We start from the raw sequence: 57,671 nt of genomic DNA on the forward strand, positions 1-57,671 counted from the left end.
GGTGGTCTGAGTGGCGCAATCGAGGTTCACATAAAAGCCCGACGATTCGCGTTTGGAGCAATTCTGGTTGCGCTTGCTGATCCACGCCAGCTGACCCGATTTCAGCTTTTGCTTGCCGCTGGCATCGAGCTGGGCGCTAAGCTTCTTGTAGTTGGCGTTGAGTTCCTTGTCCGCTTCCTGGTACACCTTGTTCAGGCAATACAGGCCGTCGAAGTCGTTGCGGGGCGTGTCGCAGGCCGAGTTGGCGAAGGCGGAACCGGAGGCAAGGATGAGCAGGGCAAGCATGAATTTTTTCATTGTTTTCTTTCAGCAAGGGATGGCGGCGAAGCTGGCCGATGAGCACGGGCGTGCACTTGCGTATTTTATAATATCCTGCATGCGGATCTTGTTCGTTTGACCAGTGCCTTCCGCCTTTGTCTGCTTCACGGACAAAAAAAAGCCTGCGCTCGCAAGCGCAGGCTTCTTTCCAGGACACGTCACAGCGGCGCAGGCCGCGGGTCCGTGCGTTTTACGTTGTCAGGAACCGCTTACGCGAAGTTCTTGGCAACGAATTCCCAGTTGACCAGGCCCCAGAACGTTTCCACGTACTTGGCGCGCAGGTTGCGGTAGTCGATGTAGTAGGCGTGTTCCCAGACGTCGCAGGTCAGCAGTGGCTTGTCGCCGGTGGTCAAAGGGCAGCCAGCGTTCGAGGTGTTGACGATGTCGACGGAGCCGTCGGCTTTTTGCACCAGCCAGGTCCAGCCCGAACCGAAGTTGCCTACGCACGACTTGGTGAACTCTTCCTTGAACTTGTCGAACGACGACCATTTGGCGTTGATCGCGTCAGCCACGGCACCGGTAGGCGCGCCGCCGCCGGCCGGCTTCATGCCGTTCCAGTAGAAGGTGTGGTTCCATACTTGCGCTGCATTGTTGAAGATGCCGCCCGACGATTTCTTGATGATCTCTTCCAGCGACAGGTTCTCGAACTCGGTGCCCTTGATCAGGTTGTTCAAGTTGGTGACATACGCCTGGTGATGCTTGGCATAGTGGTATTCCAGGGTTTCTTTCGAAATATGCGGCGCCAGAGCGTCCATTTCATACGGCAGTGGTGGCAGAGTATGTTCCATGTGATGTCCCTTTGTGGTGAGTGTTCGGAGTCTTCCGGCCCGGGGCCGGAGGGTTGAGCCTGCGTGCTTGAACCAAGCATTCTTGCTGAACGAGCCACTATTGTAAAGCGGATGCGCCATTGCTGCAGATTCCCGCATGCGTCGCGGATGCTGTTGGCGTAGTGATTCTCGTTTAGCTTGAATCGGGTGGAAAAGTTACCATCTGCACGGCTCAGCGGATGCGTCGCGTGGTTTCCCTGACGATCAGTTCCAGTGGTGGAATCGCCGCCTGCACGGCTTCGCCATTGATCAGCCCCAGCAGCGCTTCGGTGGCGATGCGGCCGATGTCGTACAGGGGCTGGTGGATGGTGGTCAGGGGCGGCGTCGTGTAGGACGAGCCGGGCAAGTCATCGAAACCCACGAGCGAAATATCGTCGGGTACGCGGATGCCCTTGCGGTACAGGCACAGGCGCACGCCATAGGCGGACAGGTCGTTGGCGGCAAAGACGGCGCTGAACTGCTGCTGCGTATCGAACAGGTGGTTCATGGCCAGCATGCCACTTGCCTCGTGGAAATCGCCTTCCACCATCAGCTTCGGATCGATGGCGATATCCGCTTCGCGCAGCGCGCGCTGGTAGCCCGTCAGGCGCTCGGCCGCATCCGTGTTGTTGGCGGGGCCGGCCACGAAGGCGATGCGGCGGTGACCCAGTTCCACCAGGTGGCGCACGGCCAGGTAGGCGCCGTATTCGTTGTCGAGCTTGAAGCCGATGGCGCTTTTCGTGGCCAGCAGGCGGCCCGTTGAGACGATGGGGCGCTGCTGCGAGAAATCGAGCACGCTCTGGTCCGAAATGCGCCCGGACAGCAGAATGATGCCGTCGACCTTCCGCGCCAGCAGCAGGCGGATGCGGTCGGCCTCTTCCTGCGCATTCCAGTGCCCGCTGACGATGACGGACGCATAGCCCGTGTCTTTCAAGCCGTCGTCCACGCCGCGCAGGCTTTCGTCGAAGAAGGGGCTGGAAATATCTTGCACCACGATGCCGATGGTCATCGAGCGGCCCTTTTTCAGGCCCTGCGCCATCTGGTTCGGCGCGAATTTCATGTGCGCGATGGCCGCCAGCACGGCGTCGCGCTTGTCGTCGGAGACCCTGGCCGTGCCGTTCAGGATGCGCGAGACGGTGCTGGGCGACACGCCGGCCTGGCGGGCCACGTCGAGCAGGGTGGAAGGGGGAGCAGCGTGGGCGCTATCGTTCAAGGTGATTCCTGGGTATCAAGATGGCTGGTTGTCAGTGCTCTGAAAACCTTTTCATCGAAAGATTACCATAAATGGCCACGAGCGACCGCAGGTCGGTGCAGGTCGGGGTAGGTCGGCTTAGCCCGCAGGGCGTAAGCCGACACAGCGCAGCCAACAACGCGCAGGAACCATGCCTCTGGCGCCAACAATGTTGTCGGATTACGCGCTTGCGCGCCTCGGCGGCCCCGCTAATCCGACCTGCCTTGAAAACGTTTTCACAAAAAACAACGGCAGCTAAAATGACGAATTTTTGCGCTTTTTCATAGGAGAACACGCGCCACGGCGTGCAGCTTGCCACGCTACCCTCAATAAAAATGACAACTTTTTCGGTTGACTTGATTTTCTTTGCAGTGTTAAATGGACACATGTTGTGAAAACGTTTTCAAGATAGAAGACGCTCAATAAACGGAGATGAAATAATGAAGTCAAGCATCCTTGGCGCCGCCCCTCTGGCCGCGCTGACCCTGGCCGCCAGCGTGGCCGCCGCCCCCGTCGCGCCGCCTGTGCCGGCGCTGGCCCCGGCGACCATCACTGTCGCTTCCTTCCCCGACCTGGACCGCGCCGTCAAGACGGCTTTGCCCCTGTGGGAAAAGCTGTACCCGCAAGTGAAGGTCAAGCTGGTCAGCCTGCAGATCGATGACCACCATAACTCGATGACGACGGCGCTGGCGGCCGGCGCGCGCCTGCCTGACGTGATGGCCATCGATTTTCGTTATGTCGGCAGCTTCGCCGAATCGAAGGGTATGGAAGATTTGCTGCAGCCGCCTTATGGGGCAGGGCAGTACCGCGCCCAGTTCGTGCCGTTCACCTTCGTGCAGGCGACCAGCTCGCGCGGCACCCTGGGCGCCATGCCGGCCGACCTGGGACCGGGCACCCTGTTCTACCGCAAGGACTTGATGGACAAGGCGGGCATCAAGGAAAGCGATTTGACGGCTTCGTGGGAGTCGTACATTGCCGCCGGCAAGAAGCTCAAGGCGGCCACGGGCACCTATTTGCTGGCCGGTGCCAGCGACCTGGCCGATATCTATATCCGCGCCAATCTGAAGGATGGCGAAGGCATTTACTTTGGCGAAAAAGGGCAGGTGGTGGTCGACTCGCCCCGTTTCGTGAAAGCGTTTGAACTGGCCAAGACGGCGCGCGTGGCCGGCATCGATGCGCGCACCGTGGCCTGGACGGGCGAGTGGGCCGAAGGTTTCAAACGCGACAAGGTGGCGAGCCAGATGATGGGTTCCTGGCTTAGCGGCCACCTGGCCAAGTGGCTGGCGCCCGATTCCAAAGGCCAGTGGCGCGCGGCGAACCTGCCGGCCGGCGCGCTGGCATCGTATGGCGGTTCCTTCTATGGCATCCCGAAAAAGGCCGCCAATAAGACCCAGGCCTGGGAATTCATCAAGTTCATGACCGTCAACAAGGATATCCAGCTGCATTCGCTGAAAGAGATCGGCGCCTTCCCGGCATTGAAGGCGGCCTATGCGGACCCGATGATGGACGAGCCGCAGGCGTATTTCGGCGGCCAGAAGACGCGCCTGCTGGCGCGCGACACGGCGGCGAAAATTCCCGTCATCCGCGTCGACAAGTTCGACGCCGTGGCGCGCGACATCGTCAACATGGAGCTGGAAAGCGTGCTGGCGCAAAACAAGGATATCAAGACGGCGCTGGCCGACGCCAAGGCCCTGATCACCCACCGCGCGCGGCGCTAGGAGCAGCATGACTACCTCCATGCCTTGTACCGAGGGCGCGCCCGCAGCTGCTGCAGCGCAGCCCGCCAGGAAACGCTACAACACGAAGAAGTGGGCGCCATACATCTTCATCAGCCCCTTCTTCATCCTGTTCGCCGTCTTCAGCCTGTTCCCGCTGCTGTTTTCCATCTACCTGTCGTTCAATCAGTGGGAAGCTGCCAGCGGCGTGGAAGCCATGCAGTGGGTGGGCCTGGACAACTACAAGTATGCCTTGAGCGACCCGTGGTTTTTGCGCTCGCTGGGCAATACCCTCTGGCTGGCGCTGGCCTCGGGTGTGCCGCAGCACCTGGTGGCCATTCCGCTGGCGGCCTTCATTCACAACAGCTTCAAGCGCTCGCGCAACCTGGTGATCGGCATTTACTTTTTACCGTTCATCACCTCCAGCGTGGCCATCGCCATGGTCTTCAACACCCTGTTCTCGCGCGACTATGGCCAGATCAATGTGCTGATCGAGTGGTGCGCCAGCCTGCCGCTGGTCGGCGGCCTGTTCCCGGCCGAATCGATCGACTGGCTGGGCAGCTCGCTGTTCATCAAGCCGGCCGTCGCCTTCGTCATCTTCTGGCGCTACCTGGGCTGGAATCTGGTGCTGTATCTGTCGGCGCTGCAGGTGATCCCGAAAGATTTGTATGAAGCGGCCACCATCGACGGCGCGTCGAAACGCCAGCAATTCTGGTACATCACCCTGCCGCAGCTGCGCCCCATGATCTACCTGGCCGTCACGCTCACCATCATGGGCAATTTGCAGCTGTTTGAGGAACCATTCGTGCTGGTGGCCGAATCGAGCGGCGTGAGCCAGTCGGTGATGACGACGGCCATTTTCGTGTACAAGACGGCGTTTTCCTCGGGCGACTTCGGTACGGCATCGGCCATTTCCTGGCTGCTGTTTTTGATCATCGCCAGTACCACCTGGGTGAATAACCGTATCTTCAGCCGCAACGAGCGTAGGGAGGCCAAATGAAAACCACGCGCTGGACGGCCTACGCCATGGTGGCTATCGGCGCCCTGATCATGGTCGCGCCGTTCTACTTCATGTTCGTCTTCGCCACGCATACGAGCGCCGAGATCTACAGCCTGCCGCCGCCGCGCTGGTTCGGCACGGCCTTGCTCAACAACCTGGAATTGCTGCAGGAGCGCCTGCCATTCTGGCGCAATATCGGCATCAGCCTGTACGTGGCCCTGATGACCACCGCTTTGACCCTGTTCTTTTGTTCGCTGGGCGGCTATGCCTTCGCCATGTACGAGTTCCGCTTCAAGCGGCCCTTGTTTACCCTGGTGATGGCGTCGATGATCATCCCTTCCTTCATGAATATGATTCCGACCTTCATGCTGATGGATTTCCTCGGATGGCTGGATCAGCCGCGCGCCCTGTACGTGCCGGGCGCGGCCGGCGCGCTGGGGATTTTCCTGATGCGCCAGTACATCGGCACGGCGATACCAAGGGACCTGATCGAGGCGGCGCGCATCGATGGCTGCGGCGAATTCGCCATCTACTGGCGCGTCGTGCTGCCGCTGATCGGTCCTGCCATGGGCACCCTGGGGCTGATCACCTTCATCAACTCGTGGAACAATTTCATCACGCCGCTGGTCGTCATGCGCTCGGTCGAGAACTACACGATCCCGCTGGCGCTGCGCAGCATGCAGGCGCCCAACAACACGGATTGGGGCGCGCTGATGACGGGTGCCGCCATCGCCGTGCTGCCGCTGCTGCTGATGTTTTTTGTCGCCTCGAAGCGCCTCATAGAAGGCCTCACGCAAGGCGCCGTCAAAGGCTAGCACTCTCTTTAATCCACTCACACTGACATGACCACCATGCATAACGACGATACCGATACCAACTTTCCCGCCACCTTCACCTGGGGTGTGGCCACCAGCGCCTACCAGATCGAGGGCGCCGCCGCCATCGATGGCCGCGGCCCGTCCATCTGGGATACCTTCAGTCACACGGATGGCAAGATCATCGATGGCAGCAATGGCGACGTGGCCTGCGACCATTACCACCGCTACTTTGATGACGTGGAGCTGATCGCCAAGCTGGGCGTGAACGCCTACCGTTTTTCCATGTCCTGGTCGCGCGTGCAGCCGACGGGTTCCGGCGCCTGGAACGAGGCCGGCTTCGATTTCTATGCGCGCCTGCTCGACGCGCTGGCCGCCAAGGGACTCGATGCCCATTTAACCCTGTACCACTGGGACTTGCCGCAAGCCTTGCAGGACGAGGGCGGCTGGCTCAATCGCGCCACCTGCTATCACTTCGCCGCCTACGCGGCCGAGGTGGCGCGCCGCTTTGGCCACAAGGTCGCCAGCATCGCCACGCACAATGAACCGTGGTGCACGGCCGTGCTGGGCCACGGCACGGGCCAGTTCGCCCCCGGCATGGCCGACCCGGCGGCCGCCGTGCAAGTGTCGCACCATCTGCTGTTGTCGCACGGCCTGGCCATGCAAGCCATGCGCGCCGTGAATGCGCCGGCCAAACTGGGCATCGTGCTCAATCAATGGACGGCCACGCCGGCCACCGACAGCGCGCAAGACCGCGAGCTGGCCGAACTCGAATATGCACGCTCGGTGCAGTGGTATATGGATGCCATCTTCAAGGGACGCTACCCGGCGCTGGCCCTGAAACATCCAGATGCTTCTGCTTTAGCTATCTTTGAAAACGATTTCACAGATATCAAACAGCCCATCGATTTCCTCGGCGTGAATTACTACACGCGCGCTTTCATGAGCGCCGAGACGCCGCCGCGCAAGCCCGAATGCAAGCTCGGTGTCAACGACATGGGCTGGGAAACCTATCCGCAAGGCTTGACGGAGCTGCTCGTCGGCCTGCACCGCGAATACCGGCTGCCGCCTGTCTACATCACGGAAAACGGCATGGCCGTCGCCGACAAGCCTGTCGACGGCAAGATCCATGACGCGCCGCGCATCGAGTACGTGCAGCTGCACCTGGACGCCTTGCGCGCCGTGATCGCGCAGGGCATCGACGTGCGCGGCTATTTCTACTGGAGCCTGATGGATAACTTCGAATGGAACTCGGGCTATGCCAAGCGCTTCGGCATGCTGTACGTCGATTACGCCACGCAGCAGCGCAGCTTCAAGGACAGCGCCCTGTGGTACCGCGACTTCATCGCCGCGCAACGGGCCGCGCGTGCCGATGCGCCGGTTTTGGCAGGGGAGCACTGACATGGCCGCCATCTCCCTGCGCGGCATCCGCAAGACCTACGGCGACGGCCCGGAAATCGTCAAGGGCCTCGATCTTGATATCCACGATGGCGAATTCATGGTCTTCGTCGGGCCCTCCGGCTGCGGCAAGTCGACCCTGCTGCGCATGATCGCCGGACTGGAAGACATCAGCGCGGGCCAGCTGCGCATCGGCGACCTGCTGGCCAACGACGTGGCGCCGGCCGAGCGGGGCATCGCCATGGTCTTCCAGAGCTACGCCCTGTATCCGCACATGACGGCGCGCGACAACATGGGCTTTGCCCTCAAATTGGCGGGCAAGCCGGAAGCCGAAGTGCGTGCGGCCGTCGGCAAGGTGGCCGAGATTTTGCAGATCACGCACCTGCTCGAGCGCAAGCCCAAGGCCCTGTCCGGCGGCGAGCGCCAGCGCGTGGCCATCGGCCGCTCCATCGTGCGCCAGCCCAAGGTGTTTTTGTTTGACGAACCGCTGTCCAACCTCGACGCGTCGCTGCGCGTGCAGACGCGCATCGAGCTGGCCAAGCTGCACCAGGAACTGGGCACCACCATGATTTACGTCACCCACGACCAGGTCGAAGCCATGACCCTTGGTGACCGCGTCGCCGTCTTCCACGGCGGCCACCTGGAGCAGGTGGGCGCGCCTTTGGCCCTGTACCGCCATCCGGCCAGCCAGTTCGTGGCCGGTTTCATCGGCGCGCTGCGCATGAACTTTTTGCCGTGCGCCGCCGTGCCGGCACTGGCCAGCCAGCTCGGAGGTGAGGCGGGCATGCTGGTCGGCATACGTCCTGAGCACCTGCGCCTGGTGCCGCGCAATGAGGGCTACGGCGCCACGGTCACCCTGATCGAGCAGCTGGGCGATGCACAGATCATCCACGCGACGCTTGACGGCCGCACCGATGGCGACAGACATGCGGTGGCCATCAAGCTGCATGGCGAGGCGCGCCACGCGCTGGCGCAGGGCAGCGCCATCGGCTTCGCGCCGGAAGAAGGCCATGCCTTTCTGTTTGACACGGCCGGGCGCGCCGTGGCCACCCATTGACCCCGCACGGAGGCGACATGACTTCAGATTGACACCCAAAAAATGTGCAGCAGTAGCCAAAGAGCTATGTGATCATCATTCAACCAGCGGTACAGGAGACAACAACAATGCAACAGCTCAAACGCAATACCATCGCCCTCAGCCTGGCGCATGCGACATTCGCCCAGTTCATTTTGCTCGGCAGCGGTGCCGCCGTGGCGCAGGACGCCGCAACGACCAGTACCACGGCGGCGCAGCCGGCCGAGCAGATGGAGCGCATCGTCGTCACGGCCACGCGCCGCAACACCTTCGTGCAGGAGACGCCGCTGGCCGTCACTGCCTTCAACCAGGACACGCTGCAAAACAACCAAGTGAAAGATCTGGCCTCGCTGACCACCATGGTGCCCAGCCTGGTCGTCGAGCAGCATGGCGACTCGGGCGGCGTGCACGTCTACATGCGCGGCGTCGGATCGGCCAATCACACGGAGCTGGGCGACCCGGCCGTCGCCTTCTATGTCGATGGCGTGTATTCGCCGCGTCCCCAGGGCGCCACGGCGCTGATGTATGACCTGTCCCACGTGGAGGTGGCGCGCGGACCGCAGGGTACCCTGAATGGCCGCAACTCCACGGCGGGCGCCGTCAACCTCGTGTCGGCCGCGCCGAGCACGGCCAAGTTCATGGGCTCGGCCGGCATCACGGTGGGCGACAAGCGCCATTTGCAGACGCAGGGCATGATCAATATCCCGTTTTCCGACGACGTGGCGCTGCGCATCGCCGCCATCAAGGATAGCCACGACGGCACGGTGGACTTCCGCCGCGGCTCGAACGTCATGCCGGGCACGGCCAAGTATGGCGCCGGCGACCAGATGGGCGTGCGCGCGTCCTTGCTGTGGAAAATCACGCCGCAGCTGCGCGGCACGTTTATCGCCGATTACTTCCTCGACCAGGGCGCCGGCAACGTCTACCTGGCGGCCGAACCGAAACCTGGCGAGAAGCTGCGTTCGGCCCTGATCGATACGCCGGGCACCCTGGACCAGTCGATTTTGACCTACAAGGGCAAGCTCAATTACAAGCCGACGGAGGCGCTGGACTTCGCTTACCTGGGCAGCTGGAGCCGCTACAAGCGCCAGAACAGCAATGACTCCGATGCGGGCCTGTTCCCCGGTTTCAAGTCGGAAAACCGCACCGACTGGGCGCAGTTCGACAGCTATTCGCACGAGCTGCAGGCGCGCTCGGACGACGATGCGCCATTCCAGTGGGTGGCCGGCCTGTTCCTCTTCAATGAAAAGAACAAGGTGCGCTTCGATATCGACCGCAGCCAGATTTCGCAGGCGGCCGTGCAGCAGGATATCGCCAACGGCGCCGTGATTTTTGTGCAGCCCACCGTGGGCCAGTACGCCTCGGCTATGTCCTTCATCCAGGGCGACCGCCAGCTCAAATCGAAAGCCGTGTTTGGCCAGGTCAGCCAGCAGGTGACGGACCAGATCAAGCTGACGGCCGGCGCGCGCTACACGAAAGACCATAAATTCGACATCGGCGGCAAGAACTGGGCGTGCCCGAACTGGCCCGCGAACACGCCGCTGGGCACTACCGTGCTCACTGCCGACCAGCTGCGCCAGCTGGTCACGCCCGGCTCTGGCCTGGCCAACACGCACAATATCGGACCCGGCGGCGCCATCACGGCCGCCAGCTGCGGCAATACGCCGGGCGACAACACGGCCGACCTGAAATACGGCCAGGCCACCTGGCTGGGCCGCATCGAGTACAAGCTGCGCCCGGATATTTTGCTGTTCGGTTCCGTGACGACGGGCTTCCATTCGCCGGCCATCGGCGACGGCGGTGCCACCACCAAGCCGGAAAAACTGACCAGCTATGAAATCGGCTTCAAGTCGGACTTGCTGAACCGCGAACTGACGCTGAACCTCGATGCCTTCCTGATGAAATACAAGGACAAGCTCGAGTCGCAGGTGGTCAACAGCGTGCTGGCCAACTTCAATGCGGCCGGCGCCACCGTCAAGGGCCTGGAAGCGGAATGGGTGTGGCGGCCAACGAAGGTCGACCGCCTGACGGGCAACGCCACCTGGCTGAAAGCCGTGTACGATGACTTCATGTCGTGCGATGTCGATGCGGCGCGCGCGAATGGCCAGTCCTGCGGTTCGACGGCACCACTGGTGAACGTGGGCGGCAGCACCATGAAGCATGCGCCGAAGTTTTCCACCACGGTGCAGTACGAGCATGATTTCACTGTCGCCGGCGGCCAGCTCACGCCGCGCGCCTCGGTGCATTATGAAACCATGTCATACGTGGGGGCTGGGGCGTTCAATGGCGACGTACCGGGCCATGCGGGTGTCAAGCGCCAGGAAGCCTACACGACCCTGGACCTGAGCCTGCGCTTCCAGCCGGCGAACAAGGCCTATACGGTGGAAGCGTTCGTGCAGAACGCCACCGACAAGGCCGTCAAGCTTGACGTCAATGAAATCTGCACGGACGTGGGTATGCCATGCCAGCCCACGCAGCAGATCTACGGCGCCTTCTACAACGCGCCGCGCACGTTTGGCGCGCGCGTGTCGATGAAGTTCTGATCGGGTAGTGTGAAAGAGCAGTCGCAGTCGCAGTCCACTCAGTAGGGAAGGTGTTAGGCCGGGGAGTTTCCCCGGCCTTTTTTACTCTAACGCTTATTCCAGGGTGGCTTGCACGCTGGCGATGCCGATCTGCGCGCTGCCTTCGGCCAAACGTACGTTGACGTTCTGGCGCGCCTGCAGCTGCGCCGGCGAGCGCACGATGGCGCCTTTTTCGTCGCGCAGGATGGCATAGCCGCGTTCCAGGGTGCGCTGGGGATTCAATAGCTCCAGCTGCGCCGCCAGGCCGTCGAGGCGGTGGCGCCGCTGGCCTAGCTGCTGCGCCATGGCCGCGCCGCCGCGCCGCTGCATTTCCACCAGGCGTGCGCGTGGCGCCGTGACATCGGGCCGCAAGGCCGCCCAGCGCGAACGCAGGCGTTCCAGCGCGTACTGCGACTGGCTGACGGGCGCGCGCGCCGCATGCGTCATGGCCGTCGACAGGGCCAGCAGTTGCAAGCGCTGCTGCTGCAGCTGCGCCTTGGGGTTGAGCAGGCGGCGGCTGTGGCGGTCCAGGGTCTGCGCCGCATCGTCGAGGCTACGGCGCATGGCGCGGCGCAGGTCGGCCGCATCGGCGCGCAGGGAGGCCATCCAGTCGGCGCGCGGTGTGGCCGCCAGTTCGGCCGCCGCCGTCGGCGTGGCTGCACGCAGGTCGGCCGCGAAGTCGGCGATGGTGAAATCGGTCTCGTGTCCCACGCCGCTGATCACCGGCATGGAACAATCGGCGATTGCGTATGCCACGGCTTCATCGTTGAACGACCACAGGTCTTCGATGCTGCCGCCACCACGGCACACCAGCAGCACATCGCACTCGGCCCTTGTTGATGCCGTGCGGATGGCGTGCGCGATCTTTTCCGGCGCCTGCTGGCCCTGCACGGGCGTCGGGTAGAGGATGATGGACACGTGCGGTGCGCGGCGCTTGAGCGCGATCAAGACGTCGCGCAGGGCGGCCGCCTGCGGGCTGGTGACGATGCCGATGCTGCGCGCAAACATGGGAATGGCGCGCTTGCGCTCCTGGTCGAACAGGCCCTGCGCGGCCAGCTTTTCCTTCAGACGCTGGAACGCTTCATACAGGGCGCCCACGCCGGCGCGGCGGATGGCTTCCACGTTGATCTGGTAATCGCCGCGCGCGCCGTACAGGGTGACGAGGGCGCGCACTTCGACCTTGTCGCCTTCGCGCGGCGTGAAGCCGGCAAACTGGGCGCGGCCGCGGAACATCACGGCGCGCACCTGGGCGCCATCGTCCTTCAAGGTGAAATACCAGTGGCCGGAAGCGGCGCGCGTGAAGTTGGAAATCTCGCCGGCGATCCAGGTCAGGGGGAACGAGCGTTCGAGCAGGCGCGCGACGGCCTGGTTCAGGGCGCTGACGGTCAGCACGGGTGGGGCGGTAAAGCCGCTGTCAGTCGGGTTGTCGGTCATCATCAAGCTGGGGGAGGGAAGGATATGTCCACATATTATCGGCGAGGTCATGCTTATGTCATATATCGCGCAAAACAACAAGTTCTATTTCTAAGTATTTGATTTCATGATGAATTCCCGTATGCCTGATTTGCGTGCACAGGAAAAAAAACCTTTAATATCAAGCACATCAGTACAGCCCCTGCCACTTACGCACAAAGTTATCCACAGAAAGTGTGCGGAACTTTTTGCCTTGGACATTTGTTGCCGGACAGGCCACTTTCGGCAAAGGAAAATGCCCTGCTACATTTTTGCGCACGAAAATAAAGTACATAGGAATCAAGCGCTTAGTATGCCATGCCTGGCCTTGCGCACAATCTTATCCACAAAAAATGTGCAGAACTCTGGCGCGGCACCGGATGTATCCACTGAAACGCCTATGGCATGGCTTGCCTGAATTTTGCGCAGCATAAAAATAACCATATAAATCAAGGGTGTAGCATCAAGGTGTACGCCTTGCTCACAATCTTATCCACAGAATGTGTGCAAAACTGCATAAACCGTTTCGCTTTTTCGTCTGGTTTTCCACCGCGTGACCAGGCCGCTGCACTGCCTTGTTTTTCAGCAGTGAAAAAAATCCCTTTAAAATCAATGCTCTTGCATGGAGTCAATCCGCTTGCTCACAATCTTATCCACAATTTATGTGTGGAACTGCACTGGTGGTGGAAAAGAGTTGTTTGACGATGCTTTTTGGCATGAAAAATCCCGCTTTTCACACCTTGCTACATTTTTATGCAGGGCAATAAAAACGATATAAATCAATGTACTTGGCGTCTATTCTTGCGCTTGCGCACAATCTTGTCCACAGATTGTGTGCAGAACTTTTGCCGCCGATATGCCGCGCATTGCGCATCCGCTGCCACTTTTTTGTGCATTGAATTAATTTTCTTTAAAATCAATGACTTAATTAAATTCCTCGGCTTTGCGCACAATCTTGTCCACAGTAAATGTGCAGAACTCTTCAAGCATTAATTTATTGACATTGACTACTGGCGATAAGCTGCTATGCCTGTATTTTGCGCAGAATGATATTTTCCATGTGAATCAAGCACTTGCATGCTGGACTTCATGCTTGCTCACAATCTTATCCACACAAAGTGTGCAAAACTGTGCGCCGGCAGCGACTGCCCGCTGCGCCGTGTGGACAAGTGCCGTGCAGGCGCCACTTGCCGCCGGCGCGGCAACGCGCTACATTGCGCCATTCCCGCGCGGACGTACAATCGTTCTTCGGCGCTCGGTACAATACAGGCTGTTCGGGCGGTCCATCGCCTTCCCTTTACCAGGAGTTTCTTTTGCTCGCTATATTTCAAGCCGCTGGCTGGCCCATCTGGCTGTTGTTGATCGCTTCCATCGTCGCCCTGGCTCTGATCATCGAGCGCGTGTTGTACTTGCGCCGTGGCAAGATACTGCCCCGCAAGCTCTTCGATGAAGTGGTGCAGGTGTATCGCAGCGGCAAGATCACGCCGGACACGCTGGCCAAGCTGGAAGACAATTCGCCGCTGGGCGTGGTGCTGGCCGCCGCCCTGCGCAATGTCGATGCGCCGCGCGAGGTGATGAAGGAATCGATCGAAGAGGCGGGCAGCGGCGTGGCGCACACGCTGGAACGTTTCCTGACGACTCTGGGCACCATCGCCACCCTGGCTCCACTGATGGGGTTGTTTGGCACGGTGGTGGGCATGATCGAAATCTTCGGCTCGCAAAACGCCAGCGGTTCGAATCCCGCACAATTGGCCCACGGCATCTCGGTGGCCTTGTATAACACGGGCTTCGGCTTGGCCATCGCCATGCCGGCCCTCGTCTTCTACCGCCATTTCCGCGCCCTCGTCGACAGCTTCGTCATTGACATGGAGCAGCAAGCGGTCAAGTTCGTCGACATCGTCCACAGTGGCCGCAAATGAACTTCCGCAAAGGCAAGGGGCGTGAAGACCCCGAAATCAACCTGATCCCGTTCATCGACGTGCTGCTGGTGATCCTGATCTTTCTGATGGTCAGCACCACTTACAGCAAATTCACGGAGCTGCAGATCACCTTGCCGACGGCTGATGCCGAGCAGGCCAAGGACAAGCCGCAGCAGATCGACGTCACCATCGATGCCAAGGGTAATTACACGGTCAACCGCGAACCCGTCTCGTTCCGCGACGTGGCCGGCCTGGCCGATTCCCTGCAAAATGCGGCCAAGGCGGCCAATGGCGGCAAGGCGCCCGCGCAGACGCCCGTGGTGGTGGTCAACGCCGACCAGTTCGCCATGCACCAGATGGTCATCCACGTGATGGAAGCGGCACGCCTGGCCGGCTATGAAAAGCTGACGTTTGCGGCGCAGGCGGGTGGCAAGTAAATTCCTACCGTTACCGGCAACAAAATTGGGGTCTGACCCGCCGGGTCGGACCCCAGCCCTTTACCCCTCACCGCATGCCCACATCCTCCCCCGCCAAGCTTGAAACCACTCTCACCCGTGCCTGGCTGACGCGCGGCCCGCTGGCGTGCGCGCTATGGCCCGTTTCCCTGCTGTTCGGCGCCCTGAGCGCTGTGCGGCGCGGCCTGTACCGGGCAAACATCCTAAAATCCGCGCGCCTGCACGTGCCCGTCGTCGTCGTCGGCAATATTTTCATTGGCGGCACGGGCAAGACGCCGCTGACGATCTGGCTGGTGCAAGCCTTGCGCGACGCGGGCATGCGTCCGGGCGTCATTTCGCGCGGCCATGGCAGCGTTGACCGTTCACCGCGTGCCGTCACCGCCACCTCCACGCCGCAGCAGGTGGGCGACGAGCCGCTGCTGATCTTCCAGCGCGGCGGCTGTCCCGTGATGGTGGGGCGCGACCGCGCGCAAGCGGGCAGGGCGTTGCTGGCGGCGCACCCTGATGTCGACGTGCTGGTCACGGATGACGGCTTGCAGCATTACGCCTTGCAGCGCGACGTGGAAATCGTACTGTTCGACGGCCGCGGCGCAGGCAATGGCTGGTTGCTGCCGGCGGGGCCTCTGCGCGAATCGCCGCGCCGCAGGCGCGATGTGACGGTGATCAATGCGCCGGAGCTGGCGCCGGATCTCGTTGCCAGGGTCGCGCCCGCAGGTTCGTTGGTCGTGCAGATGCTGCTCGATGGCAGCGTGGCAGAACGCCTGCTTGACCGCAGCGAGCGCATGCCGCTCGCCACCCTTGCCACCAGCGGCCAGCGCATCGTGGCGGCGGCCGGCATCGGCAACCCGCAGCGTTTCTTTGCCATGCTGCGCGGCGCCGGATTGGACTTCACGGAACTGCCCTTGCCCGACCATCACGACTTCCTCGACCAGCCATTTGCGGCACTCGACACGGATGTGATCTTGATCACCGAGAAGGATGCAGTAAAATGTGCGCAAATTGAACATCTCAAAGATGACCCGAGATTGTGGGTCGTCCCCGTCAGTGCGCGCATCGATAGCGCGCTGGCCCAACAAATTGTGGAGAAATGTCGTGGACGCTCGACTGCTTGATATCCTGGTCTGCCCTGTTTGCAAGGGTCCGCTTGAACACGATAAGAAGGCGCAGGAATTGATTTGCCGCGCCGACCGCCTCGCCTATCCTATCCGTGATGGCATCCCCATCATGTGGGCGGACGAAGCGCGCACCCTGCAAGACGCAGTGGAATAACGATGGCGTTCATCGTCATCATCCCGGCCCGCCTGGCCTCGACGCGCCTGCCGGGCAAGCCGCTGGCCGACCTGGGTGGCAAACCGATGGTGGTGCGCGTGGCCGAGCAGGCGCGGCTCTCGGGCGCCGCGCGCGTCATCGTCGCCACCGACCATGACAGCATTCGCGCCGCCTGCGCCGCGCATGGCGTGGAAGTGTGCATGACGCGTGCCGACCATCCGTCGGGCACGGACCGCATCGCCGAAGTGGCGCGCACGCTAGCTTTGCCGCCGGACGCCGTCGTCGTCAACCTGCAGGGCGACGAACCGTTGATCGATCCGTCCCTGCTGGCCGCCTGCGCGGCGCAGATCAGCGCCACCGTCCCCATGGCCACCTGCGCCCATCCGCTGCACGAGGTGCTTGACGCGTTCAATCCGAACGTGGTCAAGGTCGTGCTGGATAAAAATGGCCGCGCCTTGTATTTTTCGCGCGCCACCATCCCCTGGCACCGTGACGGCTTCGCGCAGTCGAAAGACAGCCTGCCGGCCGGCTATGTACCGCTGCGCCATATCGGCCTGTATGCCTACAGCAATGCGTTTTTGCAGCAATACCCGCAATTGTCCGCTTCGCCGCTGGAAGCGATCGAGGCGCTGGAGCAGTTGCGTGTGCTGTGGCACGGTGTTGCCATCGCCGTGCATGTCACGGACTCGGCGCCGGCCGCCGGTGTTGACACGCCGGAAGATCTTGCCAGGGTGCAAGCCCACTACGGCGCCCTGTAAGCGCTACCCGCAAAACGGCAGGCGTGCAAATATAGTTTGTGCGCCTGCAGTAAAAACCACATTTTGAAACGTCCGCCTCGCCAATTGCTGGCTTTGATCAATCCGGGCATAGCAATTCGATAGCAAACTGGCGCTCCGGGGATTTTTTGTGGTAAGTTTCGTGGGGAAAGATAGCCATAGCAACATCATCTAAAAAAAATAATTACACATACCACCATCCAAAATCTGTTTTTTAGGAACTTTCAATGCGTCTGATACTTTTAGGAGCACCCGGTGCCGGCAAGGGCACCCAAGCTAACTTCATCAAAGAAAAATACAACATTCCACAAATCTCCACGGGCGACATGCTGCGCGCGGCGATCAAGGAAGGCACGGAACTGGGCCTGGCAGCGAAAAAAGTCATGGATGCGGGCGGCCTCGTGTCGGACGACATCATGATCGGCCTGGTCAAGAACCGCCTGCAGGAAGCCGATTGCGCCAATGGCTACCTGTTCGACGGTTTTCCGCGCACTATCGCGCAAGCTGACGCCATGAAAGATGCCGGCATCCATGTCGACTACGTGCTGGAAATCGACGTGCCTGACGCTTCGATCATCGAGCGCATGGATGGCCGCCGCAGCCATCCGGGTTCGGGCCGCGTCTATCACGTCAAATTCAATCCGCCCAAGGTTGACGGCGTCGATGACATCACGGGCGAGCCGCTGATTCAGCGCGACGACGACAAGGCAGAAACGGTCAAGAAACGCCTGGACGTGTACCACAACCAGACCAAGGTCTTGCTCGGTTACTACAATGACTGGGCCAAGTCCGGCCTGCCAGGCGCACCGAAATACCGCCGCATCGCCGGCGTCGGTCCGGTCGAGCAAATCCGCGACAGCGCCTTTGCTGCCCTGGCGGAATAAGCAGTTTTGAAAAGCGGACCCGAGTGTCCGCTTTTTTTGTGCCCGCTTTTCGCCAGCGGTGCCGTGCCGTTTTCGTAGTTCAGGTTTTTGCAGGTCGTGTTTTCCTGGCTGCGCGTGCCTACCCGGTGCGGTCTGCAGCTGTTGGCAATGACGTCGGATAAAAACAGAAGGGAACGATATGGCAGCCAGTTTGTGGTTTGCGGTAGCCTGCGGCGTGGTCGCAGTCATTTACGGTTTGGTGTCGCGTAGCTGGATCCTGCGCCAGGATCCCGGCAACGCGCGCATGCAGGAAATCGCCCTGGCCATCCAGCAGGGCGCGGCCGCCTACCTGGCGCGCCAGTACCGCACCATCGCCATCGTCGGGGTGGTGCTGCTGATCGCCATCTATGCGCTGCTTGGCCTGCACACGGCGCTGGGCTTTTTGATCGGCGCCGTGCTGTCGGGCGCCTGCGGCTTCATCGGCATGAATGTCTCGGTGCGGGCCAATGTGCGCACGGCGCAGGCGGCCACGCTGGGCATCAACCAGGCGTTGAACGTGGCCTTCAAGGGCGGCGCGATCACGGGCATGCTGGTGGTGGGACTGGGCTTGCTGGGCGTGACCCTGTTCTACTGGCTGCTGGTGACGACGGGCGCGCCCGGCCTGACCCAGCACGACCTGATCAAGCCGCTGATCGGCCTGGCCTTCGGCGCCTCGCTCATTTCCATCTTCGCGCGGCTCGGCGGCGGCATCTTCACCAAGGGCGCCGACGTGGGCGCGGACCTGGTGGGCAAGGTCGAGGCGGGCATTCCCGAGGATGATCCGCGCAACCCTGCCGTCATCGCCGACAATGTGGGCGACAACGTGGGCGACTGCGCCGGCATGGCGGCCGACCTGTTCGAAACCTATGTCGTGACCCTGATCGCCACCATGCTGCTGGGCGCACTGCTGATGGCCGAAGCCAGTAGCACGGCCATCATCTATCCGCTGCTGCTGGGCGCCGTTTCCATCCTCGCCTCCATCGTCGGCTGCTCGATGGTGAAGACCAAGCCGGGCGCGAAGATCATGTCGGCCCTGTACACGGGACTGTGGTGGGCGGCCGGCCTCTCCTTGGTCGGCTTTGCCGTGGTGACCTGGCTGCTGTGGCCCGATGATGCCATGCGCTACAAGATGCTGGGCGCCACCGTCGTCGGCATCGTCCTCACGGGCCTGATGGTGTACATCACCGAGTACTACACGGGCACGGACTTCAAGCCCGTGCGCCACATCGCCGAAGCGTCGACGACGGGCCACGGCACGAATATCATCGCCGGCCTGGGCGTGTCGATGAAGTCCACCGCGTATCCGGTGCTGGCCGTCTGCGTCGCCATCCTTGTCTCGTACCAGCTGGCTGGCCTGTACGGCATCGCCATCGCCGCCACGGCCATGCTGTCGATGGCGGGCATCATCGTCGCGCTCGACGCGTATGGTCCCATCACGGACAACGCGGGCGGCATTGCGGAAATGTCGGGCCTGCCCGATTCCGTACGCGCCATCACCGACCCGCTCGACGCCGTCGGCAACACCACCAAGGCCGTCACCAAGGGCTATGCCATCGGCTCGGCCGGACTGGCCGCGCTGGTGCTGTTTGCCGACTACACGCATGCACTCGAATCCGTGGGCCAGCACATCACCTTTGATTTGTCGAACCCCATGGTCATCGTCGGCCTGTTCATCGGCGGCCTGATTCCCTACCTGTTCGGCGCCATGGCAATGGAAGCGGTGGGCCGCGCGGCCGGTGCCGTGGTGGTCGAGGTCCGGCGCCAGTTCCGCGACATCAAGGGCATCATGGAAGGCACGGCGCGGCCCGAGTACGACAAGGCCGTCGACATGCTGACGGCGTCGGCCATCCGCGAAATGATCGTACCTTCCTTGCTGCCGGTGGTGGTGCCCATTGTCGTGGGCATGCTGCTGGGGCCAGCGGCGCTCGGTGGTCTTTTGATGGGAACCATCGTCACGGGCCTGTTCGTGGCCATCTCCATGACCACGGGTGGCGGTGCCTGGGACAATGCGAAGAAATACATCGAGGATGGGCATTTCGGCGGCAAGGGTTCCGACGCGCACAAGGCCGCCGTCACGGGCGATACGGTGGGCGACCCGTACAAGGATACGGCCGGCCCGGCAGTGAATCCCTTGATCAAGATCATCAACATCGTGGCACTGCTGCTGGTGCCGCTGCTGCCGGCTACGGGCTGGCTGGCCGTCAAGGCCCCGGCGCCCATCCACGCGCCCGCACCGGCCATCCTGGCGCCGGCCACACCGGTGCAGGTCTTGCCGGCCCAGTAAGGCCAGGCACTCCCTGCAGCCCCGCGGCACATGCTGCGGGGCTGTGCTGCATCAGAAGCGCGAGGTCAGGCCGACGAACATGCGCCGTCCCGGCACGTAATAGTCGACCAGTCCATCGGCCATCGGGCCCTTCTTGAACAGGTTTTGCACGCCGCCGCGCACGGTCCACTGTGGCGTGACCTTGTACGACACGACGGTATCGACGATGGTGTAGGCTTTTTCGGCCAGCTTGCCCGCATCGAGTTCCTTGCCCGTGTACTGGGCAGATACTTCGCCGAACAGCTGGTCGTTGACCTGCCAGCCCAGCGCCGAGTACCACGACAGTTTTGGCGTCGACAGCAGGTTGGCGCCCGTGGTCAGGTTTTTCGCTTCCGCCATGTAGGTCACGTTGTTACGCCAGTTCAGGTTTTTCGTCAGCGGGATGGTGGCCGTCGCTTCCAGGCCGCTGGTGCGCGCCTTCTGGATATTCGTCATCTTGGTCCACCAGCGCTGTTGGTAAAAGCCCAGCGGCGCATAGTCGATCTTGTTCTTGAAATCCGTGTGGAAGTAGGTCAGGCCCACGTCCCAGCCATTCTGTTCCCACGCCACGCCGATCTCGCCGGCCGTGCTCGTTTCCGGCTTCAAGTCTGCATTGCCGGCCATGTAACAGGTGCCTTTGACGTAGCCCAGCGGTTTCAGGCTGCCGCAACCGCGTCCTGCCGAGTTGGTCGCTGCCGCCGGCGAGTTTTCCTTCAGGCTCGGGGCGCGGAAGCCTTGCGAGACGCCGCCCTTGATGGTCCAGGCGGGGGCAGGGTGGTACACCAGGTACAGGCGCGGGCTGTAATGGTTGCCGAACTTGCTGTGGTGATCGAGGCGCAGGCCGGCCGTGGCCGTCAAGTCCTCGCGCAGGAACAACTGATCTTCCGCAAACAGGGCCGAGGTGGTGCCGGACAGGGTGGCGCCGCTTACGGGGTTGCCCAGGTAATCGGTGGGCACGGTGCCGATGGTGTTCGTGTTCGTCAGTTCCTGGTGCTTCCACTGGCCGCCCATCACCAGCATCTGTTCGATGCCGCCCCAGCCGAGCCGTTTTTCCAGGCTGGCATCGAGTGTGCTGTCCTTGGATTTCGCCACCGTGCCGACGTCCTGGTTGTCGAAGTCGTTGTGATACAGGTTGACCGTGGTCTTGCCGAAGTCCCAGCGGCCTTCGTAGCCGAGGCTGACGCTCTTGCGTATCAGCTTGTTGGCGCCCCAGCTGGGGACCAGCGGCTCGCCGTCCGCATCGCGTGTGCTCGAATCGCTGGCTTCCTGCCTGCCATAGCTGGCGTCCAGCGACAGGTTCTGTTTCTTGCCCAGCGCCCAGGTCAGCTGGCCCGAGACAGTCTGGTTGCGTTCGCCGCCGATGCCGCCCGCTTTGTCGTATTTTTCATCGGGATTCTGGCGCGTCTGGCTCACGCCCAGGCGCATGCCGACCGTGTCCGACAGGGGGCCTGCCAGGTTCACGCCCAGCTGGTGCGCCGTGCCGCGGTCGCTGTCCTGCGGCTGCGTGTAGTTGGCTGTGGCCGAGCCGTTCCACTTGCCCGGCACCTTGCGCGTGATGATGTTGATCACGCCGCCCATGGCGTCCGAGCCGTATAGCGAGGACATGGGGCCACGCACCACTTCGATACGCTCGATCATGTCGGGCGAGATCCAGTTCAAGTCCTGGCGGCCCAGGTCTGGGCGGTAAGCCGTGTCGGCCGAGCTGCCCACGCGCTTGCCATCGACCAGGATCAGGGTGTATTTGTCGGGCAAGCCGCGCAGCTTGATCTTCGACGCTTCGCCTTCGGGGCCGGTGCCGCCCGTCACGCCGGGGATGCGGCGCAACAAGGTGTTGAGGTCATACACCGGCTGGCGCTCGATTTCCTCGCGCGTAATGACGCTGATGCTGGCCGGCGCATCCTTGATATCGATGGCCGTGCCGGAAGCGGTGACGACCACCGTGTTCATGGTGGGATCGGCGGCCACAGTGCCTTCGGCCCAGGCGCTGCTGACGGCCAGCGACAGCAGGCACGGCAGGAGCAGGGCGGCGGAATGCATGGCGCGGGCGGGAGTGGAAACGGGGGAGGCGAAGGCGGGACTACGCTTGGTCATGGTGAACTTTCCGGATGTTGTTATTTCCTGGCTGCCTTCCGGGTGGCTCGGGTATAAATGAATGAAAAGAGAATAAACTGCGCTCGAATTCCGCTAATGAGAATAAGAATCGTTCTTATTGTAATGCCATGCTGGCAAGAAGGAAAGTGCTGAAAGGAAATAAAACACCGTTGCAGCATGTGCATGGCATCTGGCGCCGTGTGTGCCAATCATGAAAGCGGTAAGATCGATGCTTGGGGAGGTGGCATGAAGACGATGATAAAAACCATACCGGCGCTGGCCTGCGCCATGCTGCTCGCAGGCGGCCATGCCGGCGCCCAGGAGCCGGCGGCGCTTGATGACTTGCCTGTATGCCAGCTCGACCCGCGCGACAGCGGCAAGCTGGCGGTGGAACCTTGCCGCCCGGCGCCGCCCGTGCAGCCGCGCCGTTCCGTGGCGCAGGTGATCGGTCGCATGCCGGGACAGCCTGCGCCACCGATCATACCCATCGCGCCTTTGCCGCCCAGCCCGGCCGTGCCCATGCCCGGTGCGCCGCAGCCCATCGGTGCCTGCGACACAGGCGGTTGCCGCGATGCGGCAGGCGCGCGCTACAACGGCGCGGGCAACGCCACGCTCGATGCCAACGGCCGCATCTGCCATCGCAACGGCGCTTTCATCCAGTGTTTTTAATCCTTCCATACGCCAGGCTGCAAGTTTTTGCTCGGTGAGCGCAAAAATGGCTACAATTGTCGCCGACATTACGTTTACGTAAACGTAATGATGGCATCATGCACCATGCAACCATCGGGCGCCGGGAACACGGCCCTTATCACTCAGGAGATTTCATGCAGATTCAGGACAATGTATTCATCATCACGGGCGGCGCATCGGGTTTGGGCGCAGCCACGGCGCGCATGCTGACGGCCGCTGGCGGCAAGGTCGTGCTGGCCGACGTGCAGACGGAGGCGGGCCAGGCTTTGGCCGCTGAATTGAACGGTGTGTTCGTGCAGTGCGATGTCACGTCGGAAGAAGATGGCATGGCCGTGGTGGCGGCGGCGACCAAACTCGGTACCCTGCGCGGCCTGGTCAACTGCGCCGGCGTGGCGCCGGCCGTGAAAACCGTGGGCAAGGATGGCCCGCATCCGCTGGCCCTGTTCCAGAAAGTCGTCAACATCAACCTGGTGGGCACCTTCAATATGTGCCGTCTGGCGGCCGATGCCATGGCCAAGCAGGAAGCGACCACTGAAGGCGAGCGCGGCATCATCATCAACACGGCTTCCGTGGCGGCCTACGATGGCCAGATCGGCCAGGCCGCATATGCGTCGTCGAAGGCGGCCGTGGTGGGACTGACCCTGCCGATGGCGCGCGACCTGTCGCGCAACGGCATCCGTGTCATGACGGTGGCGCCCGGCATTTTCGAGACGCCGATGCTGCTGGGCATGCCGGCCGAAGTGCAGGACGCGTTGGGCAAGATGGTGCCGTTCCCATCGCGCCTGGGCAAGCCCGGCGAATACGCGCAACTGGTGAAAGCCATCGTGGAAAACGTCATGCTCAATGGCGAAACTATCCGCCTGGACGGCGCCATCCGCATGCAACCAAAATAAGAGTACCTGGGCAATGCCCAGGGCGTTGTTGCATGGCCTTGCCGTACTATTCGTACTGTCTTCGGCCACGCGCCTAGCCCTGTACATTGCCAGGCACTCTTACGAGCGCAGTGCCCTGACGGGCATTTGATGTAGGATACCCCCGTATGGGGCGTACAGCCTTGCTCGGCTGTGCGCCCTTTTTTTATTGGAGAATCCATGATCACATTGAAGCCGCTGGCGCTGAGCCTGACCTTGCTGGGAGCCCTGGCTGCCTATCCTTCCTTTGCCGAATTGCCGCAAAAGGCGCCGGAGATCGCCACCGCGTATGCGGAAAAATCGGGCTGGGCGGCGCAGAAATTCATGGTGGCCGCCGCCAATCCGCTGGCCGCCGATGCCGGCTACCAGATGCTGAAAAAAGGCGGCAGCGCCATCGACGCGGCCATCGCCACGCAGCTGGTGCTGACCCTGGTCGAACCGCAGTCGTCGGGCATCGGCGGCGGCGCCTTCCTGCTGTACTCTACGGCCAAGGGCGTGCAAGCCTTCGACGGGCGCGAAACGGCGCCCGCCGCTGCTGACGAACACCTGTTCCAGAATGCCGACGGCAGTCCCGTCTCGCGCGTCACCGGCGTGGTAGGCGGGCGTTCCGTGGGCGCGCCGGGCGTGCTGCGCATGCTGGAACTGGCGCACAAGGAGCATGGCAAGCTGCCGTGGGCGACCCTGTTCGCCCCCGCCATCCGCCTGGCGCACGGCGGCTTTCCCGTCAGCCAGCGTCTCAACGGCCTATTAAACTGGGACCAGGCGCTGAAGCGCGACCCCGTTGCCGCTGCGTATTTCTATGACCAAGAGGGCAAGGCCTGGCCTGTCGGCCATGTGCTGAAAAACCCGCAGCTGGCGCGCACCCTGCGCGAGATCGCCCGCGGCGGCGCCGACTCTTTTTACCAGGGCCGCATCGCGCGCGACATCGCCGCCAAGGTGGCGTCGCACCCCACCAATCCGGGCAAGCTGACGGCGGTCGATATCGCCGGCTACCGGGCCAAGGTGCGCGAGCCTGTCTGCAGCGACTACAAGGCCTGGACCGTGTGCGGCATGCCGCCGCCATCGTCGGGCGGCATCGCCATCGCGCAGATGCTGGGCATGCTGGAAGTGAAGGATATCGGCCCGTATGCGCCCTTCGACGGCGTGCTCGATGCGCAGGCCATCCACCTGTTCTCGGAAGCGGGGCGCCTGGCTTACGCGGACCGCAGCCGCTACGTGGCCGACACGGACTTCGTGCCGCTGCCGGGCAATGGCATCGCCTCGATGCTCGATAAAACCTATCTGGCGCAGCGCGCCTCCCTGATCGGCGAGAAATCCATGGGCCGTGCCTTGCCCGGCACGCCACCCGGCATGCAGGTGGCGTGGGGTACGGACAACGCCTTGCAGCGCCCGTCGACCTCGCACCTGGTGGCGGTGGACGCTTTTGGGGGCGGCCTGTCGATGACCACCAGCGTGGAAGACGCGTTCGGTTCGCGCCAGATGGTCGACGGCTTTTTGCTGAATAACCAGCTGACGGATTTCTCATTCGATTCGCGCGATGCCGATGGCCCTATCGCCAACCGCGTACAGGCTGGCAAGCGTCCGCGCAGCGCCATGTCGCCCACGCTGGTGTTTGAAAAGGGCACGCACAAGCTGGTGCTGGCGACGGGATCGCCCGGTGGCTCGTCCATCATCAATTATGTCGCCAAGGTGCTGGTCGGCACCATGGACTGGGGCCTGAACGTGCAGCAAGCCATCAACCTGCCGAACTTCGGCAGCCGCAACGGCCCGACCGAGCTGGAAAAGGGCCGCGCGCCGACCGCGCAAGTCGAGGCGCTGCAAGCCATGGGCCACGAGGTGCGCGTCATCGAACAGAATTCCGGCCTGCAGGGCATCATGCGCCTGAATGCGCATGGCAAGGATTTCTGGTTTGGCGGGGCCGATCCGCGGCGTGAAGGCATGGTCAGAGGTGATTAGGGGCACCGGACCAAACCTACTGCGCGTCGGTATAGGCGGCCTGCGATGCTCACCGTACTAGAGTACGGTTGCGCTTCTTAGCCGCCTCTCCCTTCCGCTCGCTACGGTTTTGTCCGGCGCCGTGATGCAAACAATATACCTGCAGGAACTGGCGTCTGCCTTCCAAACTTTTCCACAAAGCATCAAGACCCTGCTAATCTGCCGGCATGGGGATACAAAATAAAACAGGCTTGATACTCACGGGAGGGGGCGCCCGTGCCGCCTACCAGGTGGGCGTGCTGCAGGCGATTTCGGCGATACTGTGGGAAGCGGGCTGGGCGCCTGCGCGCAACCCCTTCGACATCATTTGCGGCACCTCGGCCGGCGCCATCAACGCCACGGCGCTGGCCTGCCGGGCCGATAATTTTGGCGAGGGCGTGCAAAAGCTGCTCGACGTGTGGCAGCACATCGAAGTCGAGCAAGTCTACCGCGCCGATTCGCTGGGCGTGATCCGTTCGGGCGCGCGCTGGCTGTCGCTGCTGTCGTTCGGCTGGTTGCTGCGCCAGTGGCATGCCTCGCCGCCCAATTCCCTGCTCGACAATACTCCGCTGGTCAGCCTGCTGCACCGCATGCTCGACCTGCCTCGCCTGGACGCGGCGCTGGCCGACGGTTTGCTGCATGCGCTGGCCGTGACGGCGTCGTCGTATTCGGGTAGCCGCCACATGACGTTTTACCAGACGGGGGCCGAGATCGCGCCCTGGGTGCGCACGCAGCGCCTGGCCTTGCAAGACCAGATCGGCGTGGAGCACTTGCTCGCCTCGGCCGCCATCCCTTTTATTTTCCCCGCCGTGCCCCTGTATGTGGGCGGCCAGCGCGAGTACTGCGGCGATGGATCGATGCGCCAGCTGGCGCCGATTTCCCCGGCCATTCACCTGGGTGCGAACAAGGTGCTGGTAGTGGGCGCGGGGCGCATGACGGAACCGGCGCCCGCCGCGTCCGAAGCGGCGCGCTACCCCAGCCTGGCGCAGATCGCCGGCCACGCGCTGTCGTCGATCTTCCTCGATGGCCTGGCTGTCGACATCGAGCGCCTGAACCGCATCAACCTCACCTTGTCGATGCTGCCGCCTGAATTGCTGGGCAAGACGGCATTGAAACCGGTGGAGTTGCTGGTCATCGCGCCGTCCGAACGGCTCGACGCCATCGCCAGCCGGCATATCGGCAGTTTGCCCCGTCCCATCCGCACCATGTTGTCGGGGATCGGCGCGGCCGAAGCGCGCGGCGCGGCATTGGCATCGTATTTATTGTTCGAATCGACGTATACTAATGAGCTGATCCGTCTTGGACAGCGCGATACGCAGGCCCGCAAGGACGATGTACTGGCGTTTTTTGGTTCTTGAGACGGCCCCCGGAACAGTAGCCGGAGTTTTCGCGTTTTTTTTGACAGGACGATTGTGCTGGTATTTCGACGTGCTTGCGAAGTGGTATTGCTGTTGTCTTTGCTGCTGCCGGGCGGCCCGGCAGCAGCGGCGCCTGCGCCCACCCTGCGTTTCGAGCAGCTCAGCGTCGAACAGGGCCTGGCGCAGGAATCGGTGCTGGCCATCGCCCAGGACCGGCAGGGCTATATGTGGTTCGGCAGCCAGTCTGGCCTGAGCCGTTACGATGGCTACCGCATGGTCGTCTACAAGAATATCGAGGGCGACAAGACCAGCCTGGCCGACAACTGGGTCGGCAAGCTGCATGTCGATAGCCAGGGTCAGCTGTGGGTGGGCACCGACAACGGCCTGGACCGCTTCGATGCCGCCAGCCAGACCTTCGTACACTACGTGCCGGCCGAAAAGAGCAAGCGCGGCAACGGCAACCGGCATATCCACGCTATTCTTGACGATGGCGCGCGCGGCTTCTGGATCGCCACCTCGGACGGCTTGCAGCATTTCGACCCCGCCACGGGCGCCTTCCGTACCTGGCACCATGAAGAAGGCAATCCGCACAGCCTGGGCGACAATGAAATCAAGGCGCTGGTGCTGGACGCGCAACAGCGCCTGTGGATAGGCACCGTCACGGGCCTGGACATGCTGGCGCCGGGCAGTGACCGCTTCGAGCATTTCGCCGTCGACACGGAGCCCGGTTCGAAGTACAACGTGATCCAGTCGCTGCTGGTGGACCGCCAGCAGAATTTGTGGATCGGCACCATGGCCGGCGCCGAGCGCTGGCGCCTGGGCGGCGCCGGGCAGGCACCGCAGGCACGCCTGCGCCTGAATGAAAAACAGGGCTTTTCCGCCATCCGCATCGCCAGCCTGTACCAGGATATCGACGCCACCGTCTGGCTGGGCAGCAACGCCGATGGCCTGTTCCGCTGGCTGCCCGAGAGCGATACCTTCCTGCAGTATCGCCACCAGACGGGCGACAAATTCAGCGTCGCCGACAATCAGCTGTCGGCGCTGTACCGCGACCGCGCGGGCACCTTCTGGGTCGGCTCCTGGTACAACGGCGTGAGCCGGGTCGACCTGGGCAGCGGCGGCTTTTCGCGCATGGCGCGGGCGCCCGGCGATGTGGGCGCGCTGGCGGACAAGAAAGTGCGCGCCGTGGCCGATGCGGGCAACGGCAAGCTGTGGCTGGCCACCAAGGGCGGCCTGAAACTGTACGATACGCGCGACGGCAGCTCGCGCGTGTTCGACCTGCGCAGTTCGCCCGGCATGTCGCGCGACGAGCAGGTCACCACCCTGTACAAGGCGCCAGATGGCACTCTGTGGGTGGGCGGCTCGACGGGCTTGCACCGCTTCGATCCCGCACTCGGGCGTTTTATTACCATGCGCTTTGCCGCCGGCGACCCGAACAGCGATACCATCCGCAATGTCGTGAGCGATCGCAGCGGCATGCTGTGGGTCTCGACGCGCGGCGGTGTGCACCGCTTCGACCCCGTTAGCAAACGCTTTACCACCTACCGCCACGATCCGGCCAATCCGAATAGCCTGTCCGACAACATGGTGCGGCCCGTGCTGGAAGACGGCAAGGGGCGGCTGTGGATAGGCTCTTTCCACGGCCTCGATTTGCTGGACCGTGCCAGCGGCCACTTCCGGCATTTCCGCCATGATCCGCAAAACCCGCATAGCCTGAGCCACGACGAGGTGCACTTCCTGCACGAGGACAAGCGCGGCGTGCTGTGGGTGGGCACGGCCAATGGCCTGAACCGCATGGACATCGATGCGAAGGGCGAGATCCGCTTCCGGCGCTTCGTGCGCAAGGATGGCATGGCCGACGATGCCGTCGCCAGCATCCTGGGCGACGATAACGAGCAGCTGTGGCTGAGCACGAACAGCGGCATCACGCGGCTCGACATGCGCAGTGGCCTGTTCCGCAACTACGACAGCGCCGATGGCACGGTGGAAGGCTCGTACTTCGATGGCGCGGCCCTGCGCGCGGCGGACGGGACCATGTATTTCGGCGGTTTTAACGGCATGACGGCGTTCGTGCCGCAGGATATCCACGACAACCGCGTGCCGCCGCTGGTGGCCATCACGGAACTGCAGATATTCAACAAGCCGGTGGCCATCGGCCGCGGCGAGTTCGCGCACGTGCTCAGGAAAGCGATCGACCACACGCGCAAGCTGGTGCTGACCAGCCGCGAAAGCGTCTTTTCGCTGGAATTTGCGGCCCTGCATTTTGCGGCACCCCAGCGCAACATGTTCGCCTACCGGCTCGAAGGCTTCGACCAGGACTGGGTCATGACGGATGCGGGGCGGCGCTTTGCCACCTACACCAACCTCGATGCGGGCAATTATGTGTTTCGCGTCAAGGCGTCCAACAAGGACGGCGTGTGGAATGAGAGCGGCGCCACCTTGGCCATCACGATTCTGCCGCCGTTCTGGAAAACCTGGTGGTTCCGCACCCTGATGGCGGCGCTGCTGCTGGGCGCCGTGTATGGCGCTTACCGCCAGCGCATGCGCGCGCTGCGGCGCCAGCAGAACGAGCTGGAAAAGCAGGTCAGCGAACGCACGGCCGAGTTGCAGAGCAAGGAAATCGAAGTGCTGGCCCAGTCGGAAAAGCTGGCGCAAGTCAACAGCAGCCTGACGAAAAACGAGGAAAGCCTGCGCCAGGCCAAGCGAAAGGCCGAGGACGCGACGCGCCAGAAGTCGGAATTTTTGGCCAACATGAGCCACGAGATGCGCACACCGCTGGCCGGCGTGATCGGCATGCTGGGCTTTGCCCTGCGCGACGAGCAGCTGCACGACGCCACGCGCGAGCAAATTTTGCGGGGCCAGGCCAATGCCCAGTCGCTGCTGGTGATCATCAATGACTTGCTCGACTTTTCCAAGATCGAGGCAGGCAAGCTGAGTATCGAAAACATCGATTTCGCGCTCGGTGCGGCGATCGAGACGGTCGTCAGCCTGTTCGAGGAGCAGGCGGCCGCGCGCAGCATCGGTTTTGCCATCGATTTCGCGCCCGACCTGCCGCCCTTCGTGGTGGGCGACCCGACCCGTTTGCGCCAGGTGCTGGTCAACCTGGTCGGCAACGCCTTCAAGTTCACCCAGCGCGGCGGCGTCAGCGTATGCGTCGAGCGGGCCGGCGTGGCTAGCGGCAGCGACGGGCACCGTGTCAACCTGATCCGCTTTACCGTCAGCGACAGCGGCATCGGCATCGATGCGGACGCCATGGCGCGCCTGTTCCAGAAGTTCGAGCAGGCCGACGCCAGCACCACGCGGCGCTACGGTGGCACGGGGCTGGGCCTGGCGATCTGCCGCCAGTTGGTCGAACTGATGCAGGGCGAGATCGAGGTGGCCAGTACGCCGGGGCAGGGCAGCACATTTGCCTTCACCTTGCCGCTGGCCGATGGCGTGGCGCCGCCGCTGGTGCCGCAGGTGGCGCTGGCGCCGCACAGCCACCAGTTGCGCGTGCTGTGCGCGGAAGACTTCCCCACCAACCAGATCATCATCCGCGTCATGCTCGAAGAACTGGGGCACCGTGTCGACGTGGTCGCCAACGGCGTGCTGGCGGTGGCGGCCTGCGTACATACGCGCTATGACCTGATCCTGATGGACGGGCGCATGCCGGAGATGGACGGCGCCACGGCGACGCGATTGATCCGCGTGGGCGGCTGGCCTGACCAGCCCGTGCGCGACCAGGAACTGATGATCGTGGCCCTGACGGCGAATGCCAGCGAAGAAGACCGCAGCCGCTATCTTGGCGTTGGCATGGATGATTTCCTCAGTAAACCAGTGGACGAGGCGGCGCTGCATGGCTTGCTGGCGCGCGCCATCGAACGCCAGTTGCAGCGCGGCTTCATGTTGCCGCGCATGCCGTCGAGCGCGCTGCGCGGCGCCGCGCGGGGGCAGGCCGAACTCGATGCCCTGTTCGGCATCGCGCCGGCAGTTCCTGTCGCGGCGCCGTCCCCATCCATCCGCAGCGGCGAACTGCAACGGCGCATCCGCGTCGCCTTCGTCGCCGACCTGGAGGGGCGTCTGCGTGAACTCGACGCTGCCCTGGCGACGCAGGACAGGGACAACGCCGGACGCCTGCTGCATGGCTTGAAGGGCAGCGCCGCCTATCTGGATGAAACGCAGCTGCACATGCTGTGCACGGAAATGGAAGAGGCGGCGGACGGCGGACGCTGGACGCAGGTGGCCTTGCATTTGCCGCAATTGCGCGCACTGTTGGCGCTGATAGCCGTTTCGGGCAAAGAAATGTAAAATAGGCAATGCTGGCCATGGAGGGCGCGGCGAAACTGGGTAGAATACGGCCAGGCCCCTGACGCTGCCGGCAATGGAGAAAGCAATGAAAGTACTGGTGGTTGACGATGATGTCGTGTCGCGCATGGTATTGATGCATTTGATCGACAGCTGCGGCGTGCACGATATCGTGGAAGCCGAAGATGGCGCGGCGGCGTGGGAGCAGCTCGAAGGCGGCTTGCGCCCCTCGCTGTGCTTTTGCGACTTGCGCATGCCGCGCCTGTCCGGCATGGAGCTGCTGCAGAAAATCCGCTCCGACAGCGCGCTCGATGCCATGCCGCTGGTGCTGGTATCGTCGGCCAATGACCACGATACGGTACGTGACGCCGTGCAGGCCGGTGCTGCCGGCTATATCGTCAAACCCTTTCAGCCGGAGCAGGTGCGCCAGCATATCGACGCCTGCTTCGACGTCTCGGCCTTGCCGGCCGAGGCGCCGCGCGACACCTTGCAGCGCCTCGGCATCGACGGCGAACGCCTGCAGGCCTATCTGACAGGTTTCCAGGGGCAGGTCGGCGCCGCCAGCGAGCAGGTCGACGCCTTGCTGGCGCGCGGCGAGCCGGCGCAAGCGCGCCAGCAGCTGGAACGGCTGCACCTCGGTTGCCGCACCCTCGGTTTGCATGGTGCGGAAGCTGGCATGAGCGCACTGTTGCGGTCGGCGGTGCTCGACGGCGACCAGATGCAGGCGGTGCTGACCGTGCTGGCGCGCAGCGTGGCGCAGCAGGCGCGCCTGGCGCGGCAGTGCGACGGCGCCGACTGAATCTGCTGTTTTCTGCTTGCTGGAAAAATACTTTAGGTTTAAAGTATCTACTTCCGGGCCTTGTGCACGCGCCCGTCACCAGCCAGGATGAGCATGAGCAGCGACCCTTCGCCCAGCACCGCATCTCCCCAGGACGACTTTGCGCGCGCGCACCTGCCGCCGCGCGCACTCTGGCCGCAGCTGTGCCTGGATTTGCCCGAGCTGCAATATCCGCCGCGTCTCAATTGCGTCGCCGCGCTGCTCGATGCGGCCGTGGCCAACGGTGGCGGCGGCCGCATCGCCATCCTTGCCGACGGCCAGCGCTGGACTTACGCACAGCTGGCGCGGCAAGTCGACCGTATCGCCCACGTGCTGCGCAGCGACCTGCGCCTGATCCCCGGCAACCGCGTGCTGCTGCGCGGCGCGAACACCCCCATGATGGCTGCCTGCCTGCTGGCCGTGCTGAAGGCCGGCTGCATCGCCGTGCCCACCATGCCGCTGCTGCGCGCGCGCGAACTGTCCACCATCCTGGCCAAGGCGCAAGTGAACGCCGTGCTGTGCGCGCAGGGCTTGCGCGCGGAACTCGATGGCGTGCCGAAATGCCCGCCGATGCTGTGTTTTGGCGCCGATGGCGCCGAACTGGAACGGCGCATGGAGGCGTATGGTGAGCCATTTTCCGCATGCGACACGGCGGCCGACGACGTCTGCCTGATCAGTTTTACTTCGGGTACGACGGGCGTCCCCAAAGGCACCATGCACATGCACCGCGACCTGCTGGCCATTTGCGACTGCTTTCCCCGCTCCATGCTGCAGGTGCGCGCCGACGACATCTTCATCGGCACGCCACCGCTGGCCTTCACCTTCGGCCTTGGCGGCTTGCTGCTGTTCCCCCTGCGCTTTGGCGCTTGCGCCGTGCTGCTGGAAAAACTCACGCCCGAGGCCCTGCTGCGCGCCATCGGCGCCTATCACGCCACGATCTGCTTCACGGCACCCACCTTTTACCGCCAGATGGCGCCGCTGGTCGCGCGGCACGATTTGCGCAGCCTGCGCTTGTGCGTGTCGGCCGGCGAGGCGCTGCCGCTGGCCACGCGCGACGCCTGGCAGGCGGCGACGGGCCTGGCCATGACGGACGGTATCGGCGCCACCGAGATGCTGCACATCTTCATTTCCGCCACGGGCGAAGGCATCCGCCGCGGCGCCATCGGCAAGGCCATTCCCGGCTACCAGGCGTGTATCGTCGACGATGCGGGCGTGCCGCAGCCGCCCGGCGTGACGGGCCGCCTGGCCGTAAAAGGCCCCACCGGTTGCCGCTACCTGTCCGACCCGCGCCAGCGTGAGTATGTGCAGAACGGCTGGAATCTGACGGGCGACACCTTCGAGATGGATGGCGACGGCTATTTCTATTACCGCTCGCGCAGCGACGACATGATCGTCTCGGCCGGCTACAACATCGCCGGCCCGGAGGTGGAAGAGGCGCTGCTGCGCCATCCGGCCGTGGCCGAATGCGGCGTGGTGGGGCGCGCCGATGCCGAGCGTGGCCAGATCGTCGAGGCGCACGTGGTGCTGAAGGATGGCTGCCATGCCAGCGACGCGCTGGCAGCCGAACTACAGGACTTCGTGCGCCAGCAGATCGCCCCGTATAAATATCCGCGCGCCATCCGTTTTCTGCCTTCCCTGCCGCGCACGGAAACGGGCAAGCTGCAGCGCTTCAAACTTCGCACGGACACCCCATGAATATTGTCTGCATCGGCGGCGGCCCCGCCGGCCTGTATTTCAGCCTGCTCATGAAAAAGCAGAACCCGGAGCACCGCATCACCGTCATCGAGCGCAACCGCCCGTACGACACGTTTGGCTGGGGCGTGGTATTTTCCGACCAGACCCTGGGCAACCTGGCCAATGCGGACGAGCCGACGGCGCGCACCATCCTGCAGGCGTTCAATCACTGGGACGATATCGAGATCCACTTCAAGGGCGAGACCGTGCGCTCTGGCGGCCATGGCTTTTGCGGCATCGGCCGCAAGCGCCTGCTCAATATCCTGCAGGCGCGCTGCGAGGAACTCGGCGTGCAGCTGGTATTCGAGACGGACGTGCAGGACGACCAGGCCATCGCGCGCCAGTACGGCGCCGACCTGGTGATCGCCAGCGACGGCTTGAACAGCCGCATCCGCACGCGCTATGCGGCCAGCTACCAGCCCGAGATCGACCAGCGCCATTGCCGCTTCGTCTGGCTGGGCACGCGCAAGAAATTCGAGGCCTTCACGTTTGCCTTCCGCCAGACGCCATACGGCTGGTTCCAGGCGCATATCTATCAATATGATGGCGATACCTCGACCTTCATCGTCGAAACGCCGGAACACGTGTGGCGCGCGGCGGGGTTGGACGCCATGAGCCAGGAAGAGGGCATCGCCTTTTGTGCAGCGCTGTTCGCCGAGGAACTCGATGGTCACGGTTTGCTGAGCAATTCGCCGCACTTGCGCGGCTCGGCGCAGTGGATCACTTTCCCGCGCATCGTTTGCCGGCAATGGGTGCATCGGCACGATGGCGTGCCCGTCGTGCTGATGGGCGACGCGGCCCACACGGCGCATTACTCGATCGGTTCGGGCACCAAGCTGGCGCTGGAAGACGCCATCGAGCTGGCGCGCTGCTTCGGCCAGCATGCGGATGGCGCTGCTGGTACTGATACCGCGCTGGCCGCCTACCAGCAGCTGCGCGCCATCGAGGTGCTGAAAATCCAGAGCGCGGCGCGCAATTCCATGGAATGGTTTGAAAACGTCGAGCGCTACAGCGCCATGGAAGCGCCGCAGTTCGCCTATTCCATGCTCACGCGCAGCCAGCGCATCTCGCATGAAAACCTGCGACTGCGCGATCCCGCGTATGTGGCCGACTATGAATTGTGGCTGGCGCGGCGCGCGGGCGAGCAGGCCGGTGCGACGCTGCCGGACGAAGCCATGCCTCCCATGCTGACGCCTTTCCGGCTGCGCGGCGTGCTGCTGAAAAACCGCATCGCCGTCTCGCCGATGGCGCAGTACAGCGCCGTCGATGGCGTGGCAGGCGACTACCATCTGATGCACCTGGGCGCGCGCGCCATGGGCGGCGCTGGTCTCGTGTTTGCCGAGATGACGTGTGTGTCGGCCGACGCGCGCATCACGCCCGCCTGCCCCGGCATGTACAGCGAAGCGCATACGCAAGCCTGGCGGCGCATCGTCGATTTCGTGCATGCGAACAGCGATGCGAAGATCGCCCTGCAACTGGGCCACGCGGGGCCGAAAGGCTCGACGCGGCCCATGTGGGACGGCATCGACCTGCCTTTGAAGGAAGATAACTGGCCGCTGCTGGCTGCCTCGGAACAGCAGTACCTGGCCGGCGTGTCGCAGGTGGCCCGCGCGGCCACGGAAAGCGATTTGGCGCGTATCGAACAGGACTTCGTGCGCGCCACGCTGGCCGCGGCCGTCGCCGGCTTTGACTGGCTGGAACTGCATTGCGCGCATGGTTATCTGCTGTCGAGTTTTATCTCGCCGCTGACCAACCGCCGCACGGACGAGTATGGCGGCAGCCTGGAAAACCGCTGCCGCTATCCGCTGCGCGTGTTTCGCGCCATGCGCGCCGCCTGGCCACAGGATAAACCCATGAGCGTGCGCATCTCGGCCCACGACTGGGTCGAAGGCGGCATCACGCCCGACGATGCGGTGCTCATTGCGCGCCTGTTCAAGCAGGCTGGCGCCGACCTGATCGACTGTTCCTCGGGCCAGGTCAGCAAACTCGAACAACCCGTGTATGGGCGCATGTTTCAGGCGCCGTTCGCCGACCGTGTGCGCAATGAGGCGGGCATCGCCAGCATGGCCGTCGGCTCCATCTTCGAGGCGGACCACGCCAACAGCATCATCGCCGCCGGGCGCGCCGACCTGTGCGCCGTGGGCCGGCCGCACCTGGCCAACCCGGCCTGGACCCTGACGGAAATGGCGCGCATCGGCTACAGTGGCGCCGGTGCAACTTGGCCGAAACAGTACCGGCCGGGCCAGCAACAGCTGGAACGCAATCTGCAGCGCGAGCGCCAGCTGGCCGCCGCCAATACGGGCCTCACCCCGCAACAGGTGGCCGCGCGGCTGCTGGAAGGATGACATGAGCAAGCACGCATTGATGGACCCGTTGTCAGAAAAGCACGCGCTGGTGACGGGCGCCGGCAGCGGCATTGGCCTGGCTTGCGCGGGCGCCTTGCTGGACGCGGGCGCAAGGGTCACTCTGGCCGGGCGCGATGGCACGCGGCTGGCGCGCGCACGCATGCAGCTGGAAGAGGCGGGTCACGCGGGCAGGGTGGCCATCTGCGTGCTCGACGTGAGCGTGGAAGCATCCGTGCAGGCGGGCTTCGCGCAGGCCGCCGCGCATTTCGGCCGCATCGATATATTGATCAATAACGCGGGGCAGGCGCATGCGGCGCCGTTCGGCAAGACGGACGCCACCATCTGGCAGCAGATGCTGGCCGTGAACCTGACGGGCGTGTTCCACTGCTGCCAGGCCGCCATGCCGGGCATGCTGGAGGCGGGCTGGGGGCGCATCGTCAACGTGGCGTCGACGGCGGGCCTGAAGGGCTACCGTTACGTCAGCGCCTATGTCGCCGCCAAGCATGGCGTGATCGGCCTGACGCGCGCGCTGGCGCTGGAAGTGGCGCCGCGCGGCATCACCGTCAACGCCGTTTGCCCCGGTTACACGGAAACGGAGATGGTGGCGCAGGCCGTGCAGAATATCGTGCGCAAGACGGGGCGCGGCGAAGACGCGGCGCGCGCGGAACTGGCAGCAGCCAATCCGCAACAGCGTCTGGTGCAGGCGCGCGAAGTGGCCGATGCGGTGGCCTGGTTATGCCTGCCCGCGTCGGCTGCCATGAATGGACAATCGATCGCCGTCGCCGGCGGTGAAGTTATGTAGACAATGGATAAAATGGACAATGAACGCGACCTCCCGCAGGCTGAACCGGTGCTGGACCTTGCCAGCCGCCTGACGCAGGACCACCACCAGTCGCTCAAGCTGTGGCTGCGCATGCTCTCGTGCACCGTGAGAATCGAAAACGAGGTCCGCACGCGCTTGCGCGCCAGCTTCGGCATCACCTTGCCCCGCTTTGATTTGATGGCGCAGCTCGAGCGCTTTCCCGATGGCTTGCGCATGGGTGAACTGTCCAAGCGCATGATGGTCACGGGTGGCAATATCACGGGCATCACCGACCAGCTGGCGCAGGAAAAACTGGTGGTGCGCGTGGTCGATCCGAAGGACCGCCGCTCGTACAGCGTCAAGCTGACGCCGGCCGGCCGGCGCGCCTTCGACGAAATGGCCAGGGTGCACGAAGGCTGGATCGCCGAACTGCTGCAGGGCGTGACGCCGGACGACAAAACCCAATTAATCGACCTGCTGTCACAGATGAAACAGCAGCTCAATGACATTTCCATAAAGGACTGACCATGCGCCATCTACCCGGCCAGCCGCAAGACCTGCCAGGCAACCGCGCCAGCTTGGGCCATTACGCCGCGCGGCATTTCCTGTTTTCCGTCGACGCAGGCGTGGCCACCTTGACCCTGCACCGGCCCGAGCGCAAGAATCCGCTGACCTTCGATTCGTATGCGGAATTGCGCGAGCTGTTTCGCGCGCTGGCGCATGCGGACGACGTCAAGGCCGTGGTGATCACGGGCAGCGGCGGCAATTTCTGCTCGGGTGGCGATGTGCACGACATCATCGGCCCCCTGACGCAGCTTGACATGCCCGGCTTGCTGGCGTTTACGCGCATGACGGGCGACGTGGTGAAAGCCATGCGCGCCTGCCCGCAGCCCATCATTGCCGCCATAGACGGAATTTGTGCGGGCGCCGGTGCCATGCTGGCGCTGGCTTCCGATATCCGCCTCGGCACGGCGCGCAGCAAGACGGCTTTCCTGTTTACCCGCGTGGGCCTGGCCGGCTGCGATATGGGCGCCTGCGCCTTGCTGCCGCGCGTGATCGGCCAGGGCCGCGCCGCCGAACTGCTGTACACGGGCCGCTCCCTGCCTGGTGTGGAGGCGGAGCGCTGGGGGTGGCTCAACCGCCTGGTCGAGCCGGAAGAGCTGAACGAGGCGGCGCAGCTGTTCGCCGCTGGCCTGGCCAGCGGCCCCACCTTCGCGCACGGCATGACGAAAAAAATGCTGCAGCAGGAGTGGAACATGGGTGTCGACGAAGCCATCGAGGCGGAAGCGCAGGCGCAAGCGATTTGCATGGCCACCAACGATTTTCACCGCGCCTATCACGCCTTCGTGGCGAAGGAAAAACCCCAGTTCGAGGGCGATTGAGAAGATGAACAATATACGCGACACCTCTTACCTGGACTGGCCGTTTTTCGAGGCGCGCCATGCCGCGCTTGAGTCCGAGCTCGATGCGTGGGCGGTGCTGCACCTGGATGGCGCGCACGGCGCCGATGTCGATGCGGCTTGCCGCGCGCTGGTGGCGCAACTTGGACAGGGCGGCTGGCTCGCGCATGCCACAGGCATCGATGGCAAGATCGACACGCGCGCCATTTGCCTGATCCGCGAAACCCTGGCGCGCCACAATGGCCTGGCCGATTTCGCCTTTGCCATGCAGGGACTTGGTTCAGGTGCCATTGGCCTCTTCGGCAGCGCGCAGAACAAGGCGCGCTATTTGCCCGACGTGGCCAGCGGCAAGCGCATCGCCGCCTTTGCCCTGTCCGAGCCGCAGGCCGGCTCCGACGTGGCGGCCATGGCGTGCGCGGCGCGCCGCGACGGCGACGCGTATGTGCTCGACGGCGAAAAGACGTGGATTTCGAACGGCGGAATCGCCGACTTTTACGTGGTGTTTGCCCGCACGGGCGAGGCGCCGGGCGCGCGCGGCATCAGCGCCTTCATCGTCGACGCCGACAATCCCGGCCTGGAAATCGCCGAGCGCATCGCCGTCATCGCGCCCCATCCGCTGGCGCGCCTGCGCTTCGTCAACTGCCGCGTGCCCGTGTCGCAGCGCTTGGGCGAGGCGGGGCAGGGCTTCAAGGTGGCCATGGCCACGCTCGACGTGTTCCGCACCTCGGTGGCCGCCGCCGCCCTGGGCTTTGCGCGGCGCGCCTTCGATGAAGCGCTGCGCCACGCCATGGCGCGTCAGATGTTCGGCCAGACCCTGGCCGACTTCCAGCTGACGCAGGCCAAGCTGGCGCAGATGGCCACCGGTATCGACGCGGCCGCGCTGCTCACCTACCGCGCCGCCTGGCAGCGCGACCAGGGCCGCAAGGTGACGAAGGAAGCGGCCATGGCCAAGCTGACGGCCACGGAGACGGCGCAGCAGGTAATCGACGCGGCCGTGCAGATGTTCGGCGGCATGGGCGTGGTCAGCGGGCACCCGGTCGAGTGCCTGTACCGCGAAATTCGCGCCTTGCGCATCTACGAGGGCGCCAGCGAAGTGCAGCAATTGATCATCGCACGCGAAATGCTGCGCGAGGCGGCCAACGCATGAACGGCATGAACCGCATGAATAACGAGGAGAGCAAGATGCAAGTGCTGCAACCACCGGGATGGGCCAGGCCGCGCGGCTATGCGAACGGCGTGGCTGCCAGCGGGCGCACGGTGTATGTCAGCGGCATGATAGGCTGGGATGCACAGGGCCAGTTTCACACGGACGACTTCGCGGGGCAGGTGCGCCAGGCGCTGCAGAATATTGTCGCCGTGCTGGCCGAGGCGGGCGCCTTGCCCGAGCACATTGTGCGCATGAACTGGTATGTGCTCGACAAGAAAGAATATGTGGCGGCGTACCCGCAAATCGGCGTGGCCTATCGCGAAATTATCGGCAAGCACTACCCGTCCATGACGGCGGTGCAGGTCGCGGGCCTGATCGAGGATCGCGCACGTGTGGAAATCGAGGTGACGGCGGTGCTGCCTGTTTAAATTTCCCTCAAGAAATATTGCGTTTTGATATCTAAATTATAAATATAAAAATACCATCTATCGTGCTATATTAGTAATTATAAGTGATGCGTCGTTTTACAATATTGATAATTGAGGTGCAAGATGCAGAACAAATTCAGAGCAGCAAGATGTGCAGTGTTGTCGATGTGCTGTGTGTGTCTGGGTGCCCAGGCCGATTCCGGTACGTCATTACTCACTCCCGCTTACCAAACGCAACTGGAAAATTGGCTCGGTGAAGGCCAGTTGTCTTTGTCGAATATTTATACCAAGGCCGCCGGTGATACTTCGCTGGATTTTCACAAGGCGTCCGATGCCAAGGGGCGCACTTTTTCTGTCATGGAGGCAACTAACAGCTCTGGGAAGACCTGGCTCGTGGGTGGTTATAATCCGCAAAGCTGGAGTTCCACCGATGGCATGCATGTGACGATGGACGATAGTTCCCGCACGGCCTTCCTGTTCAACTTGACAAGCGGTGTCATGCTTCCGCAATTGAAACAGTATTTCAATGGCGATGGGATCGGCAAAGATCAAACGTACAACAATGCCGACTACGGCCCCACCTTCGGCTACGGGCATGATTTGTATGTTCCGCGGGATCTGACGAACGGCGGCAGCTCTTTGCTTTATACCTACAATTATCTGGGACAGCCATCGACTGGCGTCAGTCTGCTCGATGGCTCCATCTGGAAGGGCTACGATGTGACCTTTGGTGCCATCCAGATATTTTCCATCAGTGCCGTGCCCGAACCGGCGATGTTGCAGCTGTTGCTGGTCGGCTTGTTGCTTGTCGGTGCAGGCGCCGTGCGGCACAGGAAATTGAGCGTGGTGCCGCTTGTCAAGTAAGGCAGGACGCTTTTACGGTATCCCCAGTGTGGCGAGAAATGGTGCGCAGGAATGGCTGGCGGCGACGGCGCGCATGGTCGCGGCCGTGCTGCGCATGCTGGCAGGTCGTGCGGGCAAGAGCCCGTCTCGTCATGATGACAAAAAGAATAATAAACAAATATCGGCGTGAAAAGCATAGACTTGCCATTGCTGATCGCTAAAGCGTTACGTACAAGCAACTTTATGGAATCGCACTGTGTTATTTAATTCATTTCCGTTCTTTCTGGTGTTCTTGCCGTTGGCGTTGCTGGGATACTTTCTCCTGTCAAAATATTCACTGCGCTTATCCATTATTTTCCTGTTGCTGGCCTCGCTTGCATTCTATAGTTACTGGGACGTCGCCTACCTGCCGCTGCTGCTGCTGTCAATCTGCTGCAACTTCACCATTGGCCGAGTTGTCTCGAAACGTCAGGAGACGGGCCACAAGCGCGAGGCAAAGCGCTGGCTGTGGGCCGGACTCGCCTTCAATTTGCTGCTGCTGGTATTTTTCAAGTATATTGATTTTGTGATCAGCATTGTTGCCACCTTGACAGGGGCGCCATTCCAACCCTTGGGCATTACCTTGCCCATTGGTATCTCGTTTTTCACCTTCACTCAAATCGCCTACCTGGTCGATTGCCACGCCGGCAAAGTCAAGGACTATCAGCCGGAAAGCTATGGTTTGTTCGTCACCTACTTTCCTCACCTGATCGCCGGTCCTATCCTGCATCATAAGGAGATGATGCCGCAGTTCGTGCAGGCAGAATCGCATGTTTTCAGCCGCGGGCGCCTGATCGTCGGCCTGACATTCTTCACGATAGGCTTGTTCAAGAAAGTCATTCTGGCCGATGGCATCGCGCGCTACGTCGCTCCCATCTTCGACCTCCATCACGCCCATTTGAGCATGCTGGAGGCCTGGGCCGGTGCACTGGCATATACCTTCCAGCTGTATTTTGACTTCTCGGCGTACTGCGACATGGCCTATGGCCTGTCCTATATGTTCGGCATTATCTTGCCCATTAACTTTTTCTCGCCATACAAGGCCACCTCGATCATCGATTTCTGGCGCAGGTGGCACATCACGCTGTCCAATTTCCTGCGCGATTATCTGTATATCCCCCTGGGCGGGAACCGCAAGGGCGGGTTCTTGCGTTACCGCAACCTCCTGATCACGATGCTGCTGGGCGGACTGTGGCACGGCGCCAACTGGACCTTCGTGGTATGGGGTGGCTTGCACGGCATGTATCTGATCGTCAACCATGCGTTGCGCCATCTGCTGGGCGAGCGCAGCAACCTGGCGGTACGCGCCGGCGGCGCATTGGCGACGTTTTTTGCTGTGGTACTGGCCTGGGTGTTTTTTCGCGCGACTTCCATCGATGTGGCACTGGACGTACTGCAGGCCATGTGCGGCGGCACGCTGACGCCCGCCATGCAGGAAAGCATGCTGGGTGTGAACCGCATCATGCAACTGAGTTCCTGCCTGTGGTGGCTTGGCGTCTGTGCCGCCATCGTTTTCTGCATGCCGAATGTGTATGAGCTGCTGGGGCGAGGCTTGCGCCTGTCGGCGGAGCAGCGACTGGACAGTGGCCGGGGCAACATCTTGCTCGGGGGCATGTTGATGCTTTGCCTGCTCTTGCTGGCCATTAGCGAGACGCGTGGCATTTCTGAATTCTTGTATTTTAATTTCTGATGAATAATATGCGCTCCATATTTGCGATAGGCCTGGGTGTGCTGGTTACGGCACTGGCGTTGGAAGCGTTCCTGCAATGCATGCCGGTGGTATCCGGGATGCGCATGGAGCAGAGCAGTGAGCAGCGTCCGTATGCCCGTTATCTGCCGCAGCAGCAATACGTGTATTCGCATGGTTGGGCCCTGGCGAATGCCCGGCATGGCAAGACGAATCGGCAGGGCTTTAGCAACTCCCCCGATTTCAAGGATGATGCTGCCGTTCTTGTCATCGGCGACAGTTTTATTGAAAGCTTGATGCTGGATTATCCGGAAACCCTGCAAGGCCAGCTGAGTCAGGCCCTGGGCGGTGGCGTGTATGCAGCTTCCGCCTCGGGCAATGGGTTTGCCGATGCGCTGGAAGTGTTGCGTTATACGCGTGCGCAGTTGCATCCGCGCACGGTAGTGATGTTTGTCGAGCCGATGGACATGCTGGACATCCTGGCGCCAGTGCAGCGGGGCCATAGCATGTTTGTCAGCGAAGGGAGCAATATCCAGTTGGTGCATGTTCCCTATGTCGAGTCCAAGGCCAAGCGGCTGGTCGCCTATTCGGCTCTGGGCCGCTATATCTATTACAACTTGAAATTTCCTGACTGGTTGATGAGTCAGTTGCACCGCAGCCCCCCTGCCGCGGCGCAGGAGGCGGCCACCGGCGCACCTGATGCACGCCGTGCTGCCGCGCTCGAGTACTACATGACGCAATTGCGCGCGCTGGGCGGCGCGGGCGATACCCGCTTTATCTTCGTGGTCGATGCTGACCGGAACATGCTGTACACGCCGCAGAAGGCGGTGCCTAACTGGAAAGCGGGCGATCGCGCATTTTTTATCCAGAGTGCAGTGCGACACGGCTATCAGGTGGTGGACATGCAGCCTGTATTCGCGCGACATTGGGAGCAGCAGCGCGAGCGCATGGATTTCCTGCCAATGGACGGCCACTGGAACCCGGTGGCGCACAAGCTGGCGGCTCAGCAAATCCTGCCCTTGCTGCCTTCGGCATTGCCCGGTTTGCCAGCACCATTGCGCCAGGTGGCAGGGCACTGATGCGCTGTTGCCACGCACACGCCCGCTTGCCGGACTGTTAATGGCCGGCACTAGCCTGTATAATGCCGCTGCGCGTGTCGCCATCGTACAATGGATAGTACAAGGTCCTCCTAAGACTTAAATGCAGGTTCGATTCCTGCTGGCGACACCACATTCCACGCAGCGCGCGTCGGCGGCCCGAGTCCCTGCGGGCGAAAGTTACTGGTCGATGGCGATTGAAGTCCGAGTTATCGGTACAATGCGTGCTTCATTCATCTAATCGGCGGCTGTTTTGCACACCACGCGGTGGGCAGGGAACGGCGCCCGAGCACTCTTACTCATTATGGCTGTCATTTCTCTTTCATCGGCGCAACTTGCGTTCGGTCACGTCGCGCTGCTCGATCACGCGGAATTTTCACTGGAAACCACGGAGCGGGTCGGCTTGATTGGCCGCAACGGCACGGGTAAATCGTCGCTGTTAAAGGTTATTTCGGGCAAGTTCAAGCTCGATGACGGTTTGTTGGTGATGCAACAAGGCATCAAGATCGCCTATGTGGAGCAGGAACCTCAATTCGATCCGGACATGTCCGTGTTCGACGCCGTCGCCTCCGGCATGGGCGAATCGCAGGCGTGGCTGAAGGAATACGATGCGCTGACGGGCCAGTTTGGCCAAGGCAACGACGACGAACTGATGGAACGCATGCACGACATCCAGGTGAAACTCGATGCGGCCGATGCGTGGAGCTTGCCGAACAAGGTGGAAACCGTGCTCGACCGTCTGAACCTGACGGGCGACATGCTGATGAAGACCCTGTCTGGCGGGATGCAAAAGCGCGTGGCGCTGGCGCGCGCGCTGGTGTCGGCGCCCGATGTGTTGCTGCTCGATGAGCCCACCAACCATCTGGACTTCAGCTCCATCCTGTGGCTGGAAGGCTTGCTGCGCGACTTCAAGGGTAGCGTACTGTTCATTACCCATGACCGCTCCTTCCTCGACAACGTCGCTACGCGCATCATCGAGCTCGACCGCGGCCGTTTGCTGTCGTATCCGGGCAACTTCACGGCTTACCAGACCCGCAAGGCGGAGCAGCTGGAAATTGAAGAGGTGGAAAACGCCAAGTTCGACAAGTTCCTGGCGCAGGAAGAAGTGTGGATACGCAAGGGTGTCAAGGCGCGCCGCGTGCGTGACGAAGGCCGCGTGCGCCGCCTGGAAGCGCTGCGCCTGACGCGCAATGCGCGCCGCGACCAGCAGGGACAAGTGAAACTGGACGTGTCGGCCGGCGAACGCTCGGGCAAGATCGTGGCGGACCTGGAAAACGTCTCGAAGATCTATGGCGACAAGGTCATCGTCAAGGATTTCAGTGCCACCATCTTGCGCGGCGATAAAGTCGGCCTGATCGGCGCCAATGGCGCTGGCAAGACCACCTTGCTGAAGATGATCCTGGGCCAGGAAGAGTCTGACACGGGCACCATCCGCCTGGGCACCAAGCTGCAAGTGGCGTATTTTGACCAGATGCGCACGCAGCTGAACGAAGAGGCTAACTTGATGGAAACCATCGCGCCGGGTAGCGACTGGGTCGAGATCAATGGCCAGCGCCGCCACGTGATGACGTACCTGAACGACTTCCTGTTTGCGCCGGAACGCGCCCGTTCGCCCGTCAAGTCGCTGTCCGGCGGCGAACGCAACCGTTTGCTGCTGGCGCGTTTGTTCGCCAAGCCGGCCAACGTGCTGGTGCTCGATGAGCCGACCAATGACTTGGATATCGATACCCTGGAATTGCTGGAAGAGTTGCTGGAAGAATATACGGGCACCGTCTTCCTGGTCAGCCATGACCGCACCTTCCTCGACAACGTGGTCACGCAAGTGATCGTCGCCGAAGGCGAGGGCAAGTGGCGCGAATTCGTCGGCGGCTACACGGACTGGGAGCGCGTGCGCACCTTGCCGATCGCCACGGCGCCAGCCAGCAAGCCGCCCGTAAAGGCCGAGGCAGCCACACCGGCCGCCAAGCAGAAAAAGCTCAGCTACAAGGAACAGCGCGAGCTGGAAGAGTTGCCGAAGCTGATCGCCAAGCTGGAAGACGAGCAATCGGTGCTGGCCGCCGAATTGTCGCATCCGGACTTCTACAAGAAGACGCCGGCCGAAGGCAAGCGCCTGAACGCGCGCGTGGCCGAGATCGAAGGCGAACTGCTGGAAGCGTTGGAAAAATGGGAGCAAATCGAGGCACGCGCCAACGGTTGATGCTTTTTTGCATAACCTGTTGTAATTTAGCTAGGATATTTGCCACGGCAACAGTCCCGCTTGATATAATTATATAATTATATTTATTACATCGGGGAATGCATGTTTGTCATGAAAAACACGCGCTCCGGACCACTGCGTCCGGCGCGTGGCTCCTCCTCCGATGCGCGGCAATATGTTTGACCGCGCCGCCTTGCCCCGGGTAGCGCCATTCCTGGCCTATCTCTCCTTCATTTTCATTGCCGACATGCTCGGTCGCCTGGGTGTTGCCGCGCAAGAGTTGCGCTGGCTGTATGCCGTCAAGATCGGCGTCGTGCTGGGCATGTTGTTGTACTGGCGCCGCAGTTACACGGAATTGATGTGGACGCCGTTGGGCGCGCGTGCCATTCTCGGGGCGCTGGTAACGGGTCTTGTTGTTTTTTTGCTCTGGATCAATCTCGACGCAAGCTGGATGCGCATTGGCAGCCCCGACGGCTTCGATCCCCGCACCGATGGCCGCATAGAGTGGAGCCTGGTGCTGCTGCGGATTGCCGGCGCGGCGCTGGTGGTGCCCGTGATGGAAGAGCTGTTCTGGCGCTCCTTCCTGCTGCGCTGGATCGACAAGCCGGATTTTTTGCGGGCCGATCCGCGCGTGGCCAGCGCCAAGGCCTTCGCCATCAGCGTGCTGCTGTTTGGCTTTGAACATAATTTATGGCTGGCCGGCATGGTGGCCGGTGCGGCATATAGTTTGTTGTACATGCGTAGCCAGTCCCTGTGGTCGCCTGTCCTCGCGCATGGCGTGACGAACGGCGTGCTGGGGCTCTGGATTATTTCTGGTGGGCACTGGATTTACTGGTAGTATTGCCTATCAACTGTGTGATCTTTCAAAGACAAAATCCATGTTGAATTCCTTGCGTAAAAAAGCCGTTCCCGCCGCCTTGACGGTCCGCTCCCGCCTGCCTGTCAGGCTGCTTCTGGTCGGTACCTTGGCCGGAACCCTGGCCAGTGGCACCGCCCTGGCCGATATCAGCGACACCATCAAGCCTTTCGTTGCCACGTCCTACTCGTACGATGACAACCTGATGCGCTTGCCGGACGATGTGCCGGGTTTTTCCGGGCCCCGTTCGGATACGTCGAGGATGCTGCAGGCAGGCTTCCTGTTCAACCGTCCCATCGGACGCCAGGTGCTGACGGGCCAGGCCAAGTGGTCGAAGGTCAGCTTCAACCGCTTCAGCCAGTTCGACTACGATGGCAAGGATTACCTGGCGGACCTGGAGTGGCACATCGCCAATCACCTCGAAGGCAATGTGGGCGCCAGTTATTCGCAGACCCTGACGCCGTTCAGCGACTTCCAGAGCACGTTGCGCAATTTGCGCACGCAGCGCCGCGAGTACGTGAATGGCGCCTGGCGTTTCCACCCCAGCTGGCGCGTGCGCGGCGGCCTGTCGCGCGAGCGCTACTTGTATGACTTGCCATCGCAGGCGTTTTCCAACTGGACGGAAGACGCGACGGAATTTGGCATCGACTACCTGGCGCGCAGCAATAGCCGCATCGGCCTGCAGTTGCGTCACCTGAATGGCAAGTATCCGAACCGCGGTGTGCTCGATGCCAATGTGTACGGCAACGGCTATCGCCAGGATGAAATCAAGGCCAATGTCTTCTGGGATTTCAGCGACATCACGCAGGTGGAGTTCCTCGGTGGCTGGGTGCGCCACCGCAACAACTTGCTGTCCGGGCGCGATGCCAGCGGCACGAATGGCCGGCTGAGCGTGTACTGGAAGCCTTTGGGCAAGGTCAATTTCACGGGCGTCGTCTGGCGCGAATTCGCTTCGGTCGACAATTCGCTGGTGACGAGCAGCCTGAATACGGGCGCCAGTATGGCGGCCGCCTGGGCCGCGACGTCCAAGGTGAGCATCGATGCGCAACTGCGCCAGGAACGGCGCGATTTCGCTGCCGTCAGCGGCCTGGTGCTGACTGGCGACGGCCGCGATACCACCCGCACCGCCTCGCTTGGCGCCACGTATGCGCCACATCCGAAAGTCCAGCTTGGCGTACGCCTGTTCCACGAGCGGCGCGATGGCGCCGCCATCGTCGATAGCGGCGGCTATCGGGCCAAGGGTATTTCCTTCAATGGCAGCGTACAGTTTTAAAGATCAACATGACTGTCAATGATATACCTCTGATCTCGTTTTTTCAGCGCGTCCTCGATCCAATGATTATCATGGGCCTGCTGTATCTGCTGACGGTCCTGTCGGGTTCGCCATTTACCGGCTATACGCTGGTGTTGATGATACTCGCCGTCTTCATTGCGTCGACGGTGTTCCATCACGTCGATCCTTACCGTACCTGGCGCAGCGGGCGCATGTTGGCCTATGCGCGCGATATTCTGGTGGCCTGGACGATCACCTCGCTCATTCTGACCTTCCTCGGCTCGGCCACGGGCCTCACCTATCACTTCGATACGCAGGTGGTGCTTGCCTGGTTCATCCTCACGCCCTTCGTGCTGCTGGCCGGGCACCTGGCCGGGCGCAAATTCAGCCTGCGTCCGGACGGCGACAGCGAAGTGCGCTCGGTGGTCATCATCGGTGCCAATGACGCCAGCCTGAAGTTTGCCACCATCATCGAGCGCAATCCGAATCTCTTCATGAGCGTGCGCGGCTTCTTCGACGATCGCACGGATGACCGCTGGCCGGAGAGGATGCGCGAGCCCATGCTGGGTAAAATGAGCGATATTGCCGCCTATGTGCGTGAACACAATATCAAGATGATATTCATCAGCCAGCCGATTTCGGCCCAGCCGCGCATCCGCAAGATGCTCGATGAGCTCGAAGATACGACGGCTTCCGTGTACTTTTTGCCCGATATTTACATTTTCGATCTGATGCAGGCGCGTTTCGACAACGTGGGCGGCATGCCTGTGATCGCCATCCGCGAATCACCGTTCACGGGCTTTAACAGCATGGTCAAGCGCAGTAGCGATATCGTGCTGGGTTTATTGATCCAGATCATGTTGCTGCCAGTGATGCTGGTCATCGCCATCGCCGTCAAACTGACGTCGAAGGGGCCCGTGATTTTTCGCCAGCGCCGCTATGGCTTGTATGGCGAGGAGATTATTGTCTATAAATTTCGATCAATGACCGTTAGCGAGGATGGCGACAAGGTAGTCCAGGCCACCAGGAATGACCAGCGCCTGACCTCCATTGGCGCTTTTCTGCGCAAGAGTTCGCTTGACGAATTGCCGCAATTTATCAATGTGCTGCAAGGGCGCATGAGTATCGTCGGGCCGCGTCCGCATGCGGTGGCGCACAACGAACAGTACCGCAAGCTGATCAAAGGCTACATGCTGCGCCACAAAGTCAAACCTGGCATCACCGGATGGGCGCAAGTCAATGGTTTGCGCGGTGAGACGGAGACCTTGGACAAGATGGAGGCACGCATTCATTTTGACCTCGATTACTTGCGTAGCTGGTCGTTATGGCTCGATTTATGGATCATCATGCGCACCGTGAAGGTGGTGCTGAAACGCGATAATGCACATTGACAGGCAGGTGGGAGGGGAAGGATTTGTTTTTCGCTCAGTCGATACGCGATAAAATATGCGCACACAGGTCATCCTCGGGATTGCCTGCAGCCCCGCCTCTGACCTAGTGCCTATGCTTGGTATGCATTCGCATCTCGTACCGACTCTTCCTTGCCTGCATCCACTGCTGGCGACCCGCGCATCAGCTGCGCCTGAGCAAGACATATTGCGTACACAGAAGGCTATTGCTTAAGAAATATTGCACTTTGGGAAGTGGTCCCTTCGGGAGGGCTTTTTCGACAAGTCGACACCAGAAACAGTTGTATTAAAACCTTCTTCGTAGATTTTTAAGCAAATAATTTCCCATTTCCTTGTATTTTGTGTATGATATTTTATTATATTGATAATTGTTTGCATCAGGCCACTAATTTCTGAAGATGCGTTTTGTTTTAAGCAATGCTCCGATGTTGGACAGAGATTGCTTGGTGGTAACTAATTGCGTTTTTGGAAGCTAAATCGAAGGAGTAATCTTGAATCATTTTCACAACTCTGGTTTGACACTCCGCAGATCAATCGCCAATACGCGATTGTTGGGCGTTGCGTTGGTCCTCTGGGTCGCTGTCGGATTGGCGGCCTGTGGAGACAAGGAAAAAAGGGTCGGCCAGGCATTGGCAAGCGTCAATGGTGAGGAAATCACGGTATTGCAACTGAATGACGAGTTGCAGCATGCCAATGTACCCGCAGTTCAGCAGGAAACCGCCAGCAAGCAATTGCTGGAGTCATTGATCGACCGCCAGTTATTACAAAATGAGGCCGTTAAAGACAAAATCGACCGTGAGCCCAAAGTGGTACAAGCTGTCGAGCGTGCCAAGGCGTTGATCATTGCCCAAGCCTATATGCAAAAACGCATCGGTGTGATTGTCAAGCCGACAGCGGCCGAGGTGGAGGAGTACTTTAACAAGAATCCGCAGTACTTTAGCGAGCGCAAGCAGTTTGATATGCGTGAACTGGTTATCGCCTCGGCGGACATGAATGATGAGCTGAAGAAGGCGATGGATCGTGCGAAGTCGCTGGACGAAGTGGCGGCATGGCTGGACGCCAATCATGTCAAGTATGGCCGTATGCAACTGTCGCGTACCAGTGCCGATCTCGCGCCTGAATTGAGTGCCAAGCTGGCGGCAATGCCGGCAGGTCAGTTGTTCATCGTTCGCGAAGGTGACCGTACCTTATTGATTTCCCTGGCCGATATCAAGGAGAGTCCGGTGGTTCTGGCGCAAGCGACGCGGCAGATCGAACAGTTCCTCTTCAATAAGAAGAACAAGGATGCCGCGGAAGCCGAGCTGAAACGTTTGCGCGCTAGCGCCAAGATCGAATACCTGAACAAGACCGAGAAGTCCGCATCCGCATCCGCATCCGCATCGGCGGCAGCCGTTTCTGTGCCGGCGGCGGCACCGCCCGTTGCTGCCCCGCCGGCACCGGTGGCTGACAATGGCGAGATTAATGCACGTGCCGGGCTTGGCTTGAAGTAAGTGCAGGCAGGTATTTTGGGGTTTAACAGAGTTTTTAAAAGGATAGAGCAAATCATGAAACGACTTGCAATGTGGATGGCAGCTGTACTGATGGCTTGCAGCGTTGGTATGGCAGGTGCCGCCGAGGTATTGCTCGGTGCTGGTGATGTGCTGAAGATTTCCGTGTATGGCAGTCCTGATCTTGGCCTGGAAACACGTGTCAGCGAGGCCGGCAACATTACTTTTCCTTTGGTAGGGGCAGTTGGTGTGGGCGGCTTGTCTGTTGCTGCGGCAGAGAAAAAGCTTGGACAGGCCCTCGAAAGTGGCGGTTTTTTACGCAAGGCTCAAGTTAATATCATTGTGACTGCATTGCAGAGCCAGCAAGTGTCTGTGCTGGGTCAGGTAAATCGCCCTGGTCGCTATCCGATTGAGGGCAAGCGTAGCTTGCTCGATATTCTGGCCATGGCTGGCGGCCAAAGTCCTGAAGCCGGAGACGTGGTTAGCCTGATACGCAAGCGCGCTGATACCACCACCAAAGAGACTGTTGACATCGTCGACATGCTGCGCAGTGCCGATCTGGCGCGCGACTTTGACTTGGCTGGCAACGATGTCCTGTTTGTCGAACGGGCGCCGCGTTTTTATATTTATGGCGAAGTGCAGCGTCCGGGAGCATTCCGCCTGGAGCGCGCAATGACGGTGTTGCAAGCCCTGTCCGTTGGCGGAGGTTTGACACAACGCGGTACTGAGCGTGGCGTGCGCATCAAGCGCCGTGATGCTGCAGGCGTCATGCAAGTGCTCGATGCCAAGCATGACGACATCATTCAAGTCGATGATGTCGTGTATGTCAAAGAAAGTTTGTTTTAAGCTGAATCGTTCCGGCGCGCCGGCCTGACTGGCTTTGTTTTACTGATATGAGAGTTAACCATGAATTTCCACCAGTTTTTGCTCGTCTTGTTTGTCCGCAAACGAATCTTGCTATTCACTTTGCTCATCACGGTCGGTGCGACGGTGGTGGTCAGCCTCATGCTGCCCAAGACCTATAAGGGTACGGCGTCCGTGTTGATTAGCTACAAGGGCGTCGATCCCGTGACCGGACTGGCATTGCCTATGCAGTTGTTGCCGGGCTATATGTCGACGCAAATCGACATTATCAGCAGCAAGAACGTGGCGCTGAAGGTCGTCGATCAGCTGCGGCTGGCGGAAAGTCCCGCCGTCATTGCCCAGTTCAATGAGGTCACCGAAGGCAAGGGCACAGTGCGTGACTGGCTGGCGGATCTGTTGCTGTCCAAGCTGGAAATTGTGCCGTCGCGCGAAAGCAGTGTGGTCGATATCAGTTTCAAGGGCAACGACCCGCAGTTTGTCGCGGCCATCGCCAACGCTTTTGCTGATGAGTACCAAAAAACCAGTACTCAGCTGAAAGTCGATCCCTTGAAAAAGGTGGCCGTGTATTTCAATGAGCAAACGAAACTGTTGCGCGACAGTCTGGAAGCGGCGCAAAGCCGCTTGTCGAAGTACCAGCAAGAGCACGGTATTGTCAGCGTGGATAACCGCCTCGACGTGGAATCGAACCGCTTGAACGATCTATCGGCTCAATTGGTGGCTGTCCAAGGCCTGGCGATGGAGGCGTCGTCGCGCCAGCGCATGGCCGAAGGCAATGCGGGTTCTGAGTCGCCCGATGTCGCGTCGAACCCGCTGGTCCAGAACTTGAAACTGAGCCTGGCAACGGCTGAATCGAGGCTTGCCGAGATGGCGCAGCGACTGGGACGCAATCATCCACAATACGAAAGCCTGCGCGCCGAGGTCGAACGCATGCGCAGCGAACTGGCTGACAGCACGCGCGTGACGTCTAATTCGGTCAGCAAGAACGCCGGCATCATGCAGCAGCGCGAAGGCTCGGTGCGCGCCGCGTTGGCGGCACAAAAAAACAAGGTGCTTGAATTGAACCGTACCCGTGACGAAATGGGCGTGATGCAGAAAGATGTGGAAAGCGCCCAACGCGCCTTCGATATCGCTTCGCAGCGCTTCTCGCAGACCAGTATCGAGGGCAAGTCTGAACAATCCGATATATTTTTGCTCAACCCTGCCGTTGCACCGATTAAGCCTGCTGGCCCAAAAGTCATGTTGAATACGCTGTTGGCCCTGTTCCTGGGCGGCTTGCTCGGTGTGGGCTTTTCCTTGCTGGCGGAAATGCTGGATCGCCGCGTGCGTTCGGAGGCTGACCTGAGCGAATTGTTGCAATTGCCTGTGCTTGGTTCGATCGACTGGAGTGCGCCGACACGTCCGCGCCTGAATCGATTTAAATCGTTGTTGCCGCGTAGTTTGCGTTTTAATTAAGTAATTAAGTATTGGGGATAATATGAATCCAGTATTGCAACCGCTAGTATCTGCGACGCCGCGGACTGCCGACTCAAGCATCGGTGCACTCTTGCTTTCCTTGGGCAAGATCACGCCTGAAAGTGCCGAACGTGTCCTGCGCATGCAAAAAGAGTTGGGCATACGCTTTGGCGAGGCCGCCCAGCGTCTGGGGCTGGTGACTGAGGCGGATATCCAGCAAGTCCTGGCGCGCCAGTTTGACTATCCCTATCTGCAGCAGGGCGAGGGCAAGTATTCCGACAAGCTGATCGCTGCCTACCAGCCTTTCAGCCCGCAGGTGGAAACCTTGCGCGCCATCCGCAGCCAGCTGATGTTGCGCTGGATGGCGCTGGGTCGAAAATCCCTGGTGGTGGTCGGTGTCAATGATGGTGACGGAACCAGCTTGTTTGCTGCCAACCTGGCCGTGGTATTTTCCCAGTTGGGCGAACAAACTTTGCTGGTCGATGCAAACCTGCGCAATCCCAGCCAGCACGAGATTTTCGGCATGGAAGGACGCCAGGGCTTGTCGGACATCCTGGCCGGTCGAGCCAAACGCGATGTGATCACGCGCATTGAATCGTTTGTCGACTTGTCCGTGCTGGGCGCGGGCACCTTGCCGCCGAATCCGCAGGAACTGTTGAGCCGCCCGGCATTTTCCACCTTGCGCGCCGAGCTCGAAGCGACGTATGACGTCGTGCTGTATGACTCGGCGGCATTCTCGCTCGGTTCTGATGCGCTGGCCCTGGCCGCACGCACCGGAGGCGTAATGCTGGTGGCACGCAAGAATCACACGCCTGTCGCCGACATCAATGCCATGACCGAACAGATGCTGCATAGCGGCGCGCAAGTAATCGGCTCGGTATTGGTGGACTTCTGATGAATACTGGCACTCGACCTAAGCTGGTGGGTAGCCTGCCAGGCCGCGATTTGCTGCTGGAATGGCTGCCTATAGTGGTTGGATTCGCAGTGCTGTATGTGCCATCGTTTTACACCTTGTTTACCGGCATTTGGATGACCGAGGAACAGGCGCACGGTCCCATTATTCTGCTGCTCGCGTTCTGGCTCATCTGGCGCCAGCGCGAACGGATATTGGCCGTTGCTCAATTTAACCGTGCGCCACTGTTTGGCTGGCTGCTTTTCGTCGCCGCGCTCTTGATTTATATTGCCGGCCGCTCCCAGCAGATTCTCGCCTTCGAGATTGGCTCATTTGTCATGCTCACGGCTGCCATCGTGGTGCTCAAGCTGGGCATAGAGGCGCTGCGCGTGGCCTGGTTTCCGTTCTTCTTCATGTTGTTCATGATTCCGCTGCCAAGCTCGGTCGTCAGTACGCTGACCTTGCCGATGAAGATGGCTGTCTCGTACGTGTGTGAGCATATCCTGTTCTGGTTCGGCTATCCGATTGCACGCACTGGCGTGATTCTGCAGATCGGCCAATACCAGCTTCTGGTCGCTGACGCTTGCGCCGGTCTGCAAACGTTGCTGACGCTGGAAGCGCTTGGCCTGTTCTATCTGAATCTGGTGCGTCATACCTCGGCCATCCGCAACATAGGCCTGGCGATCCTGATTATTCCCATTTCCTTTACCGCAAACGTGATGCGCGTGGTCACATTGACGTTGGTCACTTACTATTTCGGCGATGCCGCAGGACAGGGTTTCCTGCATGGTTTTGCGGGGATGGTACTGTTCATTAGCGCGCTGGTGTTGATACTGAGCCTGGACTCCTTGCTGCAATGGCTGGCGCGGTTGTGGCATGCCCGAAAGGTGGCTGCATGAAAAAAAGTACGATGATCAGTTGGTCCATGGCGGGCATGATGCTGGTCGGCGCCTTGTGTACCAAGGCGGTCACGCCTACGGTGCGCCTGGCCGATACGCGTGCGCGAGTCATCCTCAGTACGGCGATTCCGGCCAAGTTCGGCGATTGGCAGGAAGATATGAGCCAGGTCGCTGCCGTGGTCAACCCCACCACGCTCGAAGAACTCAATAAAATTTATGCCGAAACCTTGTCGCGCACCTATGTGAACCAGCAAGGTGAGCGCATCATGCTGTCGATCGCCTATGGCACCGACCAACGTGACAATCTGTCCGTGCATTTCCCGGAGGGCTGCTATGGCGGACAGGGTTTTGCGGTAGGCGAGACTACCCAGATATCGTTGCCTACCAAGGCAGGTGCGATTGCCGCGTCCCGCATGGTGGCCACACTGAATAACCGTATTGAGCCAATTACGTATTGGGTCGTCGTTGGCGACAAGGCCGTGCCCAGTTTGTGGGAAGTCAAGAAGGTCAAGTTGGCGTATGCCGTGCGGGGCCTGATTCCCGACGCGACTCTGATGCGGGTATCGAGTATCGGCGGCGATACAGAAGACGGTTATCGTTTGCAGCAGGCGTTTGTTGATCAGTTACTGCAGGCCATGCCGGCGAACTTGCGCCAGCACTTTGCTGGCACCTCGCTGTAGCCGGTGCTCTGACAGCGTTTCACCTTATTGAGCCCGGCGTCCACGCCGTGCATGGAATATATATGAGTTTTTTTTCCCAGAAACTGCGCTTGAACGCGGCCCCTGTGCAAGCCGTACGTGCCAGGCCAGGCAAAGCCAAACAGGGCATGCCTGGCCTGAGCGCCTTCCTGCTCATTCTTGGAGGATTGGCGACGGCGCTCGTGCTTGGCATGGTCATCGCGCTTGGGGAGATACAGCTGACCGTCGTACTGACCGGGGCGCTGATCTTCGTACCTATCCTGCTTCTTGTGAGCACGAAGAAATTGATGCCCATCCTTTTCTTCGCTGTGTTTTTCATCGCAGGGACTGTGCAGTTTTTTTTCGAGATGCGTTTGGCGACATGGATGGCCAGCGGGCTGAGCGCCCTGTTTTTTGCCCGCGCCATTCTCGAGAAGAGCCTGTCGAACCGCTTGGCGAACGATCGTCTGGCCGCACACTCCCAAGGCGCGACGCGCGTCATTGTCGCCGTGTGGATATATTTGGCATTTTATGCCTTCAGTATTTTCCTCGGTCACGCCACCACTGGACAGTTGATTTCCACCCTGCGTTTCTGCTTGCCAATGTTTGGCGTGCTGTTTGCCATGTACTGGTTCGAATGGTCCGACAAACGCTTGCTGTTCTTGTGGTCGATGGTGGTTGTAATTACATTTATGCAGCTTCCGCTGGTCGTATATCAGCACTTCTTCATGATAAGCAGCCTGGGCTGGGATAGCGTAGTCGGTTCCTTTGGCGAGAATATGAGTCCGATACTGGTTCTATTTACGGTCGCCGCCATGCTGTATATGCTGGCGCGCTGGGTACGTGGTATCAGCCCCCTGTGGCAGGTGGTTTTCGTATTTGTGATTGGCCTGGCGATCATCCTGCTGGGAGAGGTCAAGGCGGTTTTCCTGTGGTTGCCTTTGGGTGTCTTCTGGGTATTGCGGCGCAGGGTCATGAAAAACGTCATGGCGTTCATTGTTTTTGCGGCGCTGATGTCGGTGATCAGTTCGGGCATCTTCATGACCTATCACGCCTTGTATTGGGGCGAGGGCACCAAGACTGAAACGACCGAAGACAAGGTGAATACCTTGGGCGCCTATGTGGTCGACCCCAATAATATCAATTACGTCACCGGTGAAGTCAGCCGTGGTGCAACACTGGCGTTTTGGTACAACGATCCCGCACTGACCATTCAAGAGCGCCTGATTGGCTCTGGACCTGGCGCCAGCGCGGTCAGCTCGACCGTTGGCCGCGGCGTAGTCGCGGCCCGTTACCGCCTCCTGCAGATTGGCTCCACCGGTATGGCGACGCTGCTGTGGGACGTCGGGATACTTGGAACTTTGGCATACTTAGCCATTTTTGTGCTCGGCATTCGCCTGGGCATTCGTTATGTGGCGCGTAGCAGCGAGAGCCCAGAGCGCCTGGCAATGGCGGACACGAGTACCATCATGTTGATGCTATTCATGAGTACGCTGGTGTATAACCGCACCTTGATAGACGAACCTCCAATACAATTGCTGTGCTATTTCTGCCTGGGTTGCATCGTGCAGTTTGTCCGTTTTGAGCAGCCTGCGAACGCCGTGGAAAAGCCCGCCGATACGCCGCCTGATATAGACAAGTATTTACGCGGAGTAGTTACTTAGATGAGTACAGCAAACACGGCGTTTGGCAAACTGGTAAAAAATAGCTCGATGATGTTTTTTCTGAATGTGGTAGGCGCAGGGGTGAGTGTGCTTACCATACCGGTGATGCTGGCTATTGCGGGCGTGGAGGCGTATGGCCATCTGGTGCTGGTGCAGTCGATTGCCTTGACGGTATTTACCATCTGTGGCTTCCAGTATTGGCAAGGCATGCTGATAGCATTGCCGGGCCACAAGATCGAGGCCGGAACCCTGCGCAGCGCTGTCATCAAAAGCGCGCGCTATGAACTGCTGGCGATGGTGGTTGTGGTGCTGGTGGCCTGCGGCTTGGCCATCTCGACATTGCCGCAAGTTGCGGATTTT

Annotated in this window: 46 protein-coding genes and 1 tRNA gene (2 of these 47 running past the window's edge); 42 read left to right on the forward strand and 5 right to left on the reverse strand. The window is 61.3% G+C overall.

Going from position 1 to position 57,671, the window contains the following annotated elements; translation table 11 throughout:
- The 3 genes from ACQ4WL_RS21115 to ACQ4WL_RS21125 all read right to left on the reverse strand — a co-directional run.
- On the reverse strand, window positions 1-285 hold the 5' portion of the coding sequence (locus ACQ4WL_RS21115; RefSeq protein WP_436511493.1) for a lysozyme inhibitor LprI family protein. The gene continues 75 nt to the left of window position 1, outside the view; only the first 285 of its 360 coding nucleotides appear in the window; it begins with the start codon at window positions 283-285; the stop codon falls past the left edge of the window.
- Window positions 286-527: 242 nt separating this feature from the next.
- Entirely contained in the window at window positions 528-1,106 is a 579-nt protein-coding gene (gene sodB, locus ACQ4WL_RS21120; RefSeq protein ID WP_071078930.1) for a superoxide dismutase [Fe], read from the reverse strand.
- A gap of 211 nt (window positions 1,107-1,317) precedes the next feature.
- Window positions 1,318-2,337, reverse strand: a complete 1,020-nt coding sequence (locus ACQ4WL_RS21125) for a LacI family DNA-binding transcriptional regulator (protein WP_436511494.1) — start codon at window positions 2,335-2,337, stop codon at window positions 1,318-1,320.
- A 458-nt stretch (window positions 2,338-2,795) separates the two neighbouring features.
- Between ACQ4WL_RS21125 and ACQ4WL_RS21130 the strand changes: the two genes are divergently transcribed.
- The 6 genes from ACQ4WL_RS21130 (at window position 2,796) to ACQ4WL_RS21155 (ending at window position 10,901) form a co-directional block, all read left to right on the forward strand.
- A complete protein-coding gene (locus ACQ4WL_RS21130) occupies window positions 2,796-4,073 on the forward strand; it encodes an extracellular solute-binding protein (protein ID WP_436511496.1) in 1,278 nt (425 codons plus the stop codon).
- A 7-nt stretch (window positions 4,074-4,080) separates the two neighbouring features.
- Window positions 4,081-5,070, forward strand: coding sequence for a carbohydrate ABC transporter permease (locus ACQ4WL_RS21135; RefSeq protein ID WP_436511497.1), 990 nt, complete (start codon window positions 4,081-4,083; stop codon window positions 5,068-5,070).
- On the forward strand, window positions 5,067-5,885 hold the full coding sequence (locus ACQ4WL_RS21140; RefSeq protein WP_436511498.1) for a carbohydrate ABC transporter permease: 819 nt from the start codon (window positions 5,067-5,069) through the stop codon (window positions 5,883-5,885). The genes ACQ4WL_RS21135 and ACQ4WL_RS21140 overlap by 4 nt, the downstream gene beginning before the upstream one ends.
- 27 nt (window positions 5,886-5,912) lie before the next feature.
- The gene (locus tag ACQ4WL_RS21145; protein ID WP_436511499.1) at window positions 5,913-7,286 is read left to right on the forward strand and encodes a GH1 family beta-glucosidase; all 1,374 of its coding nucleotides are present in this window, start codon (window positions 5,913-5,915) and stop codon (window positions 7,284-7,286) included.
- A gap of 1 nt (window position 7,287) precedes the next feature.
- The gene (locus ACQ4WL_RS21150; protein WP_436511500.1) at window positions 7,288-8,340 is read left to right on the forward strand and encodes an ABC transporter ATP-binding protein; all 1,053 of its coding nucleotides are present in this window, start codon (window positions 7,288-7,290) and stop codon (window positions 8,338-8,340) included.
- A gap of 107 nt (window positions 8,341-8,447) precedes the next feature.
- Entirely contained in the window at window positions 8,448-10,901 is a 2,454-nt protein-coding gene (locus tag ACQ4WL_RS21155; RefSeq protein ID WP_436511502.1) for a TonB-dependent receptor, read from the forward strand.
- Between the two features lie 93 nt (window positions 10,902-10,994).
- Here the strand turns inward: ACQ4WL_RS21155 and xseA are convergent, their stop codons facing one another.
- Window positions 10,995-12,356 (reverse strand): exodeoxyribonuclease VII large subunit, encoded by a 1,362-nt coding sequence (xseA, locus tag ACQ4WL_RS21160; RefSeq protein WP_436511503.1) that lies wholly within the window; start codon window positions 12,354-12,356, stop codon window positions 10,995-10,997.
- A gap of 1,328 nt (window positions 12,357-13,684) precedes the next feature.
- On the opposite strand from xseA, the gene ACQ4WL_RS21165 reads away from it, so the two are divergent.
- The 7 genes from ACQ4WL_RS21165 to ACQ4WL_RS21195 all read left to right on the forward strand — a co-directional run bounded on the left by ACQ4WL_RS21165 (window position 13,685) and on the right by ACQ4WL_RS21195 (window position 19,976).
- The gene (locus tag ACQ4WL_RS21165) at window positions 13,685-14,290 is read left to right on the forward strand and encodes a MotA/TolQ/ExbB proton channel family protein (RefSeq protein ID WP_436511504.1); all 606 of its coding nucleotides are present in this window, start codon (window positions 13,685-13,687) and stop codon (window positions 14,288-14,290) included.
- Window positions 14,287-14,727: an ExbD/TolR family protein gene (locus ACQ4WL_RS21170; protein ID WP_436511505.1), complete on the forward strand. Its 441-nt coding sequence runs from the start codon at window positions 14,287-14,289 to the stop codon at window positions 14,725-14,727. Before ACQ4WL_RS21165 ends, ACQ4WL_RS21170 begins: the two co-directional genes overlap by 4 nt.
- A 74-nt stretch (window positions 14,728-14,801) precedes the next feature.
- A complete protein-coding gene (gene lpxK / locus ACQ4WL_RS21175) occupies window positions 14,802-15,857 on the forward strand; it encodes a tetraacyldisaccharide 4'-kinase (RefSeq protein WP_436511507.1) in 1,056 nt (351 codons plus the stop codon).
- Window positions 15,838-16,014, forward strand: coding sequence for a Trm112 family protein (locus ACQ4WL_RS21180; RefSeq protein ID WP_010395789.1), 177 nt, complete (start codon window positions 15,838-15,840; stop codon window positions 16,012-16,014). Before lpxK ends, ACQ4WL_RS21180 begins: the two co-directional genes overlap by 20 nt.
- Before the next feature lie 2 nt (window positions 16,015-16,016).
- Complete coding sequence (kdsB, locus tag ACQ4WL_RS21185) at window positions 16,017-16,772, forward strand: 3-deoxy-manno-octulosonate cytidylyltransferase (protein ID WP_436511508.1); 756 nt, start codon at window positions 16,017-16,019, stop codon at window positions 16,770-16,772.
- Between the two features lie 245 nt (window positions 16,773-17,017).
- On the forward strand, window positions 17,018-17,674 hold the full coding sequence (adk, locus tag ACQ4WL_RS21190; protein WP_436511510.1) for an adenylate kinase: 657 nt from the start codon (window positions 17,018-17,020) through the stop codon (window positions 17,672-17,674).
- Between the two features lie 178 nt (window positions 17,675-17,852).
- A complete protein-coding gene (locus tag ACQ4WL_RS21195) occupies window positions 17,853-19,976 on the forward strand; it encodes a sodium-translocating pyrophosphatase (RefSeq protein ID WP_436511512.1) in 2,124 nt (707 codons plus the stop codon).
- A gap of 51 nt (window positions 19,977-20,027) precedes the next feature.
- Here the strand turns inward: ACQ4WL_RS21195 and ACQ4WL_RS21200 are convergent, their stop codons facing one another.
- Window positions 20,028-22,085 carry a TonB-dependent receptor domain-containing protein gene (locus ACQ4WL_RS21200; RefSeq protein WP_436511513.1) on the reverse strand — a complete coding sequence of 686 codons (2,058 nt, stop codon included), beginning with the start codon at window positions 22,083-22,085 and terminating at the stop codon, window positions 20,028-20,030.
- 246 nt (window positions 22,086-22,331) lie between these two features.
- Between ACQ4WL_RS21200 and ACQ4WL_RS21205 the strand changes: the two genes are divergently transcribed.
- The 29 genes from ACQ4WL_RS21205 to ACQ4WL_RS21345 all read left to right on the forward strand — a co-directional run.
- Entirely contained in the window at window positions 22,332-22,754 is a 423-nt protein-coding gene (locus ACQ4WL_RS21205; protein ID WP_436511514.1) for a hypothetical protein, read from the forward strand.
- A 155-nt stretch (window positions 22,755-22,909) separates the two neighbouring features.
- Window positions 22,910-23,668 carry a 3-hydroxyacyl-CoA dehydrogenase gene (locus tag ACQ4WL_RS21210; RefSeq protein ID WP_436511515.1) on the forward strand — a complete coding sequence of 253 codons (759 nt, stop codon included), beginning with the start codon at window positions 22,910-22,912 and terminating at the stop codon, window positions 23,666-23,668.
- A gap of 198 nt (window positions 23,669-23,866) precedes the next feature.
- Window positions 23,867-25,642, forward strand: coding sequence for a gamma-glutamyltransferase (gene ggt / locus ACQ4WL_RS21215; protein ID WP_436511516.1), 1,776 nt, complete (start codon window positions 23,867-23,869; stop codon window positions 25,640-25,642).
- Window positions 25,643-25,848: 206 nt separating this feature from the next.
- Window positions 25,849-27,018, forward strand: a complete 1,170-nt coding sequence (locus ACQ4WL_RS21220; RefSeq protein WP_436511517.1) for a patatin-like phospholipase family protein — start codon at window positions 25,849-25,851, stop codon at window positions 27,016-27,018.
- 81 nt (window positions 27,019-27,099) lie between these two features.
- A complete protein-coding gene (locus ACQ4WL_RS21225; RefSeq protein ID WP_436511600.1) occupies window positions 27,100-31,305 on the forward strand; it encodes a hybrid sensor histidine kinase/response regulator in 4,206 nt (1,401 codons plus the stop codon).
- An 85-nt stretch (window positions 31,306-31,390) separates the two neighbouring features.
- Complete coding sequence (locus ACQ4WL_RS21230; RefSeq protein ID WP_436511519.1) at window positions 31,391-32,101, forward strand: response regulator; 711 nt, start codon at window positions 31,391-31,393, stop codon at window positions 32,099-32,101.
- Between the two features lie 93 nt (window positions 32,102-32,194).
- Entirely contained in the window at window positions 32,195-33,814 is a 1,620-nt protein-coding gene (locus tag ACQ4WL_RS21235; protein WP_436511520.1) for an AMP-binding protein, read from the forward strand.
- On the forward strand, window positions 33,811-36,198 hold the full coding sequence (locus ACQ4WL_RS21240) for a bifunctional salicylyl-CoA 5-hydroxylase/oxidoreductase (protein WP_436511521.1): 2,388 nt from the start codon (window positions 33,811-33,813) through the stop codon (window positions 36,196-36,198). The genes ACQ4WL_RS21235 and ACQ4WL_RS21240 overlap by 4 nt, the downstream gene beginning before the upstream one ends.
- A 1-nt stretch (window position 36,199) precedes the next feature.
- Entirely contained in the window at window positions 36,200-37,000 is an 801-nt protein-coding gene (locus ACQ4WL_RS21245; protein WP_436511522.1) for an SDR family NAD(P)-dependent oxidoreductase, read from the forward strand.
- Between the two features lie 12 nt (window positions 37,001-37,012).
- Window positions 37,013-37,525 (forward strand): MarR family winged helix-turn-helix transcriptional regulator, encoded by a 513-nt coding sequence (locus ACQ4WL_RS21250; RefSeq protein ID WP_436511523.1) that lies wholly within the window; start codon window positions 37,013-37,015, stop codon window positions 37,523-37,525.
- 2 nt (window positions 37,526-37,527) lie between these two features.
- Entirely contained in the window at window positions 37,528-38,382 is an 855-nt protein-coding gene (locus tag ACQ4WL_RS21255) for an enoyl-CoA hydratase family protein (protein WP_436511524.1), read from the forward strand.
- A gap of 13 nt (window positions 38,383-38,395) precedes the next feature.
- The gene (locus tag ACQ4WL_RS21260; RefSeq protein WP_436511601.1) at window positions 38,396-39,547 is read left to right on the forward strand and encodes an acyl-CoA dehydrogenase family protein; all 1,152 of its coding nucleotides are present in this window, start codon (window positions 38,396-38,398) and stop codon (window positions 39,545-39,547) included.
- A gap of 35 nt (window positions 39,548-39,582) precedes the next feature.
- Window positions 39,583-39,975, forward strand: coding sequence for a RidA family protein (locus ACQ4WL_RS21265; RefSeq protein WP_436511602.1), 393 nt, complete (start codon window positions 39,583-39,585; stop codon window positions 39,973-39,975).
- A gap of 123 nt (window positions 39,976-40,098) precedes the next feature.
- Window positions 40,099-40,839 carry a PEP_CTERM-anchored TLD domain-containing protein gene (locus tag ACQ4WL_RS21270; RefSeq protein ID WP_436511526.1) on the forward strand — a complete coding sequence of 247 codons (741 nt, stop codon included), beginning with the start codon at window positions 40,099-40,101 and terminating at the stop codon, window positions 40,837-40,839.
- Between the two features lie 340 nt (window positions 40,840-41,179).
- Window positions 41,180-42,547 (forward strand): MBOAT family O-acyltransferase, encoded by a 1,368-nt coding sequence (locus ACQ4WL_RS21275; RefSeq protein ID WP_436511527.1) that lies wholly within the window; start codon window positions 41,180-41,182, stop codon window positions 42,545-42,547.
- Window positions 42,548-42,555: 8 nt separating this feature from the next.
- Window positions 42,556-43,623 (forward strand): alginate O-acetyltransferase AlgX-related protein, encoded by a 1,068-nt coding sequence (locus tag ACQ4WL_RS21280; RefSeq protein ID WP_436511528.1) that lies wholly within the window; start codon window positions 42,556-42,558, stop codon window positions 43,621-43,623.
- Between the two features lie 76 nt (window positions 43,624-43,699).
- Window positions 43,700-43,774 (forward strand) — tRNA-Arg (locus ACQ4WL_RS21285).
- A gap of 171 nt (window positions 43,775-43,945) precedes the next feature.
- Window positions 43,946-45,838: an ATP-binding cassette domain-containing protein gene (locus ACQ4WL_RS21290; RefSeq protein WP_436511529.1), complete on the forward strand. Its 1,893-nt coding sequence runs from the start codon at window positions 43,946-43,948 to the stop codon at window positions 45,836-45,838.
- Window positions 45,839-46,013: 175 nt separating this feature from the next.
- A complete protein-coding gene (locus ACQ4WL_RS21295; protein WP_436511530.1) occupies window positions 46,014-46,676 on the forward strand; it encodes a CAAX prenyl protease-related protein in 663 nt (220 codons plus the stop codon).
- 40 nt (window positions 46,677-46,716) lie between these two features.
- Window positions 46,717-47,967 carry an XrtB/PEP-CTERM-associated polysaccharide biosynthesis outer membrane protein EpsL gene (epsL, locus tag ACQ4WL_RS21300; protein WP_436511531.1) on the forward strand — a complete coding sequence of 417 codons (1,251 nt, stop codon included), beginning with the start codon at window positions 46,717-46,719 and terminating at the stop codon, window positions 47,965-47,967.
- 8 nt (window positions 47,968-47,975) lie between these two features.
- Complete coding sequence (locus tag ACQ4WL_RS21305; protein ID WP_436511532.1) at window positions 47,976-49,358, forward strand: undecaprenyl-phosphate glucose phosphotransferase; 1,383 nt, start codon at window positions 47,976-47,978, stop codon at window positions 49,356-49,358.
- Between the two features lie 509 nt (window positions 49,359-49,867).
- Window positions 49,868-50,866: an EpsD family peptidyl-prolyl cis-trans isomerase gene (locus ACQ4WL_RS21310; RefSeq protein ID WP_436511533.1), complete on the forward strand. Its 999-nt coding sequence runs from the start codon at window positions 49,868-49,870 to the stop codon at window positions 50,864-50,866.
- Between the two features lie 54 nt (window positions 50,867-50,920).
- A complete protein-coding gene (epsE, locus tag ACQ4WL_RS21315; RefSeq protein ID WP_436511534.1) occupies window positions 50,921-51,709 on the forward strand; it encodes a polysaccharide export protein EpsE in 789 nt (262 codons plus the stop codon).
- A 60-nt stretch (window positions 51,710-51,769) separates the two neighbouring features.
- The gene (epsF, locus tag ACQ4WL_RS21320) at window positions 51,770-53,179 is read left to right on the forward strand and encodes a chain length determinant protein EpsF (protein WP_436511535.1); all 1,410 of its coding nucleotides are present in this window, start codon (window positions 51,770-51,772) and stop codon (window positions 53,177-53,179) included.
- Window positions 53,180-53,201: 22 nt separating this feature from the next.
- On the forward strand, window positions 53,202-54,074 hold the full coding sequence (gene epsG / locus ACQ4WL_RS21325; RefSeq protein ID WP_436511536.1) for a chain length determinant protein tyrosine kinase EpsG: 873 nt from the start codon (window positions 53,202-53,204) through the stop codon (window positions 54,072-54,074).
- Window positions 54,074-54,970 carry an exosortase B gene (gene xrtB, locus ACQ4WL_RS21330; protein ID WP_436511537.1) on the forward strand — a complete coding sequence of 299 codons (897 nt, stop codon included), beginning with the start codon at window positions 54,074-54,076 and terminating at the stop codon, window positions 54,968-54,970. Before epsG ends, xrtB begins: the two co-directional genes overlap by 1 nt.
- Window positions 54,967-55,650 (forward strand): exosortase-associated protein EpsI, B-type, encoded by a 684-nt coding sequence (gene epsI, locus ACQ4WL_RS21335; protein WP_436511538.1) that lies wholly within the window; start codon window positions 54,967-54,969, stop codon window positions 55,648-55,650. Before xrtB ends, epsI begins: the two co-directional genes overlap by 4 nt.
- A 62-nt stretch (window positions 55,651-55,712) precedes the next feature.
- Window positions 55,713-57,311, forward strand: coding sequence for a hypothetical protein (locus tag ACQ4WL_RS21340; protein ID WP_436511539.1), 1,599 nt, complete (start codon window positions 55,713-55,715; stop codon window positions 57,309-57,311).
- Window positions 57,312-57,671, forward strand: the beginning of a protein-coding gene (locus ACQ4WL_RS21345) for a lipopolysaccharide biosynthesis protein (protein WP_436511540.1). Its footprint extends 909 nt past the window's final position; only the first 360 of its 1,269 coding nucleotides appear in the window; the start codon lies at window positions 57,312-57,314; its stop codon lies off the right edge, out of view.

This window comes from Janthinobacterium kochi, assembly GCF_051380715.1.
Classification (GTDB): Bacteria; Pseudomonadota; Gammaproteobacteria; order Burkholderiales; family Burkholderiaceae_D; genus Janthinobacterium.

Bases quoted from the DNA above. Each gene is read 5' to 3' on its own strand.
- ACQ4WL_RS21130 (WP_436511496.1), top strand. From the start codon at position 2,796: ATGAAGTCAAGCATCCTTGGCGCCGCCCCTCTGGCCGCGCTGACCCTG.
- ACQ4WL_RS21265 (WP_436511602.1), top strand. From the start codon at position 39,583: ATGCAAGTGCTGCAACCACCGGGATGGGCCAGGCCGCGCGGCTATGCG.
- epsL (WP_436511531.1), top strand. From the start codon at position 46,717: ATGTTGAATTCCTTGCGTAAAAAAGCCGTTCCCGCCGCCTTGACGGTC.
- ACQ4WL_RS21245 (WP_436511522.1), top strand. From the start codon at position 36,200: ATGAGCAAGCACGCATTGATGGACCCGTTGTCAGAAAAGCACGCGCTG.
- adk (WP_436511510.1), top strand. From the start codon at position 17,018: ATGCGTCTGATACTTTTAGGAGCACCCGGTGCCGGCAAGGGCACCCAA.
- epsF (WP_436511535.1), top strand. From the start codon at position 51,770: ATGAATTTCCACCAGTTTTTGCTCGTCTTGTTTGTCCGCAAACGAATC.
- ggt (WP_436511516.1), top strand. From the start codon at position 23,867: ATGATCACATTGAAGCCGCTGGCGCTGAGCCTGACCTTGCTGGGAGCC.
- ACQ4WL_RS21290 (WP_436511529.1), top strand. From the start codon at position 43,946: ATGGCTGTCATTTCTCTTTCATCGGCGCAACTTGCGTTCGGTCACGTC.
- ACQ4WL_RS21200 (WP_436511513.1), bottom strand. From the start codon at position 22,085: ATGACCAAGCGTAGTCCCGCCTTCGCCTCCCCCGTTTCCACTCCCGCC.
- ACQ4WL_RS21280 (WP_436511528.1), top strand. From the start codon at position 42,556: ATGCGCTCCATATTTGCGATAGGCCTGGGTGTGCTGGTTACGGCACTG.
- ACQ4WL_RS21210 (WP_436511515.1), top strand. From the start codon at position 22,910: ATGCAGATTCAGGACAATGTATTCATCATCACGGGCGGCGCATCGGGT.
- ACQ4WL_RS21195 (WP_436511512.1), top strand. From the start codon at position 17,853: ATGGCAGCCAGTTTGTGGTTTGCGGTAGCCTGCGGCGTGGTCGCAGTC.
- ACQ4WL_RS21255 (WP_436511524.1), top strand. From the start codon at position 37,528: ATGCGCCATCTACCCGGCCAGCCGCAAGACCTGCCAGGCAACCGCGCC.
- ACQ4WL_RS21205 (WP_436511514.1), top strand. From the start codon at position 22,332: ATGAAGACGATGATAAAAACCATACCGGCGCTGGCCTGCGCCATGCTG.
- ACQ4WL_RS21340 (WP_436511539.1), top strand. From the start codon at position 55,713: ATGAGTTTTTTTTCCCAGAAACTGCGCTTGAACGCGGCCCCTGTGCAA.
- xseA (WP_436511503.1), bottom strand. From the start codon at position 12,356: ATGATGACCGACAACCCGACTGACAGCGGCTTTACCGCCCCACCCGTG.
- xrtB (WP_436511537.1), top strand. From the start codon at position 54,074: ATGAATACTGGCACTCGACCTAAGCTGGTGGGTAGCCTGCCAGGCCGC.
- ACQ4WL_RS21235 (WP_436511520.1), top strand. From the start codon at position 32,195: ATGAGCAGCGACCCTTCGCCCAGCACCGCATCTCCCCAGGACGACTTT.
- ACQ4WL_RS21135 (WP_436511497.1), top strand. From the start codon at position 4,081: ATGACTACCTCCATGCCTTGTACCGAGGGCGCGCCCGCAGCTGCTGCA.
- ACQ4WL_RS21150 (WP_436511500.1), top strand. From the start codon at position 7,288: ATGGCCGCCATCTCCCTGCGCGGCATCCGCAAGACCTACGGCGACGGC.
- sodB (WP_071078930.1), bottom strand. From the start codon at position 1,106: ATGGAACATACTCTGCCACCACTGCCGTATGAAATGGACGCTCTGGCG.
- ACQ4WL_RS21155 (WP_436511502.1), top strand. From the start codon at position 8,448: ATGCAACAGCTCAAACGCAATACCATCGCCCTCAGCCTGGCGCATGCG.
- lpxK (WP_436511507.1), top strand. From the start codon at position 14,802: ATGCCCACATCCTCCCCCGCCAAGCTTGAAACCACTCTCACCCGTGCC.
- epsG (WP_436511536.1), top strand. From the start codon at position 53,202: ATGAATCCAGTATTGCAACCGCTAGTATCTGCGACGCCGCGGACTGCC.
- kdsB (WP_436511508.1), top strand. From the start codon at position 16,017: ATGGCGTTCATCGTCATCATCCCGGCCCGCCTGGCCTCGACGCGCCTG.
- epsE (WP_436511534.1), top strand. From the start codon at position 50,921: ATGAAACGACTTGCAATGTGGATGGCAGCTGTACTGATGGCTTGCAGC.
- ACQ4WL_RS21145 (WP_436511499.1), top strand. From the start codon at position 5,913: ATGACCACCATGCATAACGACGATACCGATACCAACTTTCCCGCCACC.
- ACQ4WL_RS21295 (WP_436511530.1), top strand. From the start codon at position 46,014: ATGTTTGACCGCGCCGCCTTGCCCCGGGTAGCGCCATTCCTGGCCTAT.
- ACQ4WL_RS21230 (WP_436511519.1), top strand. From the start codon at position 31,391: ATGAAAGTACTGGTGGTTGACGATGATGTCGTGTCGCGCATGGTATTG.
- ACQ4WL_RS21170 (WP_436511505.1), top strand. From the start codon at position 14,287: ATGAACTTCCGCAAAGGCAAGGGGCGTGAAGACCCCGAAATCAACCTG.
- ACQ4WL_RS21220 (WP_436511517.1), top strand. From the start codon at position 25,849: ATGGGGATACAAAATAAAACAGGCTTGATACTCACGGGAGGGGGCGCC.
- ACQ4WL_RS21305 (WP_436511532.1), top strand. From the start codon at position 47,976: ATGACTGTCAATGATATACCTCTGATCTCGTTTTTTCAGCGCGTCCTC.
- ACQ4WL_RS21270 (WP_436511526.1), top strand. From the start codon at position 40,099: ATGCAGAACAAATTCAGAGCAGCAAGATGTGCAGTGTTGTCGATGTGC.
- ACQ4WL_RS21250 (WP_436511523.1), top strand. From the start codon at position 37,013: ATGGACAATGAACGCGACCTCCCGCAGGCTGAACCGGTGCTGGACCTT.
- epsI (WP_436511538.1), top strand. From the start codon at position 54,967: ATGAAAAAAAGTACGATGATCAGTTGGTCCATGGCGGGCATGATGCTG.
- ACQ4WL_RS21140 (WP_436511498.1), top strand. From the start codon at position 5,067: ATGAAAACCACGCGCTGGACGGCCTACGCCATGGTGGCTATCGGCGCC.
- ACQ4WL_RS21240 (WP_436511521.1), top strand. From the start codon at position 33,811: ATGAATATTGTCTGCATCGGCGGCGGCCCCGCCGGCCTGTATTTCAGC.